Origin of the sequence: Hyphomonas sediminis (genome assembly GCF_019679475.1) — a bacterium.
Lineage (GTDB): Bacteria > Pseudomonadota > Alphaproteobacteria > Caulobacterales > Hyphomonadaceae > Hyphomonas > Hyphomonas sediminis.
In genome coordinates, this window is record NZ_JAIEZP010000001.1 from 1,836,971 (window position 1) to 1,891,629 (window position 54,659).

General features: G+C 64.2%; 58 protein-coding genes (2 of these 58 running past the window's edge). 21 read left to right on the forward strand and 37 right to left on the reverse strand.

Going from position 1 to position 54,659, the window contains the following annotated elements; translation table 11 throughout:
• The 3 genes in view from mltG to gmk are tightly spaced (each overlapping or abutting the next) and all read left to right on the forward strand, a layout consistent with a single transcriptional unit that may run on beyond the window.
• A protein-coding gene (gene mltG, locus K1X12_RS09265) for an endolytic transglycosylase MltG (RefSeq protein WP_220987316.1) crosses the window boundary here: on the forward strand, positions 1-172 show its final stretch. 869 nt of this gene lie to the left of the window's left edge; the window shows 172 of its 1,041 coding nt (coding positions 870-1,041); its start codon lies beyond the left edge, outside the window; the stop codon is at positions 170-172.
• Positions 169-1,053, forward strand: coding sequence for a YicC/YloC family endoribonuclease (locus tag K1X12_RS09270; RefSeq protein WP_220987317.1), 885 nt, complete (start codon positions 169-171; stop codon positions 1,051-1,053). Before mltG ends, K1X12_RS09270 begins: the two co-directional genes overlap by 4 nt.
• Positions 1,043-1,705, forward strand: coding sequence for a guanylate kinase (gmk, locus tag K1X12_RS09275; protein ID WP_220987318.1), 663 nt, complete (start codon positions 1,043-1,045; stop codon positions 1,703-1,705). Before K1X12_RS09270 ends, gmk begins: the two co-directional genes overlap by 11 nt.
• 28 nt (positions 1,706-1,733) lie before the next feature.
• Here gmk and rsmA read toward each other — a convergent pair whose 3' ends face one another.
• The 8 genes from rsmA to K1X12_RS09315 all read right to left on the reverse strand — a co-directional run bounded on the left by rsmA (position 1,734) and on the right by K1X12_RS09315 (position 10,064).
• A complete protein-coding gene (gene rsmA, locus K1X12_RS09280; protein WP_220987319.1) occupies positions 1,734-2,594 on the reverse strand; it encodes a 16S rRNA (adenine(1518)-N(6)/adenine(1519)-N(6))-dimethyltransferase RsmA in 861 nt (286 codons plus the stop codon).
• Entirely contained in the window at positions 2,591-3,598 is a 1,008-nt protein-coding gene (gene pdxA, locus K1X12_RS09285) for a 4-hydroxythreonine-4-phosphate dehydrogenase PdxA (RefSeq protein ID WP_220987320.1), read from the reverse strand. The genes rsmA and pdxA overlap by 4 nt, the downstream gene beginning before the upstream one ends.
• A 50-nt stretch (positions 3,599-3,648) precedes the next feature.
• A complete protein-coding gene (locus K1X12_RS09290; RefSeq protein ID WP_220987321.1) occupies positions 3,649-4,896 on the reverse strand; it encodes a peptidylprolyl isomerase in 1,248 nt (415 codons plus the stop codon).
• A 140-nt stretch (positions 4,897-5,036) separates the two neighbouring features.
• Positions 5,037-7,226 (reverse strand): LPS-assembly protein LptD, encoded by a 2,190-nt coding sequence (locus K1X12_RS09295; protein WP_220987322.1) that lies wholly within the window; start codon positions 7,224-7,226, stop codon positions 5,037-5,039.
• A gap of 237 nt (positions 7,227-7,463) precedes the next feature.
• A complete protein-coding gene (gene dprA / locus K1X12_RS09300; RefSeq protein WP_220987323.1) occupies positions 7,464-8,579 on the reverse strand; it encodes a DNA-processing protein DprA in 1,116 nt (371 codons plus the stop codon).
• Positions 8,576-9,199 (reverse strand): glycerol-3-phosphate 1-O-acyltransferase PlsY, encoded by a 624-nt coding sequence (plsY, locus tag K1X12_RS09305; protein WP_220987324.1) that lies wholly within the window; start codon positions 9,197-9,199, stop codon positions 8,576-8,578. The genes dprA and plsY overlap by 4 nt, the downstream gene beginning before the upstream one ends.
• 219 nt (positions 9,200-9,418) lie before the next feature.
• Positions 9,419-9,859: a type II toxin-antitoxin system VapC family toxin gene (locus K1X12_RS09310; RefSeq protein WP_220987325.1), complete on the reverse strand. Its 441-nt coding sequence runs from the start codon at positions 9,857-9,859 to the stop codon at positions 9,419-9,421.
• Complete coding sequence (locus tag K1X12_RS09315) at positions 9,825-10,064, reverse strand: AbrB/MazE/SpoVT family DNA-binding domain-containing protein (protein ID WP_220987326.1); 240 nt, start codon at positions 10,062-10,064, stop codon at positions 9,825-9,827. Before K1X12_RS09315 ends, K1X12_RS09310 begins: the two co-directional genes overlap by 35 nt.
• A 274-nt stretch (positions 10,065-10,338) precedes the next feature.
• On the opposite strand from K1X12_RS09315, the gene K1X12_RS09320 reads away from it, so the two are divergent.
• Both K1X12_RS09320 and K1X12_RS09325 read left to right on the forward strand, forming a co-directional pair.
• A complete protein-coding gene (locus tag K1X12_RS09320) occupies positions 10,339-10,881 on the forward strand; it encodes an RNA 2'-phosphotransferase (protein WP_220987327.1) in 543 nt (180 codons plus the stop codon).
• A gap of 6 nt (positions 10,882-10,887) precedes the next feature.
• Positions 10,888-11,424 (forward strand): hypothetical protein, encoded by a 537-nt coding sequence (locus K1X12_RS09325; RefSeq protein WP_220987328.1) that lies wholly within the window; start codon positions 10,888-10,890, stop codon positions 11,422-11,424.
• 16 nt (positions 11,425-11,440) lie between these two features.
• On the opposite strand, the gene K1X12_RS09330 is transcribed toward K1X12_RS09325, so the two are convergent.
• The 5 genes from K1X12_RS09330 to ruvX all read right to left on the reverse strand — a co-directional run bounded on the left by K1X12_RS09330 (position 11,441) and on the right by ruvX (position 16,786).
• The gene (locus K1X12_RS09330; RefSeq protein WP_220987329.1) at positions 11,441-12,919 is read right to left on the reverse strand and encodes an MATE family efflux transporter; all 1,479 of its coding nucleotides are present in this window, start codon (positions 12,917-12,919) and stop codon (positions 11,441-11,443) included.
• A gap of 15 nt (positions 12,920-12,934) precedes the next feature.
• Positions 12,935-14,215, reverse strand: a complete 1,281-nt coding sequence (gene pyrC, locus K1X12_RS09335) for a dihydroorotase (RefSeq protein ID WP_220987330.1) — start codon at positions 14,213-14,215, stop codon at positions 12,935-12,937.
• Positions 14,212-15,159, reverse strand: a complete 948-nt coding sequence (locus tag K1X12_RS09340) for an aspartate carbamoyltransferase catalytic subunit (protein ID WP_220987331.1) — start codon at positions 15,157-15,159, stop codon at positions 14,212-14,214. The genes pyrC and K1X12_RS09340 overlap by 4 nt, the downstream gene beginning before the upstream one ends.
• A gap of 248 nt (positions 15,160-15,407) precedes the next feature.
• On the reverse strand, positions 15,408-16,334 hold the full coding sequence (locus tag K1X12_RS09345) for an AEC family transporter (protein ID WP_220987332.1): 927 nt from the start codon (positions 16,332-16,334) through the stop codon (positions 15,408-15,410).
• A complete protein-coding gene (gene ruvX, locus K1X12_RS09350) occupies positions 16,331-16,786 on the reverse strand; it encodes a Holliday junction resolvase RuvX (protein ID WP_220987333.1) in 456 nt (151 codons plus the stop codon). Before ruvX ends, K1X12_RS09345 begins: the two co-directional genes overlap by 4 nt.
• A gap of 75 nt (positions 16,787-16,861) precedes the next feature.
• Here ruvX and gatC point away from each other — a divergent pair, with 75 nt between their 5' ends.
• Positions 16,862-17,149 carry an Asp-tRNA(Asn)/Glu-tRNA(Gln) amidotransferase subunit GatC gene (gene gatC, locus K1X12_RS09355; protein ID WP_220987334.1) on the forward strand — a complete coding sequence of 96 codons (288 nt, stop codon included), beginning with the start codon at positions 16,862-16,864 and terminating at the stop codon, positions 17,147-17,149.
• 333 nt (positions 17,150-17,482) lie between these two features.
• Here the strand turns inward: gatC and K1X12_RS09360 are convergent, their stop codons facing one another.
• A complete protein-coding gene (locus K1X12_RS09360) occupies positions 17,483-18,622 on the reverse strand; it encodes a zinc-binding dehydrogenase (RefSeq protein ID WP_220987335.1) in 1,140 nt (379 codons plus the stop codon).
• 169 nt (positions 18,623-18,791) lie between these two features.
• On the opposite strand from K1X12_RS09360, the gene K1X12_RS09365 reads away from it, so the two are divergent.
• On the forward strand, positions 18,792-19,766 hold the full coding sequence (locus K1X12_RS09365) for a GSU2403 family nucleotidyltransferase fold protein (RefSeq protein WP_220987336.1): 975 nt from the start codon (positions 18,792-18,794) through the stop codon (positions 19,764-19,766).
• A 6-nt stretch (positions 19,767-19,772) separates the two neighbouring features.
• Here K1X12_RS09365 and K1X12_RS09370 read toward each other — a convergent pair whose 3' ends face one another.
• Positions 19,773-20,156, reverse strand: coding sequence for an SET domain-containing protein (locus tag K1X12_RS09370; RefSeq protein WP_220987337.1), 384 nt, complete (start codon positions 20,154-20,156; stop codon positions 19,773-19,775).
• Between the two features lie 54 nt (positions 20,157-20,210).
• Positions 20,211-20,660, reverse strand: a complete 450-nt coding sequence (locus K1X12_RS09375; RefSeq protein ID WP_220987338.1) for a DUF6491 family protein — start codon at positions 20,658-20,660, stop codon at positions 20,211-20,213.
• A 136-nt stretch (positions 20,661-20,796) separates the two neighbouring features.
• Between K1X12_RS09375 and gatA the strand changes: the two genes are divergently transcribed.
• Complete coding sequence (gatA, locus tag K1X12_RS09380; protein ID WP_220987339.1) at positions 20,797-22,269, forward strand: Asp-tRNA(Asn)/Glu-tRNA(Gln) amidotransferase subunit GatA; 1,473 nt, start codon at positions 20,797-20,799, stop codon at positions 22,267-22,269.
• A 59-nt stretch (positions 22,270-22,328) separates the two neighbouring features.
• Entirely contained in the window at positions 22,329-22,859 is a 531-nt protein-coding gene (locus K1X12_RS09385; protein WP_220987340.1) for a hypothetical protein, read from the forward strand.
• Here K1X12_RS09385 and K1X12_RS09390 read toward each other — a convergent pair.
• Positions 22,828-23,232, reverse strand: a complete 405-nt coding sequence (locus K1X12_RS09390; RefSeq protein WP_220987341.1) for a hypothetical protein — start codon at positions 23,230-23,232, stop codon at positions 22,828-22,830. The two genes, K1X12_RS09385 and K1X12_RS09390, sit on opposite strands and share 32 nt — an antisense overlap.
• Before the next feature lie 180 nt (positions 23,233-23,412).
• On the opposite strand from K1X12_RS09390, the gene gatB reads away from it, so the two are divergent.
• Entirely contained in the window at positions 23,413-24,921 is a 1,509-nt protein-coding gene (gene gatB, locus K1X12_RS09395; RefSeq protein ID WP_220987342.1) for an Asp-tRNA(Asn)/Glu-tRNA(Gln) amidotransferase subunit GatB, read from the forward strand.
• A gap of 210 nt (positions 24,922-25,131) precedes the next feature.
• On the opposite strand, the gene K1X12_RS09400 is transcribed toward gatB, so the two are convergent.
• From K1X12_RS09400 to K1X12_RS09420, 5 genes are read right to left on the reverse strand one after another with little or no spacing between them, the layout of a single operon-like run.
• Positions 25,132-25,566 carry an HIT family protein gene (locus tag K1X12_RS09400; protein ID WP_220987343.1) on the reverse strand — a complete coding sequence of 145 codons (435 nt, stop codon included), beginning with the start codon at positions 25,564-25,566 and terminating at the stop codon, positions 25,132-25,134.
• An 8-nt stretch (positions 25,567-25,574) separates the two neighbouring features.
• Positions 25,575-26,735, reverse strand: coding sequence for a GNAT family N-acetyltransferase (locus tag K1X12_RS09405; protein WP_220987344.1), 1,161 nt, complete (start codon positions 26,733-26,735; stop codon positions 25,575-25,577).
• A gap of 11 nt (positions 26,736-26,746) precedes the next feature.
• Positions 26,747-27,481 (reverse strand): glycerophosphodiester phosphodiesterase family protein, encoded by a 735-nt coding sequence (locus K1X12_RS09410; protein ID WP_220987345.1) that lies wholly within the window; start codon positions 27,479-27,481, stop codon positions 26,747-26,749.
• An 8-nt stretch (positions 27,482-27,489) separates the two neighbouring features.
• Positions 27,490-27,951: a RidA family protein gene (locus K1X12_RS09415; RefSeq protein ID WP_220987346.1), complete on the reverse strand. Its 462-nt coding sequence runs from the start codon at positions 27,949-27,951 to the stop codon at positions 27,490-27,492.
• 52 nt (positions 27,952-28,003) lie between these two features.
• Positions 28,004-29,278, reverse strand: coding sequence for a DNA polymerase IV (locus K1X12_RS09420; protein ID WP_220987347.1), 1,275 nt, complete (start codon positions 29,276-29,278; stop codon positions 28,004-28,006).
• Positions 29,279-29,416: 138 nt separating this feature from the next.
• Between K1X12_RS09420 and K1X12_RS09425 the strand changes: the two genes are divergently transcribed.
• The 3 genes from K1X12_RS09425 (at position 29,417) to K1X12_RS09435 (ending at position 32,463) form a co-directional block, all read left to right on the forward strand.
• On the forward strand, positions 29,417-29,809 hold the full coding sequence (locus K1X12_RS09425) for a response regulator (RefSeq protein WP_220987348.1): 393 nt from the start codon (positions 29,417-29,419) through the stop codon (positions 29,807-29,809).
• Entirely contained in the window at positions 29,806-31,173 is a 1,368-nt protein-coding gene (locus K1X12_RS09430) for a PleD family two-component system response regulator (RefSeq protein WP_220987349.1), read from the forward strand. Before K1X12_RS09425 ends, K1X12_RS09430 begins: the two co-directional genes overlap by 4 nt.
• 63 nt (positions 31,174-31,236) lie before the next feature.
• The gene (locus K1X12_RS09435; protein WP_220987350.1) at positions 31,237-32,463 is read left to right on the forward strand and encodes an MFS transporter; all 1,227 of its coding nucleotides are present in this window, start codon (positions 31,237-31,239) and stop codon (positions 32,461-32,463) included.
• A 248-nt stretch (positions 32,464-32,711) separates the two neighbouring features.
• Here K1X12_RS09435 and rpmG read toward each other — a convergent pair whose 3' ends face one another.
• From rpmG to K1X12_RS09480, 9 genes are all read right to left on the reverse strand, one after another.
• The gene (gene rpmG / locus K1X12_RS09440) at positions 32,712-32,879 is read right to left on the reverse strand and encodes a 50S ribosomal protein L33 (RefSeq protein ID WP_220987351.1); all 168 of its coding nucleotides are present in this window, start codon (positions 32,877-32,879) and stop codon (positions 32,712-32,714) included.
• A gap of 84 nt (positions 32,880-32,963) precedes the next feature.
• On the reverse strand, positions 32,964-33,689 hold the full coding sequence (locus K1X12_RS09445; RefSeq protein WP_225907928.1) for an NUDIX hydrolase: 726 nt from the start codon (positions 33,687-33,689) through the stop codon (positions 32,964-32,966).
• A 127-nt stretch (positions 33,690-33,816) separates the two neighbouring features.
• Entirely contained in the window at positions 33,817-36,135 is a 2,319-nt protein-coding gene (gene rnr / locus K1X12_RS09450) for a ribonuclease R (protein ID WP_220987352.1), read from the reverse strand.
• A 60-nt stretch (positions 36,136-36,195) separates the two neighbouring features.
• Positions 36,196-36,564, reverse strand: coding sequence for a hypothetical protein (locus K1X12_RS09455; protein ID WP_220987353.1), 369 nt, complete (start codon positions 36,562-36,564; stop codon positions 36,196-36,198).
• A gap of 64 nt (positions 36,565-36,628) precedes the next feature.
• On the reverse strand, positions 36,629-36,964 hold the full coding sequence (locus K1X12_RS09460) for a hypothetical protein (RefSeq protein ID WP_220987354.1): 336 nt from the start codon (positions 36,962-36,964) through the stop codon (positions 36,629-36,631).
• Between the two features lie 158 nt (positions 36,965-37,122).
• Positions 37,123-37,425, reverse strand: coding sequence for a GIY-YIG nuclease family protein (locus K1X12_RS09465; protein ID WP_220987355.1), 303 nt, complete (start codon positions 37,423-37,425; stop codon positions 37,123-37,125).
• Between the two features lie 100 nt (positions 37,426-37,525).
• Positions 37,526-40,117: a type I DNA topoisomerase gene (gene topA / locus K1X12_RS09470; RefSeq protein ID WP_220987356.1), complete on the reverse strand. Its 2,592-nt coding sequence runs from the start codon at positions 40,115-40,117 to the stop codon at positions 37,526-37,528.
• Between the two features lie 69 nt (positions 40,118-40,186).
• Positions 40,187-41,308, reverse strand: coding sequence for an LPS export ABC transporter permease LptG (gene lptG / locus K1X12_RS09475; protein WP_220987357.1), 1,122 nt, complete (start codon positions 41,306-41,308; stop codon positions 40,187-40,189).
• The gene (locus K1X12_RS09480; protein ID WP_220987358.1) at positions 41,308-42,450 is read right to left on the reverse strand and encodes an LptF/LptG family permease; all 1,143 of its coding nucleotides are present in this window, start codon (positions 42,448-42,450) and stop codon (positions 41,308-41,310) included. Before K1X12_RS09480 ends, lptG begins: the two co-directional genes overlap by 1 nt.
• Before the next feature lie 105 nt (positions 42,451-42,555).
• Here K1X12_RS09480 and K1X12_RS09485 point away from each other — a divergent pair, with 105 nt between their 5' ends.
• Together K1X12_RS09485 and K1X12_RS09490 are read left to right on the forward strand one after the other, a co-directional pair.
• A complete protein-coding gene (locus K1X12_RS09485) occupies positions 42,556-44,034 on the forward strand; it encodes a leucyl aminopeptidase (protein WP_220987359.1) in 1,479 nt (492 codons plus the stop codon).
• Between the two features lie 130 nt (positions 44,035-44,164).
• The gene (locus K1X12_RS09490; protein WP_220987360.1) at positions 44,165-44,638 is read left to right on the forward strand and encodes a DNA polymerase III subunit chi; all 474 of its coding nucleotides are present in this window, start codon (positions 44,165-44,167) and stop codon (positions 44,636-44,638) included.
• 187 nt (positions 44,639-44,825) lie between these two features.
• Here the strand turns inward: K1X12_RS09490 and K1X12_RS09495 are convergent, their stop codons facing one another.
• A complete protein-coding gene (locus tag K1X12_RS09495; RefSeq protein ID WP_220987361.1) occupies positions 44,826-45,164 on the reverse strand; it encodes a zinc ribbon domain-containing protein YjdM in 339 nt (112 codons plus the stop codon).
• 155 nt (positions 45,165-45,319) lie between these two features.
• On the opposite strand from K1X12_RS09495, the gene ndk reads away from it, so the two are divergent.
• The gene (gene ndk, locus K1X12_RS09500; RefSeq protein WP_220987362.1) at positions 45,320-45,742 is read left to right on the forward strand and encodes a nucleoside-diphosphate kinase; all 423 of its coding nucleotides are present in this window, start codon (positions 45,320-45,322) and stop codon (positions 45,740-45,742) included.
• A 195-nt stretch (positions 45,743-45,937) separates the two neighbouring features.
• On the opposite strand, the gene K1X12_RS09505 is transcribed toward ndk, so the two are convergent.
• Complete coding sequence (locus tag K1X12_RS09505; RefSeq protein ID WP_220987363.1) at positions 45,938-46,651, reverse strand: DUF1003 domain-containing protein; 714 nt, start codon at positions 46,649-46,651, stop codon at positions 45,938-45,940.
• 204 nt (positions 46,652-46,855) lie between these two features.
• On the opposite strand from K1X12_RS09505, the gene K1X12_RS09510 reads away from it, so the two are divergent.
• Both K1X12_RS09510 and K1X12_RS09515 read left to right on the forward strand, forming a co-directional pair.
• Positions 46,856-47,215: a hypothetical protein gene (locus tag K1X12_RS09510; protein WP_220987364.1), complete on the forward strand. Its 360-nt coding sequence runs from the start codon at positions 46,856-46,858 to the stop codon at positions 47,213-47,215.
• Entirely contained in the window at positions 47,215-47,643 is a 429-nt protein-coding gene (locus tag K1X12_RS09515; protein ID WP_220987365.1) for a phage holin family protein, read from the forward strand. Before K1X12_RS09510 ends, K1X12_RS09515 begins: the two co-directional genes overlap by 1 nt.
• On the opposite strand, the gene K1X12_RS09520 is transcribed toward K1X12_RS09515, so the two are convergent.
• From K1X12_RS09520 to purM, 4 genes are all read right to left on the reverse strand, one after another.
• Positions 47,640-48,671 carry an NADP-dependent oxidoreductase gene (locus tag K1X12_RS09520; RefSeq protein WP_220987366.1) on the reverse strand — a complete coding sequence of 344 codons (1,032 nt, stop codon included), beginning with the start codon at positions 48,669-48,671 and terminating at the stop codon, positions 47,640-47,642. The genes K1X12_RS09515 and K1X12_RS09520 overlap by 4 nt on opposite strands.
• On the reverse strand, positions 48,668-48,982 hold the full coding sequence (locus K1X12_RS09525; protein WP_220987367.1) for a GNAT family N-acetyltransferase: 315 nt from the start codon (positions 48,980-48,982) through the stop codon (positions 48,668-48,670). Before K1X12_RS09525 ends, K1X12_RS09520 begins: the two co-directional genes overlap by 4 nt.
• Positions 48,983-49,220: 238 nt before the next feature.
• Positions 49,221-49,805 (reverse strand): phosphoribosylglycinamide formyltransferase, encoded by a 585-nt coding sequence (gene purN / locus K1X12_RS09530; protein ID WP_220987368.1) that lies wholly within the window; start codon positions 49,803-49,805, stop codon positions 49,221-49,223.
• The gene (purM, locus tag K1X12_RS09535) at positions 49,802-50,830 is read right to left on the reverse strand and encodes a phosphoribosylformylglycinamidine cyclo-ligase (RefSeq protein ID WP_220987369.1); all 1,029 of its coding nucleotides are present in this window, start codon (positions 50,828-50,830) and stop codon (positions 49,802-49,804) included. Before purM ends, purN begins: the two co-directional genes overlap by 4 nt.
• A gap of 144 nt (positions 50,831-50,974) precedes the next feature.
• Between purM and K1X12_RS09540 the strand changes: the two genes are divergently transcribed.
• The 3 genes from K1X12_RS09540 to K1X12_RS09550 form a co-directional block, all read left to right on the forward strand.
• Positions 50,975-51,994, forward strand: a complete 1,020-nt coding sequence (locus tag K1X12_RS09540) for a hypothetical protein (RefSeq protein ID WP_220987370.1) — start codon at positions 50,975-50,977, stop codon at positions 51,992-51,994.
• Between the two features lie 83 nt (positions 51,995-52,077).
• Entirely contained in the window at positions 52,078-52,722 is a 645-nt protein-coding gene (locus K1X12_RS09545) for a hypothetical protein (RefSeq protein WP_220987371.1), read from the forward strand.
• A 28-nt stretch (positions 52,723-52,750) separates the two neighbouring features.
• Positions 52,751-54,659: the 5' portion of an RNA degradosome polyphosphate kinase gene (locus tag K1X12_RS09550; RefSeq protein WP_220987372.1), read on the forward strand. It continues 266 nt past the right edge of the window; only the first 1,909 of its 2,175 coding nucleotides appear in the window; the start codon lies at positions 52,751-52,753; the stop codon falls past the right edge of the window.

Sequence of the window (54,659 nt, forward strand, 5' to 3'; positions counted from 1 at the left end):
CGAGGCGATCGCGGCGGTGCTCAATCCTCCGGAAACGGAATACATATTCTTCGTGGCCGACGGCAAAGGCGGACACCTGTTCGCTAAGACGCTGGCCGAACACAACCGCAATGTGGCGGCCTATCGCGCGTTTGAGCGCAAGGAAATTGAACGGGAGCGGCAGGGGGAATGACAGGTCTGTCAGGGATGACGGGGTTCGCACGGGTGACCGGCGAAGCCAGCTGGGGCGGTTGGGCCTGGGAAGCAAAGAGCGTCAACGGACGCTCGCTGGATGTGCGGGTGAACCTGCCGCCGGGCGCCGAGCAGCTTGAGCGCGAGGTGAAAGCCATGGCGGCGACGCGGTTCAATCGCGGTTCGCTGCAGGTGGGCCTGCGGGTCGAGCTGGCAGCCTCTGCCTCCGGCGCGACGATCAATGAGGCGCTTCTGAAAGATCTGATGGCGGTTTCCCGCAAGCTCTCTGGCGAGCCGACACCGGAAGCTGTGGCCACGCTGATGATGGTGAAAGGCGTCGTTGAAACGGGCACCTCCTCGACGCGGGACGTGCTGTCGGATGCCGATACGCTCGCCATGCTGCAGGCAGGCGCGGGCGCTGCGCTCGATGAGCTTGCGCAAGGCCGCAAAGCGGAAGGCGTGGACCTCAATGCATTGCTGAGCGATCTGCTCAACCAGATGGAAGCGCTGAAAGCGGAAGCCGAGACCCATGCGGCCGGCCAGCCTGAAGCCATCCGCGCGAAACTCGCCAAACAGCTCGAAGACCTCGACCGGGAAGGCCGGGTGGATGCTGAACGCTTTGCCGCGGAAGCAGCGCTCTCCGCAGCGAAAGCCGATGTGCGCGAGGAACTCGACCGTCTGGCCGCGCATATCCGTACTGGACGCGAGCTGCTGAAGGCAGGCTCTCCGGCGGGCCGGAAGCTCGATTTCCTGGCGCAGGAGCTCAACCGCGAGGCCAATACGCTCTGCTCGAAATCCACAAGCCTCGATTTGACGAATGCGGGGCTTGGCCTCAAAGGGGTGATCGACCAGTTCAAGGAGCAATCGGCCAATGTCGAATAGCGGACACCCGAAGGATACCGGCCGCCGCCGGGGGCTCATGCTGGTGCTGTCGAGCCCGTCGGGCGCCGGCAAGACGACGCTTTCGCGCAAGCTGCTGGAAGAATTCAACGATGTGAAACTCTCCGTCTCGGCCACAACGCGCCCGCCGCGCCCAAATGAGATTGACGGGAAGGACTATTTCTTCAAATCGGTGGACGACTTCCGGGGGATGATCGACCGGCGCGAATTCCTCGAATGGGCGCATGTGTTCGACAAGTATTACGGCACGCCGAAAGCGGACACGGTCGCACGGCTCGATGCGGGTGAAGACGTTCTGTTCGATGTGGACTGGCAGGGCGCCGACGCGCTGCATGACCAGATGCCAAACGATGTGGTGTCCGTGTTCATCCTGCCGCCGAGCATCGAAGCGCTGAAGGATCGGCTGATGGGGCGTGAAGGCTCAACGCCGGATATGGTGTCCCGCCGCATGGAAGACGCCAAGCGCGAGATCATGCATTGGCGCCGCTATGACTATGTGATCGTCAACGACCAGCTGGAAGTGGCGTATCAGCGGCTGAAGCGCATCCTGCTGGTGGAGCGCCTGAAGCGCCTGCGCCAGCTGGATCTTGAGCATCACGTGCGCGCCCTGCTGGGCGAACTCGATCCGGCCTGAGGATTGGGCTCAGAATTGGGCCCAGAAATCAGGCGAGGCTTTCGGCCAGCTTCCGGAACTGTGCCTGGGTCAGCGTTTCGGCGCGGGCGGTTGGGTCGATGCCGCAGTCTTCTAGCCAGGCTTCCGCTTTCATGCCGCGCTTCTTGGCGAAGGGCTTGAGCGCGGCGCGCAGCATCTTGCGGCGCTGGCCGAAGGCGGCCCCGGCGATCTGTTCCAGAAGGGCGAGATGCTCGAAGCGCTGGCCCGGCGGCAGCGGCTCCAGAACGGCGACGGCGCTGTCGACCTTCGGCGGCGGGCGGAAGGCGCCCGGCGGCAGGGTGAAGGCGATGTAAGGTTTCGTTACGGCCTGGGCGAGCACGGCGAGGCGGCCATAGGCGCTGGTGTCGGGCTTGGCGCAGATGCGTTCGGCCACTTCCTTCTGGAACATCAGCGCCATGTTCCCGCGCCAGTCGCCCGCCTTCAGCCAGTCGATCAGCAGCGGCGTGCCGACATTGTAGGGCAGGTTGGCGATGATCATCGCGGGCGTTTCGGCGCCGGCTTCCTCCAGCACCTTTTCCCAGTGCACCTTGCGGGCATCCTTGGCGATGACCTGCATCTTGCCGGACTTCGCCTCCGGCCAGCCGAGCAGGGCCTCTGAAAAGCGCGGATCGGTTTCCACTGCGATCAGCAGCGCGGGATCTTCATTGAGGATAGCGCGGGTCAGCCCGCCAGGGCCAGGGCCAACCTCGATCACGGTTTTGCCTTTGGGTGAGCCGGCGGCATTGGCGGCGCGCTTCAGGATGCTGGGGTCAAACAGGAAGTGCTGGCCCAGCGCCTTGCGGGCGGGCGCATCTGTCAGGCCGGGCGTTTCCTCGCCGTCTTCATAGTCTTCGTCATAGGTGTCGCTCATGTAGCGCTCCTTGCCCGGTTGGCTGCCTGTTCACGGGCAGAATGGATCGCGGCGATCAGGCTGTCTGGTTTGGCTGTGCCCGCGGCGGCCGCGTCATAGGCGGTGCCATGGTCGGGGCTCGTGCGGATGATCGGCAGGCCGAGGGTGGTGTTCACCCCGCCCCACATGTCCAACGTCTTGACCGGGATGAGGCCCTGATCGTGGGTCATGGCGATGACGGCATCGAACCGCCCGCCGAGCGCTTCGGCAAACACCGTGTCGCCGGGGCGGGCGTCGGAAATGTCGATACCTTCGGCGCGCAGCCGGGCAGCGGCTGGATTGATGATCTCCAGCTCTTCCCGGCCGATGGTGCCATCTTCGCCGGCATGGGGGTTGAGGCCAGTGAAAGCGAGACGCGGGCGGGCAAGGCCGAAATGGCGCTTCAGCGCAGTGTCGGTCGTGCGGGCAATGGTCAGGAGGCGGCCATCGGCCAGCGCCGCCGGAACCGCCGTATAGGGTATGTGGATGGTGGCAAGCGCCACCCGCAGGCCGCCACCGGTGAGCATCATCACAGGCTCTGGCGCAGCGCCGCCTTCGGGGGAGCACAGCTCCGCGATAAACTCCGTATGGCCGGGAAAGCGGAAGCCCTGGCCATAGAGCAGGGCTTTGTGGATCGGGTTGGTGACGACGGCGCCAGCTGCGCCGCGTCGCGCGTCGGCGGTCGCGATCTCGATCGAGCGGACAATTCCAGAAGCGGTTTCGGAATCGGGCTTGCCGGGCGCCACAGCGCGGGCGTTTTCCAGCGCCAGCACCGGCAGGGCGCGTGAGAATACGGCGGAGGCGTCTTGAGGCTTTTCGATCAACTCGACGGGCGCGCCGGTATAAAGGCCCGGCCAGCCCAAGACGTAGAACGCGTTCGCTGTGTCCTGCCGAAGCGCCTGCCAGGCACCCACCGTGATGGCGGGGCCGCAGCCGGCGGGGTCACCCATGGTGACGGCAAGGGGAAGGTGGGCGCGTTCGGTCACGCGCGCGGTGTCGCGCCAATCGCGCGGCCAATCAAGGGGAATCGCCTGCCTTAGCGGTAGATGATGGTGGCCAGTCGCCGCGCATTGCGCAGTTCACGCTCCGAGATCATGTCGAGTTCCCGGTTCTTGATCGAGTTCTTCAGGTCTTCGCGCGAGGGCAGCGCTTCGGCGCCATCTTCCCGGCGGCAGACATACATGACCGCCAGGCCCGATCCGGCCGCGAAAATCTCGGTTGGCTTGCCGACTTCCGTTTCAAGAACAAGGCTGCGCCCTTCAGGGCCAAGCTCGTCAATGTTGATGTCGGTGATGTCCTGAGCCCGCAGATTGGAATTGGAGTTGGCAACTGACTGGACCTGATCGCAGGCAGAGATGCGGCCTATGGCGTTTGTCAGGGTCGCTTCCTGGCTGTCGGTGGCCACAAGGCGCTTGAGGTCCACGCGGGTGACCGGCTCCGCCGGTTCGCGCTTGCCGCCCACCAGGATGATGTAGATGCCGTTCTCGGTCTCGATCGGCTCCAGAAGCCCGTTACCGGGGGCCGCAGCGACTGCTTCTGCAATGGCGGGGGCGAGATCCTCCAGCGTCATCCAGCCCATGTCTCCGCCGGCCGCAGAGGTGGGGGCGGAGGAAATCCGCTGAGCCGCGACTCGGAAGTCTGCACCTTGCTGCAGCTGGCTGACAATTGAGGCTGCCGCCTGCATGGCCTCGGCCTTGGTCTCGGCGTCCGGCGCGTAGAGGAAGATTTCGCCGAGGCGAAACTGCGTCTTTTGCAATGCGGCGCGCAGACGGGTGAGCTGGTCATCGACCTGGTTGTCCGAGACGCGGATGCGGTTGCCGTAAAGGCCGCTCATCAGGCGGTTCCAGGCGATGTCGGCGCGCATCTGCTCTTCAAGGCTCGCCGGGTTCACGCCGGCCGAGGTGAGCTGCTGACGCAGGGTGTCTCCGGTCAAGCCGGCATTGGACGCCATATCCTGAACGGCGGCGTCGATCTCGCGCGGGTCTACCTCGACGCTGTACTCGGCCACGCGGTCGAGCTGCAGCTTCTCGTCAACAAGCTGTTCGAGGGCCTGGCTGGTAATCTGCTGGATCTGCTCGGCGGTCGGCTGGTTTGCGCCGATGGTCAGGAGCAGGAGGCGCGCGCGCTGGCGAACATCCGAATACGAGATCGGACGGTCATTAACGATCGCGGCAATGCCCTCAATCGTCTGGCGGTCGGTTTCCTGTGCGCTGGCGGGCGAAACAAAGGCGCCACTGGTGCCCATCGCCGCGATAGCTGCTGCCAAGAATATTCCACGTACCATACGCCGTCTCCGTGGCTCCCCGAAGGGTGGGGCAAGCCTGTTTCACTACCGGACCTTACAAAACTCGTTACATCACGCAACGCGCCGGAACAGTCATCAATGAAGTTTGCTGCAGATCGCTTTTTTAACCAGATTCCGGGTCAATCGAACCCGTCAGAGCCAAAATTGCCCAGCGACAGCAGCGAGAAGCGGATCTGGAAGCTGTCTGAGGGCCCCAACGTGCGGTCCCGCAGCTCGCTGCGCTGGTAGATCAGCTCGAAGCGGGAGCAGTCGTCGGTATAGGCCAGGCCGATTTCCTGCCGTGTGTTCACATTGTTGCTGATGTCCCGCAGCTGGCCAAACACAAGGGAGTAGGTGTCGGTGACCTGCACTTCGCCGCGCAGGTAAATCCCTTCGTCAGACCTGCCGCTGGGGCTGATACGCTCGTCGATCTTGTAGTACTGGCCCACGGCGCGCAGCCGGCTGAAGGAGGTTGAAGCGCGCATGTCGAGACGGCTAAGCGACAGGTCGGCCTCGTTGAGGCGGACGCGCGAGTCCAGCTCCAGCTTCCGGCCCATGCTGAATGAGGCGGCTGCCACCCAGTCCGACGACGTGCCGCCGAGGTTTGAGGCGACATCGAAAGTGGGGTCGGGTTTGGAGCGCCAGCGGCGGCCAAGGGTGGTTGAGGCTTCTATGCCGTTTTTCCAGATGGCGCGGGCGGTAAGACCAGCGCTCAGCTTGCCGTCGCCTTCATAGAGGTCGAAGTTTCCAATACCATTGGCTTCGTAGAGGCTGGATTCGTCGAACTCGTAGAGGAGACTGTCTTCCACAGGGATCGCCGGGTCATTGGCGTTGGAGAAGCCCCAGGCGGCCATGACCGCGGGCTCCAGCATGATATCCACATGGGTTCCGGGGCGGATCATCGGATAGGCCAGCGTGGCGCCGACATTACCGACGGCGCGCGCGACCGATGCCTTGCCGCTGAAATCCTCGTCCAGCGCATAGTAGTCGCCGCGTGCTTCGGCAAACGGCTCGAATGTGAAGCCGCCAGGCAGGACCTTCATCGTGCTCCAGTCCGCGCCCGCACTGACGCGGTGGCTGTCTGCACCGACATCGCGCGTCAGCACGGCGGAGGAGACGTTGACCGAGGCGAAGCCGTAGGCGCCCATGTCCCAATACTTCTCGGCATAGGCGAGCGGGGACACGACCGGCAGTCGGGCTGCGTCGTCTTGGCCGCGCAGGCCCTGGAAGTTCAGCAGGGCAGCGTCGGCGTAGTAATTGTCACCCTGGCCTGTCACGAACAACTGGGACAGCAGCCGGCGGGGCTGGTTTGAATACAGGCCGCGCTGCTCGTTCTGGCCGCTGATATCATAGCGGCGATCATAGAGGTCGTCGGTCTGGGTTTCGACGCCGAAGCCCCATTTCCACTCCGGCGAAATGGCGAACAGGCCGCTGCCATAGATGTGGCCTCGGAATTTTTCTTCGCCGAAGGTTTCCCCGTCGCTGTCGAAGTCGGCTTCATGGGTGAAGCTGGTCTCCAGTTTCAGGGCGCCGGAATAGAAACGCTTGCGGAAATCGACGCCGATCAGCGGGTTCACATTCTGTGAAACCATCGGTGAGATGGTGATGTCGGAATAGTCCGAAACGGCCCAGTAATAGGGCTGTTTGTAGAAGGCGCCGAGCTTGGACGATATGCCGGGCGTGGGCACCAGGAAGCCGGAGCGGCGCTCGGAATTCGGGTCCGGATGGGCCAGATAGGGCAAGTAGAACACCGGAATGCCGGCCACCTCCAGCACCGCATCGCGGTAGGAGATCATCTGGCTTTCCTCGTCCAGCACGGCGCGGCGCGCGCGGATGGCCCAGGTGGGTTTCTTGCCGTCTTCGCAGATGGGGCAGGCGGTGTAGACCAGCTGGTCCATCGCATTGACGCCGTCGGCGCGGCGGATGGCGGAGTTGGCCGCAACTGTAGCGGTTCCACCGATTCGCGCGGAATAGCCGATGGCGTAACCGTCGGTCAGATCCGGCCCGACATCGAGCTCTTCGGCGAATTGCTGGCTGCCATCGACATCGACGATGACGACATTGCCAGAGGCGCGGGCGCGTTCTGTTGTGCGATTGTAGATCAGCCGGTCGGCACGCAGGGTGCGGCCATTATAGAGGGCCTCGACATTGCCTTCGGCGATGATCGTGTTGTCGTCTGTGTTCTCGTAAACGATGTCGGCTTCGAGAACGACGCGTTCGTCTTTGGTTTCTGTCGCCGGTGCTGCAGGATCGGAGTCAGACTGCGCATAGGCCGCCAGCGGCATGACAGCCGAGAATCCGGCCATGAGCGCAAAGTGAGACCATTTCACCACTGACGGCATCCTGAACGACCTGTACGCAACGCCCCCACGCCGCAAGTGATGCCGCGCTTCTCCAGCTTCAGAGGCTTAGAGACGAACCGCCGGGGCGTCCAGCCTCGCGTGGCCGGGAAATGCAATCGGCGCATTACGGTGCAGTCAGGCCACAGTCAGACCGTGTACTTTTGAGGCATTTTGGGGACGTTCGGGGTCAAAACAGGGACAAACAGCGACACTTCGGGTCAGATCTCAGACAGACCGGGACGCGAGGCCGCCCGGATAGGTCAACGCCTCGCCGGCGAGTTCCAGCTCCATGAGAATCGCTCCGGCGCGCGCTGCGCTGACCCCGGCTGCCCGCGCGATCTCGTCCAGCGGCATGGCATGGGGGCTGAGCGCCTCGCGGACGCGGGCAAGCTCCGAGGCGGGGATGACGGCGTCATCGCCATGCACCGGGGCGAGCCAGTCGGACGGCGGCGCGGACACGCTGAGCAGGGGAAGCGAACTCAGCACCTCGATCACATCGCGCGCGTCGCGCACCAGGGCCGCGCCATTGCGGATGAGATTGTTGGTGCCGGCCGAGCGCGGATCGAGCGGGGAGCCGGGCACGGCCATCACCTCGCGGCCCTGTTCCCCGGCCATGCGGGCGGAGATGAGCGAGCCGGAGCGCTCCGCCGCCTCGACCACGACTGTGCCACGCGCGAGGCCCGTGATGATGCGGTTGCGGCGGGGAAAATCCTGCGCGCGGGCGCGGTGGCCGAAGGGCATTTCGGAGAGGATGAGGCCCTGCTCGGCAATCGCCGCATAGAGGCGGTCATGCTGGCCGGGATAGACGTGATCGATGCCGCCGCCGAGGACGGCGATGGTGCCGCTGGCGAGGCTGGCGGCGTGGGCCTCCCCATCGATGCCGAGGGCGAGGCCGGAGACAGTGACATAGCCTGCCTTGCCGAGCGCGGCGGCCATATCCCGCGCGATCTTGCGGCCGGCAGCAGAGGCGTTGCGCGCGCCTACGATGGCGCAGGTCGGCTCTGCGGCGAGGGACGCCTTGCCCAGAAGGGTGAGCACCGGCGGGGGCGGATCGAGCAGGCGCAGGAGGGCGGGATAGGCCGGCTCGCAACTTGCCACGATCTGTGCGCCATAGCGGGCGGCGGCCTCAATCTCACGGGCAATCTGATCCGTAGGCGGAATTGTGATGGACTTGCCACGGGCAACACGGCTGGCGATTTCCGGCAGGGCGGCGAGCGCCTTGCCCGCATCGCCATAGCGCGCGATCAGCTGGGCAAAGGAGACCGGGCCGACATTCTGGGTTCGCGCGAGGCGCAGCCAGTCAAGGCGTTCTGCATCCGACAGGGGACGCGGCAGCGTCATCCCTCGGCGGCGTCTTTCTTCTTGGCGCCGAAGCGGGGCTCTGTGCCGCTCAGCAGGCGGCCAATATTGGCGCGGTGCGTCCAGAAGACGAGGACGGAGAGCGCGGCAAGCCCGCCGAGGATGACCGGGCTACGCTCGCCCAGAAGATACGCCCCCGGAGGAACAGCGACCGCTGCCGTGAGCGCCGAAAGCGAGGAAATGCGGGTCAGCGCGAACATGCCAAGCCAGACGGGCGCGCCGACGACGAGGCCGTGCAGCGGCGTGATGAAAAGGAGCAGGCCGGCATAGGTCGCCACGCCCTTGCCGCCCTTGAACTTCAGCCAGATGGGATAGCAATGGCCGAGGAAAGCCGCGGCGCCCGCGACCATGCCCGCATCGCGCCCGGAAATGAGGATGAAGGCCAGGGCAACGAGACCGGCCTTCAGGCTGTCGAGCAGCAGGGTGGCGAGGGCGAGATCCTTGCGGCCAGTGCGCAGCACATTGGTGGCGCCGATGCTTTTGGAGCCGATTTCGCGGATGTCACCAAGGCCAGCGGCCTTCACGAGGACAAGGCCAAACGGGATCGACCCGGCCAGATAGCCCGCGACCACCGCCACTGCGTAGATTGCCCATTCCGGCATTTGGATTGTCCTCGCCCGTCCCTTGGAGGTTTCAAGGTTTAGGGAGGTGTGCGGGGTGGGGCAAGGGGGCTGGCCGGATCAGAAATCGCATTGCGATTTCCCGGCCAGCGAAAGGAAGACTCTTTTGGCTGGGACGCGCGGGACGATTTCTTTGTGCCTCAAAGCCCCCTCCGCCCTTCGGGCACCTCCCCCGTGCACGGGGGAGGATGAGCTCGCGCATCACTTCAACAACCGCATCCCCGCCTCTTTCGCTGCCTTGCGGTCTAAGGTGACCGTTTCAGCCGCCCCGGCGAGGCGGGCGGTTTCGTTGATCAGGGCATCGGCGAAGTCTGCCGTGCTGGATGCCATATAGACGCCGAGGGCGCGGTAGGCGGCTTCGGCATTTTCCACGATAAGTTCGGCGGAGCGGAGCAGACCTTCGAGGGCGCGAGCAATATCTTCGCGCGGCGCCTTGTAGGCGCGGGCGAGCACCCAGCTGATTTCGGCCAGGACAACGGCGCTGATGAAGCCGGGGCGGTCTTTCGTCAGGCGGGAGATGAGCCGCGTGGCGGCGGCGGACTGGGCGGCGTCATCCTGCACCAGGAAGCGGATGACGACATTGGTGTCGAGGCCCGTCATGCCTGTGTCACTTGCCCCTGGCGCCGCTGGCGATGGCGGCATTCATGTCTTCCAGCGAAACAGGTTTCTTCGGCTTCGGAATGATGCCCTTGAGCCGTTTTACCGATCCCGTGGCAGGCAGGACGGCAAAATTTCCATCGGCCATCCGCACGAAATCCACCCTGTCGCCAGGTCCAATACCGAGGGCGTCCCGCACAGCCTTGGGCACGGTGAGCTGGCCTTTGGAGGTGATGGTGGCGGTGGTCATATCGGCTCCTTGAATAAAGTAAGGAGAAAAGTAAGGCGCCGGCAAAGCCAAGTCAAGAAATGCGCGTGGAGTTGCGCGGCCGCATCCTCCCCTGCGACGCGGGGGGGGTGGATCGCGCCGGAGGCGCGAGACGGAGGGGGATAGGGCGTGCGTTGTGGCTCCCCCTTGCGCCCTTCGGGCACCTCCCCCGTGAACGGGGGAGGAGAAAGAGGCGCGCGTGATGATCGTAGGGTGGACGTGGAAAGGCCGGCGTGTTCGTGATAGGGCGCGGGGCATGATTACGGATACACAAATTTCGAAGACGTTATCCTATTGGTTGCGTCACCGTCCGGATGCGGCGGGGATGGAGCTTTCGCCTGAAGGCTGGGCGGATGTGGATCTTGTTCTGGGGGCGCTGGCCAGGGAAGAACTGGCGGTTGGCTGGGAGCGGCTGTTGCAAGTGGTCGATACCAACGACAAGTCGCGCTTTGAACTCAGCGCCGATGGGCAGATGATCCGTGCCCGGCAGGGGCATTCCGTGAATGTGGAGGGAAGCTGGGCGCAGGCTGTGCCGCCGCCGGTCCTGTTCCACGGAACGGTGGAGCGCTTCTGGCCGGCGATTGCGGCGGAAGGCCTTCGCCCCATGCAACGCCACCATGTGCACCTTTCTGCCGATATTGAAACCGCGCAGCGCGTGGGCCAGCGGCGCGGGGCGCCGATCATTCTGGAAGTGGACGCGGCGGGCCTGCTGGCGCGCGGGGGAGCCTTCTTCCTGACGAGCAATAATGTGTGGCTGGTGGACGCCGTGCCGCCGGAGTTTCTGAAGCGGGCGGGGTGAGCGGTCATGTCAAAATGGATGCATCACATCGTGTTGGATGTTGAGGCGGATGGTCCGTGTCCGGGGCTTTTCAACATGATCTCCTTTGGGCTGGTTTGCGTGGGTGATCCGGGCCGCAGCTTCCTGGGCGAAGTGGCGCCCATTCTGGATTCCTCCGGAATTGCCGAGGCGCGCGATGTTGTCGGCGTCAGCTATGAGGCCCAGAAGGCATTTGCAGATCCCGGGGCGGTCATGCAGGCGGCGCAGGCCTGGCTGGCATCCGTGACGGGCGACCGGCGGGCGATCTTCTGGTCCGACAATCCCGCATTCGACTGGCAATACTGGAATTGGTACTGCCACCGTTTTCTGGGGGAAAACCCGGCAGGCTTCAGCGCGCGCCGGATTGGCGACCTTGACGCGGGGCGCCGCGGGGAGCCGCTGAATACCAATGCCTGGAAGAAGCGCCGAATTACGGCGCACACGCACGATCCTGTGGACGATGCGCGCGGGAATGCCGAGGCGCTGCGCTGGATTCTGAGCGAGATGGGGCAGCCGCTGGACTGAGCCGGGAGCGGGGCGCCTACTCCTCCCGCCGCCTGGCGGGGGTGGCCGCGGTTGGCGCGGGGGCGGCGGCGGTTTCGGCGGAGGCTGTGGCGGCGAGGGCGGAGGCTTCGGCGGTGTCGTCGTCGCCGGGCACGCGCATGTCGCGCTCATTGCGCCAGTTGCCGAACCGGTAGAGCACAATCGCCAGCAGCATGGTCACCACCATGCCCGCCGGAAAGCTCCACCAGATGGCGTCGGCGCCCAGCATTCCCTGCAGGCCATAGGCAAAGCCAAGGCGCACCGGGAACATGGAGATGAAGAGGATGATCAGCGGCCAGAACACCTGCCCATTCGCGCGCACCGTGGCAAACAGCACCATGGTCACGGCAAAGGGCAGGAAGCCCCAGGAGGCCAGCCGCGTGATATGCTGGCCGATGGCGACCGCGTCGCTCTCCCCGCCCAGGAACACCATCATGGCCGCCCGGTCTGCCAGCAGCAGAAGGCCGATCAGCACGCCGGTGAGGACCAGATTGTAGAGGATGCCGTGGCGGGTGATGGCGTCGACACGGTCCCACTTTCCCGCGCCGATATTCTGGGCGGCCATGGCGCTGACGGCGGCGCCGATGGCCATGGCGGGCATCTGCACATAGGTCCACAGCTGCTGCGTGGCGCCGAAGGCGGCGGTGGTGTCCACGCCCTGCCGGTTGACCAGCGACATCATGGCCAGCAGCGAGCCGGAGATGACGATCATCTGCAGGCCCATGGGAAAGCCCTTGACCACCATCAGCCGCAGGATCGAGACATCCGGCTTCAGAAAAGCCAGCTCTGCCCCGCGCAGGCGCAGGGGAAGATCCCGCCAGTAGATATAGGCGAGCATGGCGGCGAGGCTGATATAGTTTGCCAGGGTCAGCGACAGCGCGGAGCCACCAATGCCCAGGCGCGGAAACGGGCCCAGGCCGAGGATCAGGAACGGGTTCAGCGCCGCGCAGATGGCCACGGCCACGCCCATGAAGATCAGGGGTGTGATCGCGTCTCCCGCCCCGCGCAGGGCCATCATCAGCATCGTGATGATCAGAATGGCCGGCAGGGCCAGGAAGATGATCTGCAGGAATTGCTGCGCCAGCGGCACTACAGTGGGCGGCGTTTCCAGCACGCCGAGCAGCGCAGGCGAAAGAAACCAGCCCGCAATGGCCAGAAGGGTGGACACCGGCAGGAATGTGCCAATCACCGTGCCCACCACGCGGCGGGCCGCGACCACATCATTGCGCCCCATCGACTGGCCGATGAGGATGGTGGAGGCCATGCCAAAGCCGAACACGAACGCCGTCAGCAGGAAAACGACAAGGTTTCCATTGGTGGTGGCGGCAACGGCATCTTCGCCCAGAAGGCGGCCGACCCAGATCGTGTCAATCGAGCCATTGGCCGATTGCAGGATGGAAGAGGCGAGCGTTGGCAGCGTGAAGGCGATCAGCGCCGGGCCGATAGGGCCGGTGGTGAGGTTGGCGCGTTTCTGCATCCCGTCAGCGCGGCCCTACCGTTCGAACACCAGCTCGCCGCCGACGAAGGTTTTCATTACGCGGCCCTGCAGGCGGCGGCCATCGAAGGGGGAGTTGGTGGAGCGGGAGAGAAGGTCTTCGCGCTCGCAGAGCCAGGGTTTGCCGGGGTTCAGCAGGATGAGATCTGCCGGGGCGCCTTCGGCGAGGCGGCCCTGAGGCAGGCCGAGGATGCTGGCCGGGCCGATGGTGACCGGGGCGAGGGCTTCCAGCAGCGTGAGCGGGCCGTCATGATGAAGGCTCAGCAGGGCAGACAGCACGGTTTCGAGACCGGCGGCGCCGAAGGCCGCTTCGCCAAAGGGCAGGCGCTTTTCTTCCGGAGGCTGAGGATCGTGGGCGGAGACCACGGCGTCGATCTCGCCATCCTTCAGCGCCAGGATGAGCCCCTGGCGGGTTTCCTCGTCGCGGAAGGGCGGGTTCACCTTGCAATAGGTGAGATAGTCGCCAACATCGCGCTCATTGAAGAAGAAGGCATGCGCGGCCGCCGTGGTGTAGACCTTGGCGCCGCGCGCGCGGGCGGCGGCGGCGATTTCCAGCGTGCGGGGCGTGGAGACCTGATCAAGCACAAGGCGGCAGCCGGTCTGCTCGGCCAGCGTCACATCGCGCATCGCGCCGATCCATTCAGCCTCCACCGGGATACCCGAGAGGCCAATGCGGGCGGCGAGCGCGCCGGCATTCATCACGCCGGAGCCGGTCAGCGCGCGCTCATCAGGGCGAGACATGACGAGGGCGCCATTGGCGGCGGCATAGGCCATTGCGCGTTTCATCACCTGCGCATTGGCGACGGGAATGTCGCCATTGGTGAAGAGGATGGCGCCTGCCTCGGCCAGCAGGCCCAGCTCGGCCATCGCCTCGCCAGCAAGGCCGACGGTGAGCGCGCCGGCAGCATAAACGCGCGCCTTGGCGGTCTTCCGGGCACGGTCTGAAATGAATTGCAGCAGGGCCACGTCATCGATGACGGGACGCGTGCCGGGCATGACGACGAAACTGGTGATGCCACCGGCGAGGGCCGCGCGGGAGGCGGTTTCCAGCGTTTCCTTATGCTCGGCGCCGGGCTCGCCGGTCTTGACGCGCAGGTCGATCAGGCCGGGGGCAAGGCAGAGGCCGCCGGCGTCGCGCGTTTCCTTCGCGTCCGGGAAGGCGGCGTCTTCGCCCAGGCGGATTTCCTTGATCTTGCCCTTCTCGATGTAGATCGCGCCGGGGCTATCAAGCTCCGTAGCCGGATCGAGCAGGCGGGCATTGACGATGGCAAGGCTCATTTGCGGCTCCCGGCGAGAAGGTGAAGCACCGCTTCGCGCACGGCGACGCCCATTTCGACCTGCTGGGTGATGACCGAGCTGGAGCCGTCGGCCACGCTGCTTTCGATCTCGACGCCGCGGTTCATCGGGCCGGGGTGCATCACGGTGGCGTTGGGCTTGGCGAGGGCGAGGCGGGCCTGGGTGAGCCCGAAATAGCGGAAATATTCGCGCTGGCTGGGCAGGAAGGAGCCGTTCATGCGCTCCAGCTGCAGGCGCAACATCATCACGACATCGGCGCCTTTCAGGGCCTTGTCGAAATCGGAGGTCGCGCTTTCGGCGCCCCATGTGTCCGTGCCCGGAGGGGTCAGCGTCTTGGGGCCGCACAGATGCACGCGCGCGCCCATCAGGTGCAGCGCCTGCGTGGTGGAGCGGGCCACGCGGCTGTGGGCGATGTCGCCGCAGATGACGACCTTGAGGCCCTCGATGCGGCCTTTGACGCGGCGGATGGTCAGCAGGTCCAGCAGCGCCTGGGTGGGGTGTTCATGCGTGCCGTCGCCGGCATTGATCACCGCGCAATCGACCTTGCGGGAGAGCAGCTTTGCCCCGCCCGAGGCCGAGTGGCGAACCACCAGCGCGTCCGGCTTCATGGCGTTCAGCGTCATCGCCGTGTCGATCAGGGTTTCGCCCTTCTTCACCGACGAGTTGGCGACCGGCATGGAGACGACATCGGCGCCAAGGCGGCGCGCGGCGATCTCGAAGCTCGACATGGTACGCGTGGAGTTCTCGAAGAAGAGGTTCACCACGGTCATACCGGTGAGCACGGGATCGGGCCGTTTGCCCGCGCGCGTCTTCTCGGCATAGCTGTCTGCAAGATCGAGAATATGATTGATGTCGAGGGGATGGAGACCTTCGATTCCGAGCAGATGCTCGTGATTGAAGGTGTAATCTGGTCTGGCCGCCGCCATAGGAGTACCTCGGATTTTCGGCGGTGTAGGCGGGATTCTCCGGCGGGGCAAGTGTTTGGCGGAGCGGGGCGGGCGGAATGGGTGTGTGGTGTATCGCCTCTTTCGTCACGCTCGATGCGCAAAGCGCATCTGAGCGCCCATCTCCTGTCTGAGCGGTTGGGGTGGACTGGATGGCGTCGGAGATAGGCCCTCAGACCGGCTGCGCCGGTCGAGGGTGACGAAGGGTGGGGAGGATCAGTGCCTGGAACTTAAACCGCGCCCAGCCACAGGATCAGCGCCCATGTCAGCGGCAGGGTGAGGCTGGCCAGCACGGTCTGCACGGCGATGAGGTTGGCCGCCAGCGTTGTGTCGCCGCCGAGTTCGCGGGCGAGGACGTAGGAGTTGGGCGCTGTGGAGGTGGCCGCGCAGAGGAGCGCGATGGCGAGCGGCAGGCCGCTGAGGCCGAGCGGCAAGCCAATGGCGAGCACGAGCGCGGGCATTCCGAAGAGGCGGATGAGCGACCACGTAAACGTGCGCAGGCCCGCGCGGGTGAGCGCTTTCAGGTCCACGCCCGCCCCGGCGCTGAGCAGGCCGGTGGCGATGGCGGCATTGGCGAGGATGCGCAGTGTTTCATCAATGGGCTCGGGAATGCGAATATGCGCGGCGGCCAGCGCGATGCCGATGATACAGGCGATCACCAGCGGGTTGCGCGTCATGGCGAGGAAGGGGCGGGGCTTGGTGCCCGGCGGGCGCTCGGCATGGGCAGTGAGGGCGTAGACGGAGATCACGTTGGCGGCCGGGATCATCACGGCGGCGGCAAGGCCGACAAGCGCAACGCCTTCATCGCCAAACAGCGCCGCGCCGAGGGAGAGCGCGATGATCGTGTTCCAGCGTACATTCGACTGGATGATCGTGCCGATGGCCGGACGGTCGATCCCCGGCCAGCCATAGGCGGCGAGGCCGACGACGCCCATGACGCATTGGGCCGCCACCAGCGTCGCAACCATCTGCCAGGGCGCGGTGTCGAACTCCGCATTGGCAAGCGCGCGCACGATGAGGGCGGGCAGGAGAACGAGGAAGGAGAGGCGATCAATCGAGCGGAAGGCTTCGGGCGCGATCCAGCGGCGGGTGGACAGGAGCTGTCCCAGCGCAACGATCAGGATGACGGGCAGCAGGGCAACGAGGAAGGCGTTCAAGGGCGCTGCTCCAGCCGGGCGAGGGCATCCTGCAGGATGATGGTGGCGGCGGCCGCATCGATGCCGGCTTCCCGGCGCTGGCGCGAGGCCCCGGCGGCGCGGAACATGTCTGCCGCCTCGGCGGAGGAATAGCGCTCGTCCTGGAAGGCGATGGGGATGTCCCGGACTTTCCGGATGCTGGAGGCCAGCGTGCGGACGGACTGGACGCGCGGGCCGGCGGTGCCATCGGCATTCAGCGGCAGGCCGATGATGAGGGCGACGGCTTCGCGCTGGTCGTAGATCTGGAACAGGCGGTCCAGCGCGGGGGCGAGCTTCTTCTTCAGGATCGTCTCGACCGGGGAGGCCATCATGCGGATGCGATCGGTTGCGGCGACGCCTATGGTGGCGGTGCCGGGGTCTATGCCCAGCAATACACCCTCGCGGGGCAGGTCGAAGAGGTCCACAACAGCCATGACAAGCGGGAGCCTTACAGCCTTGATGGGGCTCTGCCTATGGCGTATGGGGCGGAGACTATCTGGAGTTTGCTCATGAGCGTTACCCGCGACGATGTCCGCAAAGTTGCCCGCCTGTCCCGCATTGCGGTACCGGAAGAGCGTCTGGACGAGCTGGCCGGGGAACTCAACGGCATTCTCGGCTGGATCGACCAGCTGAACGAAGTGGATGTCGAGGGCGTCGAGCCGCTGACCTCCGTGGTCGAGACGAAACTGCCGATGCGCGACGACGTGGTGACGGATGGCAACATCCAGGACCAGGTGCTGGCGAACGCGCCGCGCAGCGAGCATGGGTTTTTCGTTGTGCCGAAGGCGGTTGAGTAACCGCTTACCGTTTCAAAAATCCGGAATGCAGCCCTCGTCCTGAGCGTCACTCGGCGGCTCAGAGTGAGCGGTTTGCCGTGATTGCGTATGCTCTCCTCATTCGTCACGCTCGATGGACTTCAGGCCATCTGAGCGCCCATCTCCGAACGTCGTCGCCGGAGCAGGCTGTGATGGCAGGAGATAGGCCCTCAGACCGGCTTGCGCCGGTCGAGGGTGACGGCGTGGATAGGCGGGATTTTGCTGACCGGCTGTTGGCGGATTTCGGGTCAAGCCAGCCCTCATCCCCAACCCCTTCTCCCGCGGGAGAAGGGGCTTTTAGGCACTGCGCGCCGCCTATTTCGCCGGGTTGATCAGGTATTTCGTCCCCGTCGCCTTGGCGTTGTAGGCGTGCAGGGTTTCCAGATCGAGCGCTTCGGCCAGCGAGATTTCGGCAGTGTAGGCGCTGGCGAAGGTGGTGGTCAGCTCGTCCATCACGCGCTGGCGCATCCTGGCGCGGGTTTCGGCGCCGGCCTTCTGCAGGAAGGGCGTCAGCAGGTAGCCCGAGAGGTTCCAGGCAAAGCCCACGCCGGGGGGCACGATGGTGGGCGACATGTCGAGCCGGCCATAGATGTAGACCTGCGTTTCCTTGCCAGAGCCGTAGCGGCTGTATTCCTTCATGTTGCGGGTGGCGCCCGCTTCCATGGCGATCAGCAGCTGGCCGGCGAGCGGGCCGCCGCCGATGGCGTCAAAGCCGATGGTCGCGCCGGTTTCGGCCAGCGCGGTGATCAGCTCTTCCATGAAGTTGGGCGAGGAAGAATCGACGACATATTTCGCGCCGATGGATCTGAGCAGGTCGGCCTGCTCCTTCTTGCGGACGATGTTGACCAGCGGGACATTGTCCTTCTGGCAGATCTTCACCAGCATCTGGCCGAGGTTTGACGCGGCCGCCGTGTGGACGAGGCCGGTGCCGCCCTTGGCGCGCATCGTCTCGACAAAGGAAAGCGCCGTCAGCGGGTTCACATAGCAGGAGGCGCCATCGCGGGAGGTCGCCCCGGCGGGCAGTTCCATCACCTGCTGGATGTTGAGTGTGCGGTATTGGGAATACATTTCGCCGCCGAGCGCCGTGACGCGCTTGCCGAGCAGGGCCTGGGCGGCGGGCGAGGAACCTGCCTTCACGACGACACCGGCGCCTTCATTGCCAACCGGCATCGACTGGTCGAGGCGGGCCGCCAGCGCGCGCAGGGAAGGCGGCGGCACATCGGCGGTGATGACCGGGCGGTCTTTCGTGCCGGAGGCCTTGGCGGTGCTCATGTCGGCGCCGCCGACGAGGAGGCCGAGATCGGACGGGTTGATCGGGGTCGCTTCGACCTGGATGACCACATCATCGGGGCCGGGCTCGGCCACGGGCACTTCGGCCAGCGACAGCTCGAGTTTGCCGTCTTTGGTGACAAGGCTGCGCAGTTGCAGGCCGGTGGTGGGGACGTTGCTGGACATTCTGGTATTCCTCCCGGGTAAATTATGGATGGTACAGTCAGGCGTTCGATCGCGTGGCCATATCACCTTTGATGGGGCCTCTGGGGCAAATCAATTTGTTGATTTTTAAGCATTTATCCCATATATTCAAAAATTGAGAAAACATGGGATAAATCGTGTGGCGGCAGTCATGCCTTTCTCTGATGAACAACTTCGCACGCTCATCAACCTGCGTCAGCGTTATGACGTCTGGATGGAAGCGGAGCGCCAGCTGGCGCAGCTGCCTTATGACCTGAGGCGCAAGATCGTTGATGGCAAGACCTATCTCTATGAAATCTTTGACCATCGGGGCAACGGCAAGAGCCTGGGCCGTATGAACGACGCGCTGGAAGCGCAGTTCAATACCTACCGGGATGCCAAGCTTGCCGCGCAGGCCCAGCGGGACGGATCCCTCCCGGTCGTGACGGAGAGCGCGCGCCTTTATCGGGCGTTGCGCTTGCCAATGCTGTCGAGCGGGGCTGGCGCGATCCTGCAGGAATGCGACCGGCGAACGCTGCTGGGCGATCATCTTCTCGTTGTCGGTACCAACGCTCTGGCCGCGTATGCGATCGAGGCTGCCGGGTTTCTCACCGGCGCCCCGGACGAGACTGAAGACTTTGACCTGGCCTGGTCCGCAACGGAAGGTCATGAGGGTGAGGCGCTCGTGTGGAGCATGCTCAAGGCGGTTGATCCTACATTTACGGTGAATACGGAGCGTACCTTTCAGGCGCGCAACGCCAAGGCCTATGAGGTGGAGATTCTTGTGGCCCCGTCCCGTGTGGGCACGATGGGCCGAAATGATCGACCCAAGCCGGTTCCGTTGCCGGAGCAGGAATGGCTGCTGCTGGGACGGCCTGTCGACCAGGTGGCCGTTTGCCGGGATGGAACGCCTGTCAGGATTGTTGCGCCTGATCCGAGATGGTTCGCGCTGCAGAAATTGTGGATGTCGGACAAGGCGACGCGAGATCCGCTGAAGCGTCCCAAGGACAGAAAGCAGGGCGTTGCCTTGCTCAGGGCGGTCGCTGAAGCCATGCCGCAATATCCGATGGATGCCGGATTTGAGGCGGGGGTCCCGGACGAACTCAGGCCTTACTATGAGGGCTGGTGTTCCGGCCGGCTGACCTAGGCGGGCTCAGATCGCCTCGTCGGCAAAGTCTTCGTAGTCGATCAGGATTTCGGCGCCCTCTTGCAGGGCGATGCGCGTGGTCAGGGTGACGGTTTCTGCTGCGGCGTCAACGATGAAGTCCGAATTGGCGTCGCGGCTGTGATTGCACATCGAGATGTTGCCGAAGGCGACGGCGGCGCGGATGGCACCGTCCGCGCGTTCGTCGACATAGAAAACGTAGTGGTAGAGGCGCGTGGCCTTCAGGTGCTCGGTATCCTCATGGCTGAGGATGAGCAGCGGATAGACCCCGATGAGGGTGCCTGCGGGAATGTCAGTAGAGGCAAACAGTCCGCGTCCATGAAGGGGCGAGGTTTTGACCTCGACGCGCGCGCCCCCGGATGATGTGATCATGAGCGGGGTGTCTAGCACGCCCGGTGGCGGCTGCCAGCCGGGCGCGCGGGAAAATTATTCGGCGGGTGCGTCAGCGGGTGCGTCGGCGGACTCTTCAGCCTTTGTCGCGTTCTTGTCCCATTTGCGGATCTCCTTGATCTGGCAACGCTGCGGGCCGAGGCCGACATCGCCGCCCATCAGGGAGGTGCTGACGATCAGGGCGTCGCCCCTGGACAGGCAGCTGGTGGCAGAATCGATGCCGATGCTCATGGCATCGTCGAGGTTCGGGCAGCTGCCGAAGACTTCGACCATGTATTCCTTCTTGCCGTCGCGCAGGACGACCGTTTTCTTCTCGTTCATGCTGAAGCCGTCAATCGAGGAGGTAAAGCAGGCATTGTTGACCACCTCGCCGAGGCGCGGATCGCCCTCATAAGCGGCAAAGCCTTCGGGCTTGCGCTCGGCTGGCGTGGACTGGCAGGCCGCCAGCAGGGCGGTGGCGAGAACAAGGGCGGCGGGGCGCAGCATGGAACACTCCTGAAGCTGGATAGAAGCAGGCGTTATCTGTGCACCCGGCCTGCAACCGCAGCAAGCGGCCTCACGGACACTTGAACTTTTGGGCGTTGGGGCATAGCAGGCAGGGTTCATTTCCATGGAATTTCCGATGACCGACCTGACCGAGCTGACCCTTGCCGCCGCGCTGGATGGACTGAAATCGAAGCAGTTTTCCTCGGTGGAGATCACCGATGCGTTCCTGTCGGCCATGGAGAAGGCCCGCATCCTCAACGCCTATGTGGTCGAGACGCCTGAAAAGGCCCGTGAAATGGCCAAGGCATCGGACGCCCGCATCGCCAAGGGCGAAGGTGGCCGCCTCGAAGGCGCCCCGCTGGGCATCAAGGATCTTTACTGCACCAAGGGCGTCCGCACGACGGCCTGTTCCAACATCCTTGGCGAGTTCACGCCGACCTATGAATCGACCGTCACGCAGAACCTGTGGGACGAAGGCGCCGTCATGCTGGGCAAGCTCAACATGGACGAATTCGCCATGGGCTCGTCCAACGAGACCTCGCGCTTTGGCCCGCCGATCAACCCCTGGCGCCGTCAGGGCGACAATGCAGGGCTGACGCCGGGCGGCTCCTCTGGCGGCTCGGCTGCGGCCGTTTCCGGCAATCTGTGCCTGGCTGCGACAGCCTCCGACACCGGCGGCTCGATCCGCCAGCCGGCCTCCTTTACCGGCACCGTTGGCATCAAGCCGACCTATGGCCGGGCCAGCCGCTACGGCATGGTGGCGTTTGCCTCCTCGCTCGACCAGGCAGGCCCGATCGCCAAGACGGTGGACGACAGCGCCCTCCTGTTGGAGATCATGTGCAGCCATGACCCGAAAGATTCTACCTCGCTGAACATCGAGACGCCGGACTGGCGCGCCGATGTGCGCAAGGGCGTCAAAGGCATGAAGATCGGGATTCCGAAGGAGTATCGTATCGAGGGCCTTTCCGACGAGATTGACGCGCTGTGGCAGCAGGGCATCAAATGGCTGAAGGAAGCGGGCGCTGAGATCGTCGATATTTCCCTGCCGCACACGAAATACGCGCTGCCGGCCTATTACATCGTGGCCCCGGCGGAAGCCTCGTCCAACCTCGCCCGCTATGACGGCATGCGTTATGGCGCGCGCGTTGACGGCGCAAACCTGACGGGCACCTATGAAGGCACGCGCGCCAGCGGCTTCGGCAAGGAAGTGCAGCGCCGCCTGATGATCGGTACCTATGTGCTCTCCTCAGGCTATTACGACGCCTATTACCTCCGGGCACAGAAGGTCCGCACGCGCATCTTGCAGGATTTCGTGGACGCCTTCGAGACGTGCGACGCGATCCTTACCCCGGCGTGCCCGTCACCTGCCTTTGCGTTCGGCGAGAAGTCCGGCGACCCGATCGAGATGTATCTCAACGATGTGTTCACGGTGACGGCAAACCTTGCCGGCCTGCCGGGCATTGCGGTGCCTGCTGGCCTCTCGGCCAATGGCCTGCCGCTGGGCCTGCAGGTGATCGGCAAGGCGCTGGACGAGAGCGCGTGTTTCCGCGTCGGCGGCACGCTGGAAGAAGCCGCCGGCTTCGTGGCCAAGCCCGATCGCTGGTGGTAAGCGCCCTCCTGCAGCTTGGTTCATAGCCAAGGGCTGCAGGGGGTGTTAAATTCCCGGCCATGATGAGGTTTCTTATTGTTTTCGCCGTCACGCTGACTTGCGCGCTGACGCTCATGGCAGGCTTGCTGGCCCAGAATGGCTACAGCCTGTTTGCCCCGGAAATGCTGTCGATGGTGGGCGTCTGCTTTGCCGTGGCGCTTTACGTGGCCTGGCGCATCACCACCGTGCTGCGCCGCCGCGACGAACGCCGGGAAGACGCAGGCGCCGGCCTGGGCGACAAGAAACCCTCGGCAGCCTTCGGCCTCGGCTCGCTGGTGGGCGGCAAGAGCCGCGCGCAGATCGAGCGGGAAGCCCGTTTCGCCGCCAAGAAGCGCCAGCTGATCGCCGCCGGGAAGATCGCTCCTGAAGAGGGCGACCTGCCGCCGCCAGCCGAGCAGGCAGTTGAAACCGTGCCTGCAGACGAGCCTAAAGCCGAAGCCCCCAAGCTGGATGACGCGCCGACACGCGTCGCCGCCACCGCCACCATGCGGGAGAAGATGGCCGCGCGGGCCGAGCGTGTCAGGCGGGCGCGGGAAGAGGGGAAGATCTAGGCGGGCGCTTCGGCGCGGCGCTCACGGCTGGCGTGATGGGGGCTTTCGTGCCCCCGCCGGGCCGGTCGTCATCATCCTCGCCGGATTTTTCGTGGGCCTCGGGCGCGTCGTCCACTGTGCGGTCTGTGATCCGCGAGAGATAAAGCCCTGCGCCGATGAGGCCGCCAATCGGGCCAAACTGCAGCAACATGGCCGCAACGAACAGGAACGGCACCTCGATCCGCAGGCCCGCCAGCATCAGGAAGATGCCGCCCACCAGCACGCAGCCCAGCGCCAGCCCGCAGGCAAAGCCCGCCACCAGATATTTCAGGAACCCCCGCGCAATGGGGCGCTCTTCGTCCCGCGCGCCATCAAGGATCATCTTGAACAGCATGGATCTGCCTTCCCCGTTCCGGATGCGCCAGTTTTGCCCGATCCTGCCTGAAAGAGAAGCCCGAATCGTCGCCCGGGCCACCGGCGCTCCTGCGATGAAAGGGCGGCTCGACACGGGGCAGTTCCGGGGGCTAAAAGGGCCGGATTCCACTGCCCTTACTGATTGTTGACCGAGAGACTGATGACCGAGCGCACCCCCTACCGCATCAAAGGCGAAACCGGCGACTGGGAAGTCGTCATGGGGCTCGAGATCCACGCCCAGGTTTCCTCCAATGCGAAGCTGTTTTCCGGCGCCTCGACGACCTTCGGCGCGGACCCGAACTGCAACGTCTCGCTGGTCGATGCGGCGATGCCGGGCATGCTGCCGGTGATCAACAAATTCTGCGTCGAGCAGGCGATCCGCACCGGGCTTGGCCTCAAGGCCCAGATCAACACCTGGAGCCGCTTCGACCGGAAGAACTATTTCTATCCCGACCTTCCGCAGGGCTACCAGATCAGCCAGTTCGCGCACCCCATCGTGGGCGAAGGCGAGATCGAAGTTGATGTCGAAGTGCCGGGCAAGGAAGATTACAGCTTCCCCTGCCGCATCGAGCGGCTGCACCTGGAGCAGGACGCCGGCAAGTCGATCCACGACATGGACCCGAACTCCACCTATGTGGACCTCAACCGCTCGGGCGTCGCGCTGATGGAGATCGTCTCCAAGCCGGACGTGCGCTCGCCGGCGGAAGCGGCTGCCTATGTGAAGAAGCTGCGCGCGATTGTCATCGCGCTGGGCACCTGCGACGGCGACATGGAAAAGGGCAACCTGCGCGCCGACGTGAACGTCTCCGTGTGCAAGCCGGGCCAGTATGAGAAGTTCCGCGAGACGGGCGATTTCAGCCATCTGGGCACACGCTGCGAGCTGAAGAACATGAACTCCTATCGCTTCATCCAGCAGGCGATCGAGTATGAAGCCCGTCGCCAGATCGAGATCATCGAGGCCGGTGGCAAGGTCGATCAGGAAACCCGCCTGTTCGATGCCGTGAAAGGCGAAACCCGCTCGATGCGCTCCAAGGAAGACGCGCACGACTATCGCTATTTTCCGGACCCGGATCTTCTGCCGCTGGAATTCGAGCAGGCCTGGATCGAGGAAATCCGCGCCTCGCTGCCGGAGCTGCCCGACCAGAAGCGCGCGCGTTTCGAGAAGGATTACGGGCTGTCGCGCTATGATGCGGGCGTGCTGACTTCCGACTTCGAGAAGGCTGAATATTTCGAGGTCGTGGCCAAGGGCCGCGACGCGAAACTTGCCGCCAACTGGGTGACGCAGGAGCTGTTCGGCTATCTCAACAAGGAAGGCCTGGAGCTGGCCCAGAGCCCGGTTTCAGCCGAAGCGCTCGGCGGCCTGATCGCGCTCATCTCGGACGATACGATCAGTGGCAAGATCGCCAAGGATGTCTTTGCCCGGATGATTGCGGGCGAGGGCGAGGCGGCGGCCATCGTCGAGAAGCACGGCCTGAAACAGGTGACCGATACCGGCGCGATTGAGAAGGTTGTCGACGAGATCATCGCGGCAAACCCCGATCAGGTCGCCAAGGTGAAAGACAAGCCGCAGACGCTCGGCTGGTTCGTCGGCCAGGTGATGAAAGCCTCGGGCGGCAAGGCCAACCCGAAAGCCGTCAACGACATCCTGAAGGCGAAGCTGGGGATTTGATCCCCGGCTTTCTTGCCGTCCACTTATCTACGCGAAAGCTCAGAGGCCCTCGTCATCCCGGTTTTGCGCACCGCGCAAAGACCGGGACCCAGGATCAGGCGCAGGATCGCTTGGCGCTGGGTCCCGGACAAATGCTGCGCATTTTCCGGGAAGACGTGAAACAGCGCCGGCGCTAAAAAACTTGGCCTCAGTAAATGGCTGAAGCCCGCCTCAGATTGCCGCGCGGATCTTTTCGGCAAGCGGCGCCAGCTCTTCCGGCTTGGCCATCGTGCCCGCGCCGTGGCGGCCCATTTCCTTGCCTTCCCATATCGGCAGGATGTGGAAGTGAAGGTGGTAGACCGTCTGGCCGGCCGCCGCGCCATTGAACTGCATGACGCGCAGCCCGTCCGGCTTCAGGCCCCATTCCACGGCTTTGGCCACGCGCTGAACGCGCAGCATGTAGCTGCCCAGAAAGTCTGCCGGCATGTCGAGGAAGTTGCGGGACTGGACGCCCTTCGGGATGACCAGCGTATGCCCTTCGGTCTGCGGGAACACGTCCATGAAGGCGAGGGCAACATCATCCTCGAAAACTTTGACGCTCGGCATGTCGCCGCGCAGGATTTTGGCAAAGATATTGTCGGGATCGTAGGCGGCGTGAAGGGTCATGCAGGTTTCTATTCTTTTTTGAATGGAGTGCGATCTCGCAAGAAGTCCATGTCTTCGTCAACCGCCGCGCGTTCGCGTTCCAGATAATCGGCGACCGCATCGCGGAAACCGGGATGGGCGATCCAGTGGGCCGAGCGGGTGAGGACGGGGCCATAGCCGCGGGCGAGCTTGTGGCCGCCCTGCGCGCCGGCTTCGACGATCTTCAGGCCGTGGGCGATGGCGTAGTCGATGGCCTGATAATAGCAGGTCTCGAAATGCAGCATCGGCCGGGCGTCCAGCGTGCCCCAATAGCGGCCATAGAGCGTGTCCGATCCGATCAGGTTCATCGCCCCGGCAATCGGCTTTCCGTCCTCGCAGGCGAAGATGAAGAGCAGGTCCTTGGCCATCCGTTCCCGGAGGATCGAGAAGGTTTTCCGGGTGAGGTAGGGGGAGCCCCATTTCCGGTTGCCGGTGTCCATGTAGAACTCGAAGAAGGTGTCGAGATGCGCCTCGGTGATCTCCTCGCCCTGGATGTGCTGGAAGGTAAGCCCCGCCTGCGCTTTGGCGCGTTCCTTGCGCAAATTCTTGCGCTTTTCGGAGGAGAGCGAGGCGAGGAAATCATCGAATGATCCGTAGCCGTCGTTCTGCCAGTGGAATTGCTGGTCGGTGCGGATCAGCAGGCCGGCAGCCTCCAGGAAGGGCGCTTCGGCCTCGTCGATGAAGTTGATGTGGAGGGACGAAACGCCCGTCTGCTCGGCCAGCTGCAGCGCGCCGTCGAGCAGGGCGGCGTGGTAGGCGTGCTCGTCCGGCCCAGGCGAAACGAGCAGGCGCCGCCCGGTGACCGGCGTGAAGGGCACTGCGCTGAGCAGCTTGGGATAATACTCCCCGCCCGCGCGCTGCCAGGCTTCTGCCCAGCTCTGGTCGAACACGAACTCGCCGCGCGAATGGTATTTGAACCATATCGGCATCGCCGCGCGCAGGCGGCCATTGGCGTCGCGCACCAGCACATGCGCCCCGCGCCAGCCCGTGCGGGGCGTGGCCGCGCCAGAGCTTTCCATCGCTTCGAGGAATTCCCAGGTCAGGAAGGGGTCGTATCGCGCGCCGGGCGGATTGGCGACTGCGTTCCACTCGGCAGGGGCAATCCCTGCGAGGGCGGAAACAGAGCTGATCTGGGGAAGGGCTTCGTCCATCGCCCTTGAATTTAAGGCGCGATGGCGGCGAGCGCCAGCGCCGGGCTGAACTGTTCGAAAATCACCGCCGGGCCGTAGGGTTTCAGGGCAGCAAGGTCTGCCTCCGTGCGCACGGTCCAGACCACGAACGGCACGTTCCGGCCCTCGACCGCGGCGGCGGCCCGTTCGGCGTCGGTATAGTGCACGGCCAGATAGTCGATCCCGTCGTCGAGCGCGCGGCTGGCCACCCCATCGAAATAATCGGCGCTGAACTGGGATACCGGCGCGATCAGCTGCCCGCGCATCAGGCCTTTGGGCAGCGCGCGCACAGCGGCTTCGGCAAAGCTCATGGCGGCGGCAAGGCCCGGCCAGTCCATCAGGCGCGCGCCGACTTTCGCGGCAAAAGCGGAGGGGGATGTCTCCCCGTCTATCTTCATCTCTGCCAGCAGGGGCAGGTCCTGTGGCCAGAGGGAGAGCAGGTCTTCAAAGCTCGGCACCGGTTCGCCCGTGCCCGCCAGCCGGTGTGCCTTCAGGGCGCTGGCTGGCTGGTCGGCAAAGTGGCCCTCGGTGCCAGTCATCCGTCCAAGGACGGCATCGTGAAACACCATGATCTCGTCATCTGCCGAAGGGCGCAGGTCGAACTCGATGCCGAGGCCGGCATCCGCCGCTGCCCGGAAGCCGCCGAGAGAATTCTCCGGCAGTCCGTCCTTCGTCCACAGCCCGCGATGGGCGTAGGCAAAGTCTTTCAGGGCAAAGCGGCGGGCCATCAGGTGCCTCAGGCGATTTCGAAGATCGCGTCGACTTCGACAGCAACGCCGAGCGGCAGGGTCGGGCAGGCAACCGCCGAGCGGGCATGGGCGCCGACTTCCGGGCCGAACACCTCTACCATCAGGTCCGAGCAGCCGTTGACCACTTGCGGGATGTCGATGAAGGACGGGGCCGCGTTGACGAAGCCGCCGAGCTTCACGACGCGCTTGATGCGGGAAAGGTCGCCCACGGCGGCCTTGGCCTGGGCGATCAGGTTGATGCCGCAGATGCGAGCGGCCTGCTGGCCGGCGGAGAGTTCCATATTCTCGCCGAGGCGGCCCAGGATGCGGCCTTCGGCAGTTGCCGAGACCTGGCCGGAGACGAACAGCATGTTGCCGGTGATGACGAAGGGCACATAGGTAGCCACTGGCTTCATCGGGGTGGGCAGTTCAATGCCAAGGGCGTCAAGGCGGGCTTCGGGTGTGGACATGGGAGGCTCCTGAAATGTTTCGCGCCTGTCCTAACGCGGGGTGCATGGCCTGTCAGCCCTTCGGCTTCTTCACGTTTTTCGCCGCCCGCCCGGTCATCACGGCGCCGGTGCCGAATTTGGCGCGGGCCTTGTCGGAGGCGCGCTCGGCGGCGGCGCGTTTGGCGACCTTCGGGTCGATCAGATCGACTGCGTCCGCCCGCCAGTCCGACAGGTCCGACAGGCCAACACCGATCAGCCGGTATTTAATCCGCCCCGTCACTTCCTTCGCCAGCAGGGGCCGCGCCGTGCGGAACACTTCCTGCGCCAGCTGGGTCGGCTCGGGCAGGGAAAGGCGGCGCGTCAGGGGGTGAAAGTCCGCCGTCTTCAGCTTCAGCGTTACCACCCGGCCGGAAACGCCCTCGGCCTTTGCCCGGTCCGCCGTCTTCACGCTGAGGCGCCAGAGATGGTCTTCCAGGATGGCCAGGTCGGCGGTGTCTTCAAAGAAGGTCGTTTCGCTGGAGATCGACTTGCGCTCGTCATGCGGGCTCACCGGGCGATTGTCGCGGCCATGGGCGCAGCGTTTCAGCCAGTCGCCGGTCTCGCCATACTTGCGGATCAGGGCTTTCAGGTCCGCGCGCTGGATGTCCTCCACCGTGTGGAAGCCGTCGCGCTGTAGCGACTCGGCGAATTTCGGGCCGACGCCATGCAGGAAGTTCACCGGATGGGGCGCCAGGAAGGCCTCTGCTTCCTCCGGCGCGATCACGGCAAAACCGCGCGGCTTGTCCAGCTCGCTGGCCGTCTTGGCGAGGAATTTGTTGGCCGACAGGCCGACCGATATCGTCACCCCAACTTCACGCTCCACCTTCCGGGCCAGCCGGGCGAGGCTGGCGGCGGGGGAAACCCCGTGCAGGCGCTCGGTGCCGGTCAGGTCCAGATAGGCTTCATCGATGGAGACCTGCTGCACCAGCGGCGTCAGCTCGTCCATCAGGCCCCGAATCGCCTTGGCGGCGGCGTGGTATTTCCGGAAATCGGGTGGCAGCACCACCGCGTCGGGGCAGAGTTTCAGTGCCTTGAACATGGGCATGGCCGAGCGCACGCCATAAAGCCGGGCCTGGTAACAACAGGTCGTCACCACGCCCCGCTGCCCGCCGCCAACGATCAGGGGCTTCTCCCGAAGGGCCGGATTGTCCCGTTTTTCAACAGATGCGTAGAAGGCATCGCAGTCCACATGCGCAATCGACACCCGGAGCAGGGCCTCATGGGTCATGATCCTGCGGCTGCGGCAGGCCGGGCAAGCCGTGAGCACGGCCTCGCTCTGGTGCTGGCAATCGCGGCAAAGACTCGACATGATACGCATGTTCCTGCCATGTTCCGGGGCTTGCCGCAAACAAGTCATTCCGCAGGCGTAAAGGCGCGTTAAGGATTTGCAGTATAGCTGAAGCTGGCGCACCCGCGCCCCAGCGAATCGTCAGTAAATCGGACTTAGATGGTCAAGAAGCGATCCGGAAAGGTGCTTGTGGTTGAGGACAATGAACTCAACATGCGCCTCTTTTGCGACCTGTTGGGCGCATACGGCTACACGACCTTCCAGTGCCGTGACGGCGCAAAGGCGATCGAAATCGCCCGGCAGGAGCTGCCGGATCTGATTATCATGGACATCCAGCTGCCGGAAGTGTCGGGCCTCGACATCACCCGCTGGCTGAAGGACGACAAGAAGGTCGCCCATATTCCCGTGCTTGCGGTCACCGCGTTTGCCATGCGCGCCGACGAGCAGCGCGTACGCGAGGCAGGCTGTGAGGGCTATCTCTCCAAGCCGATCCAGATTTCGTCTTTCATCCGCGCGGTTGAAGCGCTGATGCCCAAGGAACCGGCGGTATGACTGCCCGTATCCTGATTGTTGATGACATCGAAGCCAACCGCCGCCTGCTGCAGGCCAAGCTGGAAGCACAATACCACACCGTGTTGCTGGCCGAGAACGGCCCGCAGGCGCTGGAAATGGCGAGCCGCGAGCTGCCGGAGATCATCCTGCTGGACGTGATGATGCCCGGCATGGACGGCTATGAAGTCTGCACACGGCTGAAAGCCGATCCGGCCACCTCCTACATTCCTGTCGTGATGGTCACCGCGCTCAGCGAGATGGAAGACCGCGTGAAGGGCCTCGATGCCGGCGCGGAAGACTTCCTCACCAAGCCGGTGGACGACTTCCTGCTCAATTCCCGCATCACCGCCCTGATGCGCTATAACACCGTAGCGGCCGAGCTGCGCCAGCGCGAAGCGAGCGGCCTGCGCTCCGGCGCGATGGAAGAAGCCAGCCGCGAAGAGATCGACCGGCCCGCGCGCGTGTTCATCGTGGATGATGATCCGCGCTCGTCCACGCGCCTTGCCAGTATGCTGCGTGCCCAGGGCCACAAGGCCACCACGTTGCTGGAAGCCGGCAATATGGGCGACCTCGCCGCAGAGCGCGTCGATGTCGTCATCGTCTCGCTGTTCTGCCGCAGTTTCGATCCGCTGAAGCTCTGCGCGCATTTCAAGGTGAACCCGGTCACCCGGTCCATCTCCGTGATCGTGGTCTGCGATCCGCATGACAAGGCCAAGGCCCTGCGCGCGCTGGAAATCGGCGCCAGTGATACGATTACCGTGCCGCTCGACAAGCAGGAGCTCGCCGCCCGCATCCGCACGCAAACGCGCCGTACACGGTATATCGACATCCTGCGTCAGCGCGTGGACCGCGGCCTTGAGCTCTCTGTCATCGACCAGCTCACCGGCCTGCACAACCGCCGCTATATGAATGGCCAGCTTGAGCAGCTGATGCAGCGCTCTGTGCGCGGCGGCAAGCCGCTGTCGCTGATGATGACCGACATCGACCATTTCAAATCGGTCAACGACACGCATGGCCACCAGGCCGGCGATGATGTGCTGCGCGAGATTGCCAAACGCCTGCGCGCCAACGTTCGGCCTACGGATATTGTCTGCCGCACGGGCGGGGAAGAATTTGTCGTCGTGATGCCCGATACGCCGGGCGATCTTGCCTGCGCGGCGGCTGAACGTATCCGCAAGTCCGTTGCTGCCGAGGAGTTCCCGGTTCTGGGCGGCTCGCGCAATCTGCGCATCACGGTCAGCGCCGGCGTCTCGACGCTGCAGGGCGCAACCGACACGATCGACGAGCTGCTCCACCGGGCAGACACCGCGCTCTACCAGGCCAAGACCGGCGGGCGGAACCGCGTCGAGAGCATCGCCGCCTGATTGACTTTGCGGCATGGGAGGCCCAGAGCGGCTGATCAGCCGTGAGGGAGCCAGTCCGCGCTCATGTCAGACCGTTTCGAAGCGTTCCGGTATTCGTCCTACACCCGGTATTTCATTTCCCGCTTCTTCACGTCTTTTTCCACACAGGTGCTTTCGGTCGCCATTGGCTGGCAGATCTATGACGAGACGCGCGACCCCATCTGGCTGGGCTGGATCGGCCTCGTTCAATTCCTGCCGGCGCTTGGCCTTGTCGTCATTACCGGAAACGTAGCAGACCGGGTGGGCCGTCGCCTGGTGATGGCCAGCGCGATGGTGCTGATGATGGCGTGTGCCGGCGCCATCCTCTACCTGGCATTGACCCACCAGTTCGAGCCGGTTCTGGTGTTGAGTGTGCTTACCGTCTTCGGTGTTGCGCGGGCCTTCTATGGGCCTGCCTCATCCAGCCTTGTGGCCAATCTTGTGCCGAAGGAAGCGTTTCCCAATGCCGTCGGCTGGATGTCGTCTTCATGGCAGCTGGCTTCGATTGCCGGCCCGGTGGCGGGCGGTTTGCTGGCAGGCATCTCGGCGCCCTTTGCGTATGGCACGGCGATGAGCCTGCTGAGCGTAGGCGCGGTGTTGATCTTCACCCTTCCCAAGCCTGCCCAGATGATCGAGCGCGTGCCCACGACGTTCTCAAGCCTTCTGGGGGGCTTCAGTTATATCTGGAAGGAGAAGATCGTGCTCGGCGCGATCACGCTCGACCTGTTCGCGGTGTTGCTGGGCGGGGCGGTGGCGCTGTTGCCGGTTTATGCGCGGGACATTCTCGACGTGGGCGAGGCAGGGCTGGGGCTGCTTCGGGCGGCGCCGGGCGTGGGGGCGATCATTGCGATTGTGCTGATCACGGCGTTTCCCATCCGCGATTATGCGGGCTGGATACTTCTGGTCTGTGTCGCTCTGTTTGGCATCGCAACGGCGGTATTCGGGGCTTCCACGCTGGCCTGGCTGTCGATTCTGGCGCTGATGCTCGTGGGCGCGTTCGACATGGTGTCCGTCTATATCCGCGATATTCTGGTGCAGATCTGGACGCCCGATCAGGTCCGGGGCCGGGTAAATGCCGTCAATTCCATCTTTGTTGGCGCCTCGAACGAGCTGGGTGAGGCCCGCGCCGGCTTCATGGCGGCTGCGCTCGGCCCGGTATTTACCGTGGTGGCGGGGGGAATCGCGGCGGCGGGCATCGCTGGCCTGTCAGCCTTCCTGTTCCCCAAGCTGCGGGACGCGCGAAAGCTGCATGAAGGCCGCCCGGAGCGGTAGAGAATAATCTCAACGCAAACTTCTGCCGAGGGTCTGCGCCCGCCTCTTTATTTCGTCATCCCGGTTTTGCAGCGAAGCTGCGAAGACCGGGAACCAGCGGCGGCAGGGGGCTACGGGGCATTCTGGTTCCCGGACACCGGCTGCGCCGGTTTCGGGATGACGGCGCCAACGGTCCTGCCGCCAGAACACAACAAAAAACCCGCGCCGAAAGCGCGGGTTCTTGAAAAAGTTCCAAAAGGAACAAGACCTTACTTGATCTTGCCTTCTTTGAACTCGACGTGCTTTTTCGCGACCGGGTCATACTTCCGCTTGACCATTTTCTCGGTCATCGTGCGCGGGTTCTTCTTCGTCACGTAGAAAAAGCCGGTATCAGCCGTCGAATTGAGGCGGATCTTGATGGTTGCGGGTTTGGCCATGGCGCGGCCCTTCTGAGTCAGGGTTGAATCCGGAAAACGCGCTTAATGACGAGGGTTCCGGGGGAAGTCAAGCGGGCTTGGCGGTCAAAGCCGGTCTGTCTGGTGTCCGGTCCGGGTCCAGCGCAGGAAAGGCGGCTGGTGGTCCTCCTGTGGTTTGGCCAGCCGCTCGCCAATCTCGCCCAGCATGAACCGGGTAACCGAGGGCAGGTCCAGCTTCATGGCGTCAGCCAGCGTCACCCATTGCAGGTCAGACAGCTCCGCCCCGTCCACCGGGGGCCGCTCGTCGATCAGGGCTTCCTCGGCCTCGGCCATGAAGAAGCGCGCATCGAAGCGGCGCGGACGGTAGGGCGGGGTCACAGCCCGGCCAATGAAGGTCAGCGGCGCCAGGTCCGGCGCAATGTCCATAGTGTGGAAGTCTTCCCAGCCCACCGGGCAGGTGTTGGGCATTTCGGCAGAGCGGCCCATGATCAGGCCGGTTTCCTCGAACAACTCGCGGATCGCCGTCAGCGCCATCGAGCGCGGCAGGCGGCGCGAATGCAGCCGCAGCTTGGCATCGACCTCGGGGCGCAGTTCTTCCCAGGCAATGGCGCGCCCATCATGCGGGTCCACGCGGCCACCGGGGAACACATACTTGTCCGGCATGAAGGCGCTGCCACCGGCGCGCTTGCCCATCAGCACCCGCGGCTGGGTCTGGTCACGCCGCACGAGGATCAGCGTCGCGGCATCCTTAGGCCGCAGGCTGGGTTTCCCCTTGATGATGACGTCGCCGTCTTCTTCCTTATCGAACGCAGATTTGAGCATACCAGACATGGGATGACCTTAAAGGCGAATACCGCCCTCTGAAAACAGTGACGCAGGGTTAGGCTGCGGGCCTCATCCTCCCCTGCGAAGCGGGTGAGGTGCCCCGAAGGGGCGGAGGGGGAATCTCAGCGCCAGACTATCGCCGCTTGCCTTTTCCCTTGCTGCCTTTGGGCAGGGTGCGCTTGTCGAATTTGGGTTTGCCACGGCGGGGCGGGCCGCCGCCACCGCCACCCCGGCTGCCACCCCCGCCACCACTCCGCCCGCGCGGGGCGCCGCGTTCGCGGGTGATCGCCTGGCGCGCGGCCTTGCGGTTTGCCGGGGCCGGCAGGGGATCGGAAATCATCTCCAGCAACAGCCCGCCCTGCAGCGGCGTCACTTCCAGAAGCCGCACACGGACGATTTGCCCGATGGAGAATGTCTTGCCAGATCCGCGCGCATAGACGGCCACAGCCGCCTCGTCATGGATCCAGTATTCATCCGAGAGGGAAGAAATCGGCACGAAGCCATCGGCCCCGCTGCCGGCCAGCGACACGAACAGGCCTGCCGGCGTCACGCCCGTGATGCGCCCGTCGAATTCTGCGCCCACCCGGTCTGCCAGGAAGATCGCCAGATACCGGTCGGTCGCGTCGCGCTCTGCCGCCATCGAGCGGCGCTCGGTGGTGGATATGTGTTCGGCGATCTCTTCCAGCCGCGCGGCGGAGCGTTCCGACAGCCCATCGGGGCCAAAGTCATGCGCGCGGATCAGCGCGCGGTGCACGATCAGGTCGGCATAGCGGCGGATGGGCGAGGTGAAGTGGGCATATTTCGGCAGGTTCAGGCCAAAGTGGCCAAGGTTTTCTTCCGAATAGATCGCCTGCGCCTGCGTGCGCAGAACCATCTGGGAGATCATGCCCTCATAATCCCCGCCTCGGATTTCGCTGAGCAGCCGGTTGAACTTGTGCGTCTGCGGACGTTCCCCGATATTCCATTTCATGTCGAGCGTCTGCAGGAAGTCTGCAAACGCGGCGACCTTCGCGTCCGTCGGCGTGTCGTGCACGCGGTACATAACCGGGCTGTTCTTCTGTTCCAGCGTCTCGGCAGCCGCCACGTTCGCCTGGATCATGAACTCTTCGATCAGCCGGTGCGCGTCCAGGCGCACCTTGGTCACGATGCCGTCGATCTCGCCTTCGGGCGTGAACATGATGCGCCGCTCGGGCATGTCGAGGTCCAGCGGGCTGCGCAGGTCACGCGCCTTGGAAACGGCCGCATACGCGCCCCAGAGCGGCTTCAGCACCGTTTCCAGAAGCTCTGCCGCCTTGCCTTCAGGATGGCCGTCGATCGCGGTCTGCGCCTCTTCATAGGAGAGCTTGGCCGCCGAGCGCATGGTGGCGCGCAGGAAGCGGTGGCGCTTCTTGTGGCCATCCTTCGAGAAGATCATCTCCACCGCCAGGCAGGGCCGGTCTTCCCCCTCGCGCAGCGAGCACGCATCCGCCGACAACTCGAACGGCAGCATCGGCACCACACGGTCCGGGAAGTAGGTGGAGTTACCGCGCTTTTCCGCCTCACGGTCCAGCGCGGAGCCTTCGGTCACATAAGCGGCCACGTCAGCAATTGCGACGATGACGCGCCAGCCGCCATCTTCCATCGCCTCGGCCCAGACGGCGTCGTCATGGTCGCGTGCGTCATGCGGGTCGATGGTGATGAGCGGGGTTTCGCGCAGGTCCGTGCGCGGAACATCGGCCGGCTCGTTCGCCTGCGCTTCCTTCAGGGCGGCTTCAGGGAAGTCCACCGGAATGTCATGCGCATAGATGGCAATCAGGCTGGCCGAGCGCGGATCGGAAAGCTGCCCGATCACTTCCTTGATGACGCCCAGCGGCGGCCCATACTGGCGCTTGCCCTGTGGTTTGGGTTCCACCACCACAAGGTCGCCATCCTTGGCGCCCTTGGCGTCGGCTTCCTGCACCAGGAATTCGCGCCGCTCCTTGCGGCTCGCCGGGATCACGCGCCCGCCGCGCGGCCCGCGTTCATACAGGCCCACTGTGCGGTCGGTAATGCGCTTTTCCAGCACGGTGATGGCATAGGCGCGCCATTCGCCATTCTTGCTCTGGGAAATCTTGCACACTGCCCGGTCGCCCTTGGCCGGGGCGCGGGCGCGGGTCTTGCCCGAAGGGCCGCCGTAAATCAGCTCCGGCCCGAACAGGCCGCTATCGCCCACGCACTGGCCGATCAGGTCGCCGTCTTTCGTGAGGCGGGTAAACTCGACGAGGCCGGAAGGCGGCGGGCGGTCAGCCTGCGCAAAGCTGCGCTTGCCGGTCCGCTCCAGCTTGCCTTCCTCCTCCAGCTCCTTGAGCACTTCGCGCAGGGTCGCGCGCTCGCGGCCTTTCACTTTCAGGCCCCGGGCAATGTCGGCTTTGGTGGTGGCGCCTGGATTTTCTTTCAGAAAATCAAGGACTGTCTGTCTATCAGGAAAACTCATGAGGCCGCATATAGTGCAATTCGGGCGCAATTGCGCGGGCTTTTATGCGGAGAGGCGCCCTCAGCGGACGAGTTGCACCAGAATTGCCGTCGCCCCGCCCTCGGTATTGGTCGTCAGGCGCACCAGCCGGGCCGAAATGAACACGCACTGGCCAGCGGCCACCACGGTCTCGATCGTGTCGGCCTCGTCAAAGTTCGGGTCCCCGGCGAGGATCACCGCGTTCACCGCGCCGCCGCCGCCATGGCACACCTGCAGCACCGGCGTGGAGAGAATCTGTGCGCCCTCCGGCAGCGGCTGGCTCACCAGCACGGGCACCACTTCCTTGCCCTTCGCCGTCACACGGATCGGCGGGGGCACATCGGCGAGGGCACCCGCCAGCGGCAGGGCCAGCAGGGCGGCAAGCGTTGCCAGAAGGATTTTCCGGATCATGACGGTTTTCGTCCCCACGACTCATATCGGCTGGAGGTTGCCGCGCCCCGCGCCGGTGTCAATCTCAACGCAGCAGCGTGACTGAGGCGCGAATGGCGCCGTCGCCCTTCCACACCGCAATGTCGATCTGGCCGCCCGCAAAGAAGCTGCATTTGCCAGGGGCCAGCAGCTGCGACCGGTCGCCGATATGTACGCTGAGGATTTCCGGCGCCGGGCTGGTCGCCGCGCGGAGATAACAGATGCGCAGCACCGGCAATCTGCCCGCCTCAGCCATTCTCGGCGCCGCCAGAAACACGGTCTCCCGCTCCAGCCCCGAAACGAGCACCTCCAGTTCATACGGGCTCCCCGCCGCCGGCGCCCCCATCAACGCAATGGCAGAAAACAGCGCGGGCAAGGACATGGCCAAAAACCTCCAGTCAGCGTCCTCCGCATACGCGCAGGCCGCAGCTGAAGGGAGGGTGAATGGTTATCCTTATGGAGAGTGCTGTGTTTGAGCAAACGTCAGGAGATGGGCCCTCAGATGGCCTGCGGCCATCGAGGGTGACGAAGGAGGAGGGTTCAGCCCGTAATCTCGAACCAAAGGTCTTTCCAGTCCGGGTTCTGATTTTCGATCGCGTTGAGCTTGTTCTGGCGGCGATAGGCCTTGATGGATTTCTCACGGCGGATGGCGGCAGAAATCTCTTCGTGGACTTCATACCAGACGAGGCGCGTGCAGCCCCATTTCTTTGAGAAGCCTTCAAACAAGCCTTCGCGATGTTGCCAGATGCGCTGAACGAGGTTTGACGTTACGCCGGTATAGAGCGTTCCGTTCTTCCGGTTGGCCGTGATGTAAACCGCGACGATCCTGTCCTCATTCGCCATGCCCGCCCCCTTTCGTCACCCTCGACCGGCGCAGCCGGTCTGAGGGCCCATCTCCTGAGCGCGCCGCAATCGCAACAGCTCAGGTTTTCCCGAGGGAAGGCTACTCCTCCGCGGCCTTCTTCTTCGCCGCAGCTTTCTTCGGCGCGGCCTTCTTCGCAGCAGGTTTCTTCGCGGCGGCTTTCTTGGCCGGGGCTTTCTTCTTCGCGCTGCCGCCCTTGGCATTCACCAGTTCGATCGCCTGTTCCAGCGTCACCACGTCCGGCGTCACGTCCTTGGGCAGGGTGGCGTTGACCTTGCCCCATTTGACGTAAGGCCCGTAGCGGCCCTCGAATACTTCAATCGCGCCGCCATCGGGGTGATCGCCCAGCGATTTGAGCGCAGCGGCCCCGCCACGCGCGGCGCCGCGCGCCTTCTTGTCGGCGATCAGGGTCACGGCATGGTTGAGGCCGATGGTGAACACGTCCTGCGGGTCTTTGAGGTTCGCATAGGTCTTGCCATGCTGAACATAAGGCCCGAAGCGGCCGAAATTGGCGAGGATCATCTCGCCGTCTTCCGGGTGCGGACCAACTTCGCGCGGCAGCATCAGCAGCTCGACGGCGCGCTCCAGCGTGAAGCTGTCCAGCTTTTCCTTGTCGGCCTTGGTGAGGGAGGCCCGCTTGGGCTTCTCGCCATTGGCCATTTCCACATAGGGACCAAACCGGCCCGTCTTGAGGAAGATCGTTTCGCCGGTGTCCGGGTGCACGCCCAGCTCATTGCCATCCGGGTTGATCGCAGCCGCTTCTCCGCCATCGGAGGAAAACTGGCGCGTGTATTTGCACTCAGGGTGGCGCGAGCAGCCGACAAAGGCCCCGAACTTGCCGAGCTTCATCGAAAGCTCGCCCTCTTTGCAGAGCGGGCAGAGGCGCGGGTTCTCGATCGGATTGCCATCAGCATCCTGGCGCGGGAACACATAGGCGCCCAGCGCCTCGTTCAGCGCGTCGAGCACGGCGGAAACGCGCAATTCCTTGGTGCCATCGATGTCGGCGGCAAACTGCTGCCAGAACTCGCGCAGGAAAGCTTTCCAGTCGAGCTTGCCGTCAGAGATCACGTCCAGCTTTTCTTCGAGGCCCGCCGTGAAGTCATACTCCACATAGCGGCTGAAGAAGTTCTCGAGGAACGCGGTCACGAGCCGGCCCTTGTCCTCGGGGATCAGCGCCTTGCCCTCGATGCGCACATAGCCGCGGTCTTCCAGCGTGGAGAGCGTGGAGGCATAGGTCGACGGGCGCCCGATGCCGAGCTCTTCCAGCCGCTTGACCAGCGATGCCTCGGTATAGCGCGGCGGCGGCGTGGTGAAGCTCTGGGTGGCGTCCGCTTTCAGAAGGTCGGCATGCTGACCTTCGGCCATCTTCGGCAGGCGGCCTTCGGCGTCGTCGTCATCGTCGCCCGCGTCATGGCCTTCGGTGTAGAGCTTGATGTAGCCATCAAACACCAGCACCTGGCCCGTCGCGCGCAGCATGGCGCGCTTGTCCCTGGAGGCAAGGTCGATGGTCGTGCGCTCGAACAGCGCGGTTTCCATCTGCGAAGCCACCGCTCGGCGCCACACCAGCGTGTAGAGCTTCTTCAGGTCGCCATCGCCGTGATAGTCTTCCGGGCGCAGGTTGAAGTCGGTCGGGCGGATCGCCTCGTGGGCTTCCTGCGCGTTCTTCGCCTTGGAGGAATAGCGGCGCGTGTTTTCCGGCAGGTAGCGCGCGCCATAGTTCGACTGGATCATGGCGCGGGCTGCCGCATAGGCTTCCTCGGCCATGTTCACGCCGTCGGTCCGCATATAGGTGATGCGGCCTTCCTCATAGAGCTTCTGGGCGGCCTGCATGGTGCGCTTGGCCGAGAAGCCGAGCTTGCGGCTGGCTTCCTGCTGCAGCGTCGAGGTGATGAACGGCGGGGGCGGGTTGCGCTTGACCGGCTTGGCCTCGACCGAGGCGACCGAATAGCCACCCGCCTTGACGATCTCCAGCGCGCGGTCAGCGTCGCCCTTGTTGCCGAGGGTGAACTTCTTCAGCACGTCGCCGTCGAGCGAATAGAGTCGCGCTTCGAAGTGCGAGCCGTCGGGCGCGCGCATTTCGGCGGCGATGTTCCAGTATTCCTGCGGACGGAAGCTCTCGATCTCGTTCTCGCGGTCGCACACGATGCGCAGCGCCACGGACTGCACCCGGCCTGCCGAGCGCGAGCCCGGCAGCTTGCGCCACAGGACGGGGGAAAGGTTGAAACCCACCAGATAGTCCAGCGCCCGGCGGGCGAGGTAGGCATCCACCAGCTCCACGTCGATGCCGCGCGGATGCTCCATGGCCTGCGTCACGGCATTCTTGGTGATGGCGTTGAACACCACGCGCTCGACGGCGAGGTCTTTCTTGAGCGCCCGGCGCTTTTTCAGCGCCTCGATCAGGTGCCAGCTGATGGCCTCACCCTCGCGATCAGGGTCGGTCGCCAGGATCAGCGTGTCGGCGTCCTTGAGGGCGCTGGCGATGTCGGAAATGCGCTTGGCCGACTTTGAATCGGCCTCCCAGACCATTTCGAAGTCGTTATCTGGGTCAACAGAGCCGTTTTTCGAGGGCAGATCCCGGATATGCCCGTAGGAAGCGAGGACTTTATAGTCCTTGCCGAGGTACTTGTTGATCGTTTTTGCCTTCGCGGGCGACTCGACGACGACAAGTTTCATGGGGGCTCCACCTATTCAAGGGCGGCAGAAATGGTCTGTGAGGGGTCGCTATGTCAAGGCCGGGCTGGATCAGCCGTCTTCCCGGTAGGCGATGAAGGCCAGGCTGACGAACAGCACGAACAGGGGCGGCGCCCAGGCGGCCACCAGCGCCGGCGCGGCCCCGGTGGCCCCCAGGCTGGAGGAAAATTGCGTGAAGAAATAAAGCCCAATGGCCGCCATGACCCCCGTGGCCAGCAGGCGCGAGGTGCCGCCCAGGCGTTGCAGCCGCAGGCAGGCGAGGGCCCCGATAAGAGCCATTGCGGTAAATAGCACCGGGGTCGCCGTCAGGCTGAACCAGCGCATCGTAAAGCGCGAAGTGTCCAGTCCGGCGGCCTTCGTCTCGCTGATGAAGCGCGGCAGCTGCCAGAAACCGACCGTATTGGGCGAGGCGAACTCGTCCAGCAGGCGCACCGCGTCCAGCGAGGTCGGCAGCGCCAGCGTCGCCCGCCGCTCGGGCAGCTGGTTGGGCACGTTCTCCACGAGGTCTTCCAGCTGCCAGAAGCCGTCATTCAGGACGGCCCGTTCCGCGTCGATCCGGCGCACGAACGCAAAATCATTGGTCGGCTGGCGCCCGTTATAGAGGCGCTGCTCCTCGATGATCTTCACACCCAGCAGGGTCCGCCCGCCATCCTCCACGCGGTTGGCGTGGATCACATACTGGCTGGCATCATCGCCCTGGCGCAGCCAGATGCCGGTATCGGCCACTGCCACCGTGCCCCGGCCAATGTTCAGCAGGCGCGCCCGCTCGGCTTCGAAAGACTGTGTCAGCCGCGTCGCGAACGGGTTCAGCAGCATCGCAGAGAACAGGCCCAGCACCACGCCCAGCACGATCACCGGCGTCAGGAACCGCCAGGCCGACAGCCCGCTCGCCCGGATGATCGACAGCTCGGAGCGCCGGTTGAGCCGGGTAAAGGCCAGCATCGTCGCCGCCAGCAGGGCAAAGGGCAGGGTCTGCTCCACAATCATCGGCAGCTTCATTGCCGACAGGCGCAGCGCGTCCAGCAGCGTGATCTCCACATCCCCGCCCACCGTGCGCAGCTGCTCCACCACGTCGATCATCACGATCGCCAGCAGCAGGATGCCCAGCACGAGCACCAGCCCGGAGAGGCATTCGCGCAGGATATAGCGCTGGATGCTGGAAAACAGGGGCATCAGGCGCGTGCTCCGGGAACGAAGTCCGGTGGCGGCGGGGCCTCGCGCTGTTTCCGGCCGATGCGCGCCCCGCGCCCGAAATAGATCCAGCTCAGCGCCGCAATCGTCGCGATTGGCGCGACCCACATGGCGATGTTCAGCGCCGGGTCGTCTGCGGCAGCCGATTGTAGTCCCAGATGCACCACCAGCACGAGGATCGCCCCGCCCGTGGCAATGCCGATCCGCCTGCCATAGCCCTGCCGGCTGAAATCTCCGCCCAGCACGGCAAAGATCGCCAGCAGCGCCATCACGATGTTCAGCATCGGCGAGGTCAGGCGCGCATTGGCTTCTGCCAGGAAGCTGTCGGCTTCCTTGGCCTCGAAATAGTTCTTCCGGTCCACGAATATCAGCTCATGCAGGAACTTGTCGGATGCCTTCAGCACCAGCTCGGAATCTTCCTTCATGAAGTCCGTCAGGTCGAACATGTATTGGTCGAACTCCAGCACCGAGAGCTGCTGGTTGGCGTCCAGCTGCTGGCTCAGCGCATCGCGCAGCAGCAGGGTTGGGTTTCCGTCCACCGTCACCAGCGCCGCCGAGCGCGCCAGGATCTCGGTCGGGTGTTCTTGGTCGGTCATGTCGGAGATCAGCACCCCGCGCAGCTCTCCGCCCACCTGGTCGCGGGCATAGAAGGTCAGCCGCTCGCCATTGGAGGTGAATTGCCCGGCCCGGAACAGCGCCGCGGCAAGGTCGGCCCGGGCATCGGCCACCGCTTCGCGCATTGCCCGCTGGGACATCGGCTGCCCCCACAGGTTCACTGCCAGGTGGGCCAGCATGCAAATCACCGCCAGCCGCATCACCGGAGAGGCGACCTGCCAGCGGGTCATGCCGGCGGCCTGCGCCACCACGATCTCGGAATCCTTGTGGATGCGGTTCAGCGACCAGACGCCCGCCACAAACAGCGCCAGCGGCAGCAGCAGGGCGATCACCTGGGGCGAGCCCAGCATCACGATGTAGAAATATGTCAGCGCCGACTGCCGGTTTTCAAGAATCACGTCGGTCCGGGAAAGGCCCTGCGCCAGCAGGGCAACCATCACCAGACTGCCGACAATAATCAGGACAGCCTGAAGTATCTGCCTGAAAAGATGCAACTGGATCTTGGTCATTGAACGACGGCGGTACTCTAGCGTCCAGAAATCGAACCGGAATTGGCAGCAATTCTCTAGCTAACGAGTTGCGCTTGGCGCGTCGATGCTTAGTTTCCGCTGCAAATGGAGTTTCCACACATGAAAATCACTTTCGCAGAATCCGCCAAGGCCGATATCGCCGCATTCATCGCTGATGAGGGCGCAGGCCTGCCGGCAGGCGCAGAAGCGCTGGATAAAGCCTGCGGCGGCCTCCTTTCCGAGGCCCTCGAAGGCGGCCGTTTCGACGGCAAGGTCGGTCAGCAAGTCTCGGTTGTGCTGCCCAAGGGCTCGGACGCGCGCCGCGCGGTGATTCTCGGCGGCGGTAAGCCGAAGAAGCGCGACACCCGCGCCATGGAGAATATCGGCGCCCATTTCATGAAGGCGTTTGCCGCCTCGGGCTTCAAGTCGGCCTCCATCACCGCCCATTCGGCTGAGGAAGCGGCCCGCGTCGCCGCCGGCGCCAAGCTCGCCGCTTACCGCTTCGACACCTATTTCACCAAGCTCAAGGCCGAACAGAAGCCCAGCCTTTCGGGGCTCACCCTTGTCTGTGACGACGCCAAGGCCGCCAAGGCTGCCTTCGTCCCGCTCGATGCCGCCACCGACGGCACTTACCTGGCGCGTGATCTCGTCAACATGCCGCCCAACGATCTCCACCCGGAAAGCTTTGCCGAGAAGATCAAGGAACTCTCCGCCCTCGGCGTTGAGGTCGAAGTCCTTGGCGAGAAGCAGATGGCCAAGCTCGGCATGGGCGCGCTGCTCGGCGTCGGCCAGGGCTCGGTGCGGGAAAGCCAGCTCGGCATCATGCGCTGGAATGGCGGCAAGGCGGGGGAAGATCCGGTCGTCCTCGTCGGCAAGGGTGTCTGCTTCGACACCGGCGGCATCTCGCTGAAGCCCGGCCCCGGTATGGAAGAAATGCGCGGCGACATGGGCGGCGCAGCGGCCGTCACCGGAACCATCCGCGCGCTCGCTCAGCGCAAGGCGAAGGTCAATGTCGTCGGCCTCATCGGCCTGGTCGAGAACATGCCCGACGGCAACGCCCAGCGTCCCGGCGATATCGTGAAGTCGGCTTCTGGCCAGACCATCGAGATCCAGAATACGGACGCTGAAGGCCGCCTTGTCCTGTGTGACGTGCTTTGGTACGCGCAGGAGAACTTCAAGCCAAAAGCGATCGTCGACCTTGCGACCCTTACCGGCGCGATCGTCATCTCGCTCGGCCATCACCATGCCGGCCTCTTCACCAACTCTGACGATCTCGCCGACGAGTTGACCAAGGCCGGCCTCGCTGAAGGCGAGCGCGTGTGGCGCCTGCCGATGGGCTCTGAGTACGACTCCCTGATCAAGTCGAAATTCGCAGACATGCGTAATATCGGCGGCCGCGCAGCCGGCTCGATCACGGCGGCCCAGTTCCTCAAGCGCTTCGTCAAGGACGGCGTGCGCTGGGCACACATCGACATCGCCGGCACGGCCTGGGTTGAGGGTGAGAAATCCCCGACCGATCCGGGGTGGGCCTCCGGCTACGGCCCGCGCCTCCTCGATCGCTGGATCGCGGACAACTACGAGTAACCCCGGAAGTTCCGGGAGCCCGCTTCATCCTTCGACTTCGCTCAGGATGAGCTCTGGTGGGTTAAAGAGAGGCTCTAGAAGCTCATCCTGAGCGAAGTCGAAGGATGGGCGTGCGTGCACGGAGTGAGGATTGGCAGAACCAGCCCCCCCCGAATGGTGGTTCTACCATCTCTCGCGCACGGCGCTGGAAGAGGCCGCCGCGCCGCTGCTCCAGAAATGCCTTGAGGTCGGCTGGCGCGTGCTGGCGGTCTCTCCGCGGGCGGAGCGTCTGGCAAAGCTGGACGCCGCGCTCTGGACGTTCGACGACGCTTCCTTCCTGCCGCATGGCCAGGCCGATGCGCCGGGGCTGGATGCGGCCCGCCAGCCTGTCCTCCTCACCGCCAAACTCGCCAACGCCAACAGCGCCGACGCGCTCGTGCTGATGGATGGGATGGAAGCCCCCGTCGATGCAAGTTTCAAACGCTGCATGGTCATGTTCGAAGACGCCGACCACGGCGCCAGAGGCAAAGCCCGCGCCCAGTTCAAGGCCGCCAAAGATGCCGGCCTCGTGACGCGTTATTTTCAGCAGACGGATCGCGGCGGCTGGAAAGAGGCAGGCGTCTAACCGCCGCACAATCCCTCCGCCGTCGTCACCCTCGACGGGCGCAGCCCGTCACGCCACGTCATCCCGGTTTCGCCGGAGGCGAAGACCGGGATCCAGATAAGGCAATATCATTTGCCTGCGGATAGTTTCTGCGGCCAGGATCAGCTTGATTGAATGAAGGGGAGGAACGCGCGGCAGGGCGCTGCCCTCACCCCTTCTTCACAAACTCCGACTTCAGCCCCATCGCGCCGATGCCGTCGATCTTGCAGTCGATGTCGTGGTCGCCGTCCACAAGGCGGATGTTCTTCACCTTCGTGCCGCGCTTCACCACCAGCGACGAGCCCTTCACTTTCAGGTCCTTGATCACGGTCACCGTGTCGCCATCGGCCAGCACATTGCCGACCGAGTCCTTGACCACCTTTGCGCCTTCGTCTGCGGCTGCCTCGCCCGGCGCCCATTCATGCGCGCATTCCGGGCAGATCAGCAGCGGCCCGTCTTCATAGGTGTAGGCGGAGCCGCATTTCGGGCAGGGGGGCAAGTCGGACATGGGCAGGGGCTTTCAAGCAATAGGTGTCCGATCGCCCCTAAGCCTCCGGCGGCGGCACTGCAACCCTCGGTATGTCGCGGCTTGCCCCGGCGCGCAGGCGCCGCTATAGGCCGCGCAAATTCCCGCAAACATCAGACGACTACAGGAAGCCCCACATGGCCGCGCAGCGTACCTTTTCCATCATCAAGCCCGACGCCACCGAGCGTAACCTGACCGGCGCCATCAACGCCGTGATCGAGAAAGCCGGTCTGCGCATCGTCGGCCAGCGCCGCATCCAGATGACCCGCGCCCAGGCCGAGCGTTTCTACTCGGTTCACTCGGCACGCCCTTTCTTCGGCGAGCTGGTCGACTTCATGACCTCCGGCCCGGTGGTCGTTCAGGTTCTCGAAGGCGCTGACGCCGTTGCGAAATACCGCGAAGTGATGGGCGCCACCAACCCGGCCGACGCCGCCGAAGGCACCATCCGCAAGCTGTTCGCCAAGTCGATCGGTGAGAACTCGGTCCACGGTTCGGACTCGGCTGAAAACGCTGCTATCGAGATCGCTCAGTTCTTCTCTGAGTCTGACATCACCGCCTAAGCGCGGTTCGCCTCTCAGGCGAACTTCAAAGGCCGGAGCCGGGGTTGCCCGTCTCCGGCTTTTTTGTGCGCGCGCCCGATCCGATGTGATCCGATGCGTCCCGAAGTGTCCCTGAAGTGACCCAAATCGTCCTCAAGAGTCCCCAAAAAGACACGGTTTGACACGCAAAAGGATCAGGCGGGCCCTGTATGGCCCCTATTTGCGCGGCATGTCCCCGCGCGCGGCTTCCTCCAGCAATTCGATCTGAAGCCTTTGAATTGACGCCAGTCTTTCCCATTGCCGGTGCAGGTGCAGGTCGATTTTCTCGTGCAGGTGCCGGATTTCCAGCTCCGCCTTGAGGTTCACCTTGTAATCATTCTCCGAGCGCAGCCGGTCTTTCGCCTCCTGCCGGCGCTGGCTCATCATGATGATAGGCGCCTGCAACGCCGCAATACAGGAGAGCACTAAATTCAATAGAATGAAGGGGTAAGGGTCGAATGTCCGCAGCAGAAATCCTGTGGCGTTCACCGCCATCCATACTGCGAGGATGACGCAGAAAGTCAGGATAAACGTCCAGGACCCGCCAAACCGCGCCACTGCATCGGCGGCCCGCTCGCCCAGGCCGCGCGCGTCTTCCCAGGTCGCGTCCGGTTCGTCGGCCACCAGCGTCCCGGTCTCCAGGCTTTCCAGCACCTGCTCGTCCAGCGCTGTCAGCTCGCCGCGCTCTTTCTCCAGCAATCGCTCCAGATACACTCGCCGCATCCGGGCAATATCGGGCAGGCACACGCTCTGGTCGGGGCCAATCTCCGGCATCTGCGATTTCAGCGCCGCCTGCGTGCCCGGCGTCGCATCACACACGCGGCGGGTTTCCCCCTCGCCAAACGTGTTGCCGCAAACCGCGCAGGTCACAGTGCCCGTATCCTGTCCCATGAATCGCTCCCATCCGGCGTCAGACAGAAGGTCTAGCTTGGCGCGCCGGGGCAGGGCAACGCTGGCGCAGGCGCCGCCTGCGGCGCGTAATGGTTACCGCAAAGTGTGTAGCCAATTGGAATAATTCGCTGATTGCCCTTCATTACGGCACAATGGAATTCTGGTAACCGTAAAGATTATACGCCCGCGACCAATGGAATGATCATGTCTGAAGCCTCCCGCAGCAAGAAAAACGCGCCCGCCGCCACCGGCAATACTGCCGATCTGGAGGCCCGTCTGGCTGCGCTGCGTTCGGAGATCGACGGCATTCTCGAGGCCATGGCCGAGCAGGCAGATGCCGAAAAGGAAGAAGCCGCGAAGGTCACCGAAGAGGCGAAAACTGCCGCCGACGACATCGGCGAAGAAGTCCTTCGCGAAGCCCGCCGCGCGCTGAAGCAGATCCACAAGCAGGCCGCCTCGCTGGAAAAGACGCTGGGCGTGCAGACCCGGTCAAACCCGCTTCAATCGCTGCTGATCGCCTTCGGCCTCGGTTTCATCGTTTCGCTGCTGATGACGCGCCGTTGATGCTCTCGCTTCTTTCTTCTCTCCTGCAGAACCAGGTCGGCGCGCAGGTAAACCGCAGCCTCAAGGGCCTCGGCACGCTCGCCGTGGTCGCCGTGTTCCTGCTGACGGCTTATGTCGCTGCCGTTGTGGCGCTCGCCCTGTTCCTGGCGGAGCAGATGAGCCCCTGGGCCGCCACAGCCTTCGTCGCGCTCGGCTTTGCCGTGATGGGCGGCGCGCTGGTCCTCTTCCTGTCGCTGAAGGCCGAGGCCGACGAACGCGCCGAAGCCGCCGCCGCAAAGGCGCGCCAGGATACGCAGCAGCAATTCCTCTCCGCCCTCACAGGCAGCGAAGGCGGCGGCAAGCAGGCGATGGTCATCGCCGCAATCGCCGGTCTCGTCCTCTCCAGCCTGCTGGGCAAGGGCGAGGATGATGAGGAAGACGAGGACTAGTCCTCGCCCACCTTCACAACCCGGCGCCCGGTATTCTCGCCCCGGAAAAGGCCGCAGAAGGCTTCCGGCATCGCGGCAATGCCTTCGAACCGGTCTTCCTGAATCTTCAGTGTGCCGCCTGCGATCATTTTCGCCATGGTTTCAAGGGCTTGCGGGAATTCGCGCGCAAAGTCGAACACCACGAGCCCCTGCATGTTCACGCGGTGCGTGATGAAGGGTTTGGTGTTCACGATGCCCGGCGTTTCATCCGCCCTCAGATTATAATCGGCTACCTGTCCGGAGATGCAGATGCGCCCGTTGAGCGCCATCAGGGGCAGGGCGCGGTTCACCATCGCATTGCCCACATTGTCGAACAGGATGTCGATCCCCTTGGGAAACTCAGCGGCAATCGCGGCGGAGAGGTCGCTCGCAGTCTTGTAGTTGATGGCCGCGTCAAAGCCGGCCGTTTCCGTCAGCCAACGGCATTTCTCGTCGCTGCCCGCCACGCCGACTACCTTCGAAGCGCCCCAGGATTTGGCGAGCTGACCGGCGGTGGCGCCCACCGGGCCAGCCGCTGAAGTTACCAGCACAGCGTCGCCTTCCTTGAAGCGCGCCACATTCTTCATACCAAACCAGGCCGTCAGCCCCGGCACGCCCAGCACGCCGATCCACGCCGAAAGCGGCACGCCGGGAACATCCGCCACCTTGCCGATGAAGCCCTTGCCGGTCTGCATCGAATGGGTTTTCCAGCCGCCCGCGCAGAACACTTTCGTGCCCACTGGCCAGTCCGGATTGTTCGACGCATCGATCACGCCAACGCTGAAGCCATCGACCGCCTTGCCGAGCGGCAGGGCCGCTGCATAGCTGTCGCCGCCCGAAAGGCGCGAGCGCGTGCCCGGATCAACTGAGCACCAGACATGCGCAACCCGGAACTGCCCTTCGCTGGGCTCCGGCAGGGGCCGGCTTTCAAGGCGGAAGTCGGAAGGTTTCGGCGGCCCGTCGCAATATTGCGCCAGTACGACCTGCTGCATCTCGCGCGCGCCGCTCATGGGGTTTCTCCCGGTCCGATGGTGAACAGGTCTGCCCACTCGGGATGCTTGGCATATTGCCCGCGCACATAGGGGCAGACCGGCACGATCTTGAAGCCGTTGGTGCGCGCATCTTCCAGCATGAAGTTAAGCAGGGCGCCCGCGACGCCCCGTCCGCCCATGGCTTCGGGCACGCGGGTATGATTGGCGCTGATGATGCCGGGGCCGGGATAGGTGAACTCGATTTCGCCTTCAGCGGCGATGCCCTCGATGCGCGCAACATAGCGGCCCTTCAGCTCGCCATCCTCGCGTTTGATCACGATGTCGCTCAACCCGTTCCTCCCTGATCATTGCGGCGAGGTGACCTCGCACTGATTGCCGCTTCGGGGATAATGGCTGGGGGAAGTAGTGTCCATAATGGCGCGCCGGTGCGTCGACCGGCCAGTCTGCCAGCCTTCTGAACGGCTCATCCTGAGCGAAGTCGAAAGACGAGCCGGGGCGCAGGGCAGCTCGGCTTGGCCCATCCTTCGACTTCGCTCAGGATGAGCGTTGCCGTCGGTGGCCTGGGGTTCAGCCCCGCACGCGCTCGCAGGCGAGCGCGAGGGCGCGGGGGTAGAGCTTGTGCTCCTCCGGCAGCAGGCGGTCGGCGAGGCTCTCTGCTGTGTCGCCCGGCAGGATGGGAATGGCGGCCTGCGCGATGATCTCGCCTTCATCGACGCCTGCGCTCACCCAGTGAACCGTGCAGCCGACTTCCGTATCGCCTGCGTCGAGCGCGCGTTGATGGGTATCGAGGCCCTTGTATTTGGGCAGCAGCGAGGGGTGGATGTTGATCATCCGGCCCTGCCAGCGCGTCACGAACCAGGGCGTCAGCACGCGCATGAAGCCCGCCAGCGCGATGAGCTCGACGCCGGCATCGCTCAGCGCCTTGTCCATCTCCCGCTCAAACGCTTCGCGGTCCTTGCCGTAAAGCTTGTGGTCGATGGCCAGCACAGGCACGCCTGCATTGGCAGCCGTTTCCAGCCCCTTGGCGTCCGGCCGGTTGGACAGCACCAGAACGGGCTGCGCCGGAAACGCAGCGTCCTCAGCCGCCTTCAGCAGCGCTTCCATATTGGAGCCGCGCCCGGAAATCAGGATCGCCAGTTTCAGGCGGTTCATGCCTGGGCAAGCTCGCCAATGACGCGCGGGTCTTCACCGGCGGCTTTCAGCTCAGCGATCACACCGTCAGCGTCTGCCGGGCTCACCGCCAGCACGAGGCCGATGCCCATGTTGAAGGTGCGGTGCATCTCTTCCAGGTCCACCTGTCCGGCGTCCTGCAGCCACTGGAACACCGGGGGCGGCGTCCAGGCGGCGCGGTCGATGCGGGGCACGAGGCTATCTGGGCACATGCGCGGCGCGTTCTCAGTGATCCCGCCGCCAGTGATGTGGGCGAGACCCTTGAGTTTGCCGGCGCGGATCAACGGCATCACGATTGGCGCATAAAGGCGCGTCGGCGTCAGCAGGGCTTCGCCCAGCGTCTCGGAATTGGAGAAGGGCGAGGGACCGCCATAGAACAGGCCCTCACGCTCGACGATGCGGCGCACCAGCGAATAGCCGTTGGAATGCGGGCCGGAGGAGGCGATGCCGATCAGCACGTCGCCGCTCTGCATGTCGCCCATACGCGGCAGCACCTTGTCGCGGTCCACCGCGCCAACGACGAAACCTGCAAGATCGTAATGGCCCGGCGGGTACATGCCCGGCATTTCGGCCGTTTCGCCGCCCACAAGGGCGCAGCCGGAGCGGCGGCAGCCTTCCGCAATGCCGGAAATCACGGCCTCAGCGATGCCGCCTTCCAGCTTTCCGGTGGCGAAATAGTCCAGGAAAAACAGTGGCTCAGCGCCTTGCGCGAGCACATCATTGGCGCACATGGCGACCAGGTCGATGCCGACTGTGTTGTGAATGCCTGTCTCGAAGGCCAGCATCAGCTTGGTGCCGACGCCGTCTGTGCCCGATACGAGGATCGGATCATTGTAGCCAGCGGCCTTCAGATCGAAGAGGGCGCCAAACCCGCCGAGCCCGCCCATCACGCCCGCGCGGGCTGTGGCCTTCGCCATCGGCGAAATTGCATCAACGAGGCGCTCGCCTGCCTCAATATCGACACCGGCGTCGCGGTAAGACAGGGGCGTCTTGGACGGAGTGTTCATCGGATTCTAGCCCCTCAGATTGCCTGAATCGGCGCGTTAGCATGAGCAAGGGCCAAGTTCCAGTGAAGCTTCAGAAGTGAAGCAGCAGGTTTCCGCAGCCCGGATGGGTTGTTAGAAGGGAAACCGACAAGGAGTTCTGCCACGATGATTCGATGGGTACTTGCCGCCGCGTTCCTGATTTTCTCTGCAGCGCCGCTGGCTTTCGCCGACACACGCGATGTTTACACGATCCGCAATATTGAGGTGGATCAGCAGGCTGCGACTGTGATTCAGGCACGCGAAGCGGCCATGACGGCTGCACGTATCAGGGCTGCGCGCCTGCTGATCGAAAAGATCACGCTGGCATCCGATCGCGCTGCTGTCGGCGGGGTGTCCGTCGATGCGGCGCTTGCTGCACGCCTGACGGCTGCTGTGGACGTGCAGGAAGAAACCGCCGGCGCTGGCCGGTATGTGGGCAAACTGGCGGTCGTGCTGAACCCGCAGGCCGTGCGCGCGCACCTCACCTCGCTGAAACTGCCCTATCTCGACAGTCAGGCTCCGCTTGCGCTGATGATTCCGGTCACCAGCAGCGGCGCCACGGCTGACAGCTGGCGTCAGGCTTTCGGCGTTCGCAATGATGGCGCCCTGGTGCCCTACGTCACCGCTGTCGGTAATTTCTACAGCGCCTACAGCGCCTGGCCGGAAATCTCCGCTGAAGCTGTGCCCGCCAATGCCCGCCGCGCGCTGATCGCAGACCTGCAGGGCCGCGATGGCGCCTGGCGCGTCGTGGTTTCTGCTGTGACGGCTGCAGGCAACGAGCCGGTGGGCGCAACGCCGCCAGCCCCGACGCTGGAAGCGGCCGCGCTGGCTGTCTCGACGCTGCTGGGCGAAAGCTGGAAACAGGCCTCCATCGTCCGCGATGGCAGCCGCACGACGGTGGAAGCCTCTGTTCGCTACACGTCTCTGGCCGAATGGAGCACGCTGCGTGGCGCGCTCGCCCGCTCGCCACTGGTGTCGGATTTCCGCACCGAAGCCGTCGCCCGTGAAGGCGCTCTGGTGACCTTCGCTTATGCCGGCGACGAAAACCGCCTGCGCAGCGACCTTGTGCAGCGCGGCGTCAGCCTCGCGCGCGAGGAAGGCAAGCTCACCCTCCGTTCCGCCGTTTCGCAGACCGGTATCCAGTGACGCCAGCCGGTAGCGGATCGCAGGACGGTCCTTCCCAGCCATTGCTGGGTTTTCCCGCGCCGCAGGCGCAGTGGGAGAGCCTGTTGCTGGGAACGCCCAATGAAGCGGCTGTGCGTCTCGCCAGCCGTCCGGAGGCGTGGGCGACCCACGCTTTCTGCGTCACGGGGCCTGCGGCCAGCGGCCTCAGCTTTCTCGCGCAGGCATGGGCGGCGCGGTTCGGTGGCCGCTATTTCACCGCCGAGGCCTTCAGCGCGTTGAAGCTCGCCAATCTGGACGCGCTGGCGACCGGTGCTGTGGCACTGGACGATACAGACCAGATTTCGGCCCGGAAGGACGACCTCCTCCTGAGTTTCTACAATCTTATGGCCCAGCGCGGCGGTCGCCTGCTGCTCGTCTCCCATACCAGCCCCACCATATGGCGCACAGGCATTGCGGACCTGCGCTCTCGCCTCAATTCCATGCCGGTTGCGGAAATCGCGCAGCCTGACGAGGCCCATGTGCGGGCGCGTCTTGGGGCCGCAGCCGAGCGCCGCTTCATGAAACTGTCACCGGAGACGATCAATTACCTCGTGCCCCGTATTGACCTTTCCTATGAGGCAATTGAGACCCTGATGGAAAGGCTCAGCGCGGCGGTGAGCGTGGCCGGAAAGGCGCCGGGACTGGGACTTGCCCGTTCGGTGCTTGAAGGTTTGGATGAAGACGGCGAAGAAGACGAGGGCGCGGGCTGATCGCCACGTGCCGGAGCAGGGGTGACCGATGCCGGAAGGGCAGCAGCGCACAATCAAACAACTCATGGCATCGCCACAGCGGTTCCTGAACCGGGAGCTTTCCTGGCTTCAGTTCAATCAGCGGGTTCTGGATGAAGCCGACAATCCGGCGCATCCGTTGCTGGAACGCCTGCGCTTCCTGTCGATTTCGGCCAGCAACCTCGATGAGTTCGACATGGTGCGCTATGCGGGGTTGCGTGAGCAGGTGCGGGCGGGCGTGACCAAGCCGAGCCAGGATGGCCTGACGCCGGCCCAACAGGTGGCTGAAATCGAGACCGCCTCGCTGAAGCTGATCGCGGCGCAGCAGGACCAGTGGCGCAGACTTAAGGCGGAAATGGAGGCCGAAGGCATTTTTGTGCTCTCGCCGCAGGACCTTACCCGCAAAGAGAAAGTCGAGGTTGAGAATTACTTCAACAACAACATCTTCCCGATCCTGACGCCGCTGGCGGTCGATCCTGCGCATCCCTTTCCCTTCATCCCCAATCTTGGCTTCACCATCGCGTTCGATCTTGAATCGGAGACAGGCGGCGAGGGGCAGGTTGGCATTGTGCCGATGCCAACATTCGTGCGCCGGTTCATCCGCCTGCAGACGGGATCTAAGCCGGGCATCCGGTTCATTCCGCTGGAAGACGTAATCGGCATGTTCCTGAGCGCGCTGTTTCCAGGTTTCCGCGAAACCGGGCGATGCCTTTTCCGGATCGTGCGCGACAGCGATATCGAGATAGAGGAAGAATCCGAAGATCTGATCCGGGAATTTGAAGTCCTGCTGAAGCAGCGCCGACGGGGGCGTATCGTCCGACTGCGGATGCAGTCTAGCGCGCCGGAACAGCTGCGCAATTTTATCATGCGCGAAATGGGCGCGGAGTCTTCGGACATTGTTCTTTATGATGGCATCCTTGGGATGGCGCGCCTTTCCGAGCTGATCGTTGACGACAAGCCGGGGCTGTTGTTCCCGGCTTATGAGCCGCGATACCCGGAACGAATCCGCGAAATGGGCGGCGACATCTTCGCTGCCGTGCGCGCCAAGGACATTCTCGTCCACCATCCCTTCGAGAGTTTCGATGTGGTGGTGGAGTTTGTGCGCCAGGCTGCGGCGGACCCGCAGGTGGTGGCCATCAAGCAGACGCTTTACCGCACGACCGTGAACTCCCCGATCGTGGGAGCACTGATTGAGGCGGCAGAGTCCGGCAAAACCGTGACGGCGCTGGTCGAGATCAAGGCCCGCTTCGATGAAGAGGCAAACCTGCGCCTGGCGCGGGACCTGGAGCGCGCGGGTGTGCAGGTCGTTTACGGCTTCATTGAATATAAGACACACGCCAAGGTTTCCCTAGTCGTTCGCCGCGAAGGCAATGAGCTTCGGACGTACACGCATTATGGCACCGGGAACTATCACCCGATCAATGCGCGGGTATATACGGACCTTTCGCTGTTCACAGCCGACCCTGCCCTGGGGCGGGATGCCAACCGCCTGTTCAACTATGTGACCGCCTATAAGGAGCCACCGGAAGTGCCGCCGGCCTTTGAGACGATCGCGATGTCTCCGGTGAACCTCAAGCAACAGCTGATCGAGATGATCGAGGCAGAGGCGCAGGCCGCCAAGAAGGGCAAGCCGAGCGGTATCTGGGCGAAGATGAATGCGCTGGTCGATCCCGATGTGATCGATGCACTCTACAAGGCGAGCCAGGCAGGCGTGCAGATCGCGCTCGCCGTTCGCGGTATCTGCTGCTTGCGGCCCGGCATTCCGGGCATGTCTGAAAATATCACTGTAAAGAGCATCGTCGGTCGTTTTCTGGAACATTCCCGCATGGTGTGTTTCGCAAATGGGGAGGCGCTGCCCTCGCCGAATGCAAAGGTGTTCCTGTCTTCGGCAGACTGGATGCCGCGCAATCTTACCCGGC

Coding starts and splice junctions, on each gene's coding strand:
- K1X12_RS09415 (WP_220987346.1), bottom strand. CDS start 27,951: ATGTCCACACCCGAAGCCCGCCTTGACGCCCTTGGCATTGAACTGCCC.
- ndk (WP_220987362.1), top strand. CDS start 45,320: ATGGCCGCGCAGCGTACCTTTTCCATCATCAAGCCCGACGCCACCGAG.
- K1X12_RS09455 (WP_220987353.1), bottom strand. CDS start 36,564: ATGATCCGGAAAATCCTTCTGGCAACGCTTGCCGCCCTGCTGGCCCTG.
- K1X12_RS09315 (WP_220987326.1), bottom strand. CDS start 10,064: ATGACCACCGCCACCATCACCTCCAAAGGCCAGCTCACCGTGCCCAAG.
- K1X12_RS09360 (WP_220987335.1), bottom strand. CDS start 18,622: ATGTCCAGCAACGTCCCCACCACCGGCCTGCAACTGCGCAGCCTTGTC.
- K1X12_RS09325 (WP_220987328.1), top strand. CDS start 10,888: ATGTCAAAATGGATGCATCACATCGTGTTGGATGTTGAGGCGGATGGT.
- K1X12_RS09485 (WP_220987359.1), top strand. CDS start 42,556: ATGGAGTTTCCACACATGAAAATCACTTTCGCAGAATCCGCCAAGGCC.
- K1X12_RS09390 (WP_220987341.1), bottom strand. CDS start 23,232: ATGCTGTTCAAGATGATCCTTGATGGCGCGCGGGACGAAGAGCGCCCC.
- K1X12_RS09375 (WP_220987338.1), bottom strand. CDS start 20,660: ATGCTGCGCCCCGCCGCCCTTGTTCTCGCCACCGCCCTGCTGGCGGCC.
- topA (WP_220987356.1), bottom strand. CDS start 40,117: ATGAAACTTGTCGTCGTCGAGTCGCCCGCGAAGGCAAAAACGATCAAC.
- K1X12_RS09320 (WP_220987327.1), top strand. CDS start 10,339: ATGATTACGGATACACAAATTTCGAAGACGTTATCCTATTGGTTGCGT.
- rnr (WP_220987352.1), bottom strand. CDS start 36,135: ATGAGTTTTCCTGATAGACAGACAGTCCTTGATTTTCTGAAAGAAAAT.
- K1X12_RS09460 (WP_220987354.1), bottom strand. CDS start 36,964: ATGTCCTTGCCCGCGCTGTTTTCTGCCATTGCGTTGATGGGGGCGCCG.
- K1X12_RS09310 (WP_220987325.1), bottom strand. CDS start 9,859: ATGCCGCCATCGCCAGCGGCGCCAGGGGCAAGTGACACAGGCATGACG.
- K1X12_RS09480 (WP_220987358.1), bottom strand. CDS start 42,450: ATGACCAAGATCCAGTTGCATCTTTTCAGGCAGATACTTCAGGCTGTC.
- K1X12_RS09465 (WP_220987355.1), bottom strand. CDS start 37,425: ATGGCGAATGAGGACAGGATCGTCGCGGTTTACATCACGGCCAACCGG.
- K1X12_RS09270 (WP_220987317.1), top strand. CDS start 169: ATGACAGGTCTGTCAGGGATGACGGGGTTCGCACGGGTGACCGGCGAA.
- K1X12_RS09330 (WP_220987329.1), bottom strand. CDS start 12,919: ATGCAGAAACGCGCCAACCTCACCACCGGCCCTATCGGCCCGGCGCTG.
- K1X12_RS09410 (WP_220987345.1), bottom strand. CDS start 27,481: ATGGCCCGCCGCTTTGCCCTGAAAGACTTTGCCTACGCCCATCGCGGG.
- purM (WP_220987369.1), bottom strand. CDS start 50,830: ATGAACACTCCGTCCAAGACGCCCCTGTCTTACCGCGACGCCGGTGTC.
- K1X12_RS09385 (WP_220987340.1), top strand. CDS start 22,329: ATGATGAGGTTTCTTATTGTTTTCGCCGTCACGCTGACTTGCGCGCTG.
- dprA (WP_220987323.1), bottom strand. CDS start 8,579: ATGACGCTGCCGCGTCCCCTGTCGGATGCAGAACGCCTTGACTGGCTG.
- K1X12_RS09365 (WP_220987336.1), top strand. CDS start 18,792: ATGCCTTTCTCTGATGAACAACTTCGCACGCTCATCAACCTGCGTCAG.
- gmk (WP_220987318.1), top strand. CDS start 1,043: ATGTCGAATAGCGGACACCCGAAGGATACCGGCCGCCGCCGGGGGCTC.
- K1X12_RS09340 (WP_220987331.1), bottom strand. CDS start 15,159: ATGGCGGCGGCCAGACCAGATTACACCTTCAATCACGAGCATCTGCTC.
- K1X12_RS09515 (WP_220987365.1), top strand. CDS start 47,215: ATGCTCTCGCTTCTTTCTTCTCTCCTGCAGAACCAGGTCGGCGCGCAG.
- gatB (WP_220987342.1), top strand. CDS start 23,413: ATGACCGAGCGCACCCCCTACCGCATCAAAGGCGAAACCGGCGACTGG.
- K1X12_RS09425 (WP_220987348.1), top strand. CDS start 29,417: ATGGTCAAGAAGCGATCCGGAAAGGTGCTTGTGGTTGAGGACAATGAA.
- K1X12_RS09445 (WP_225907928.1), bottom strand. CDS start 33,689: ATGTCTGGTATGCTCAAATCTGCGTTCGATAAGGAAGAAGACGGCGAC.
- K1X12_RS09540 (WP_220987370.1), top strand. CDS start 50,975: ATGATTCGATGGGTACTTGCCGCCGCGTTCCTGATTTTCTCTGCAGCG.
- K1X12_RS09510 (WP_220987364.1), top strand. CDS start 46,856: ATGTCTGAAGCCTCCCGCAGCAAGAAAAACGCGCCCGCCGCCACCGGC.
- K1X12_RS09505 (WP_220987363.1), bottom strand. CDS start 46,651: ATGGGACAGGATACGGGCACTGTGACCTGCGCGGTTTGCGGCAACACG.
- K1X12_RS09400 (WP_220987343.1), bottom strand. CDS start 25,566: ATGACCCTTCACGCCGCCTACGATCCCGACAATATCTTTGCCAAAATC.
- rpmG (WP_220987351.1), bottom strand. CDS start 32,879: ATGGCCAAACCCGCAACCATCAAGATCCGCCTCAATTCGACGGCTGAT.
- gatC (WP_220987334.1), top strand. CDS start 16,862: ATGAGCGTTACCCGCGACGATGTCCGCAAAGTTGCCCGCCTGTCCCGC.
- rsmA (WP_220987319.1), bottom strand. CDS start 2,594: ATGAGCGACACCTATGACGAAGACTATGAAGACGGCGAGGAAACGCCC.
- K1X12_RS09495 (WP_220987361.1), bottom strand. CDS start 45,164: ATGTCCGACTTGCCCCCCTGCCCGAAATGCGGCTCCGCCTACACCTAT.
- pyrC (WP_220987330.1), bottom strand. CDS start 14,215: ATGAGCCTTGCCATCGTCAATGCCCGCCTGCTCGATCCGGCTACGGAG.
- K1X12_RS09405 (WP_220987344.1), bottom strand. CDS start 26,735: ATGGACGAAGCCCTTCCCCAGATCAGCTCTGTTTCCGCCCTCGCAGGG.
- K1X12_RS09435 (WP_220987350.1), top strand. CDS start 31,237: ATGTCAGACCGTTTCGAAGCGTTCCGGTATTCGTCCTACACCCGGTAT.
- K1X12_RS09430 (WP_220987349.1), top strand. CDS start 29,806: ATGACTGCCCGTATCCTGATTGTTGATGACATCGAAGCCAACCGCCGC.
- K1X12_RS09520 (WP_220987366.1), bottom strand. CDS start 48,671: ATGAGCGGCGCGCGCGAGATGCAGCAGGTCGTACTGGCGCAATATTGC.
- purN (WP_220987368.1), bottom strand. CDS start 49,805: ATGAACCGCCTGAAACTGGCGATCCTGATTTCCGGGCGCGGCTCCAAT.
- K1X12_RS09290 (WP_220987321.1), bottom strand. CDS start 4,896: ATGGTACGTGGAATATTCTTGGCAGCAGCTATCGCGGCGATGGGCACC.
- K1X12_RS09420 (WP_220987347.1), bottom strand. CDS start 29,278: ATGTCGAGTCTTTGCCGCGATTGCCAGCACCAGAGCGAGGCCGTGCTC.
- plsY (WP_220987324.1), bottom strand. CDS start 9,199: ATGCCGGAATGGGCAATCTACGCAGTGGCGGTGGTCGCGGGCTATCTG.
- K1X12_RS09370 (WP_220987337.1), bottom strand. CDS start 20,156: ATGATCACATCATCCGGGGGCGCGCGCGTCGAGGTCAAAACCTCGCCC.
- lptG (WP_220987357.1), bottom strand. CDS start 41,308: ATGCCCCTGTTTTCCAGCATCCAGCGCTATATCCTGCGCGAATGCCTC.
- gatA (WP_220987339.1), top strand. CDS start 20,797: ATGACCGACCTGACCGAGCTGACCCTTGCCGCCGCGCTGGATGGACTG.
- ruvX (WP_220987333.1), bottom strand. CDS start 16,786: ATGGCTGTTGTGGACCTCTTCGACCTGCCCCGCGAGGGTGTATTGCTG.